Annotated in this window: 56 protein-coding genes and 4 pseudogenes (1 of these 60 running past the window's edge); 50 read left to right on the forward strand and 10 right to left on the reverse strand. The window is 37.0% G+C overall.

The genetic code is table 11. The features are described 5' to 3' along the window. The 7 genes from HX13_RS22675 to HX13_RS20565 all read left to right on the forward strand — a co-directional run. On the forward strand, window positions 1–484 hold a 484-nt coding region (locus HX13_RS22675), incomplete at its 5' end, for an RNase A-like domain-containing protein (RefSeq protein WP_202962940.1). Between the two features lie 18 nt (window positions 485–502). Further along, a complete protein-coding gene (locus HX13_RS20545; RefSeq protein WP_050022599.1) occupies window positions 503–805 on the forward strand; it encodes a hypothetical protein in 303 nt (100 codons plus the stop codon). A 386-nt stretch (window positions 806–1,191) separates the two neighbouring features. Further along, complete coding sequence (locus tag HX13_RS20550; protein WP_128572540.1) at window positions 1,192–1,488, forward strand: hypothetical protein; 297 nt, start codon at window positions 1,192–1,194, stop codon at window positions 1,486–1,488. A 205-nt stretch (window positions 1,489–1,693) separates the two neighbouring features. After that, on the forward strand, window positions 1,694–2,398 hold the full coding sequence (locus HX13_RS20555; RefSeq protein WP_050022601.1) for a hypothetical protein: 705 nt from the start codon (window positions 1,694–1,696) through the stop codon (window positions 2,396–2,398). A 116-nt stretch (window positions 2,399–2,514) separates the two neighbouring features. Continuing rightward, entirely contained in the window at window positions 2,515–2,637 is a 123-nt protein-coding gene (locus HX13_RS25785; RefSeq protein WP_262483590.1) for a hypothetical protein, read from the forward strand. Window positions 2,638–2,994: 357 nt separating this feature from the next. Next, the gene (locus tag HX13_RS20560) at window positions 2,995–3,285 is read left to right on the forward strand and encodes a hypothetical protein (RefSeq protein ID WP_050022602.1); all 291 of its coding nucleotides are present in this window, start codon (window positions 2,995–2,997) and stop codon (window positions 3,283–3,285) included. Between the two features lie 206 nt (window positions 3,286–3,491). After that, window positions 3,492–4,112 carry a hypothetical protein gene (locus tag HX13_RS20565; RefSeq protein ID WP_050022603.1) on the forward strand — a complete coding sequence of 207 codons (621 nt, stop codon included), beginning with the start codon at window positions 3,492–3,494 and terminating at the stop codon, window positions 4,110–4,112. A gap of 338 nt (window positions 4,113–4,450) precedes the next feature. Here the strand turns inward: HX13_RS20565 and HX13_RS20570 are convergent, their stop codons facing one another. Next, on the reverse strand, window positions 4,451–4,795 hold the full coding sequence (locus HX13_RS20570; RefSeq protein ID WP_050022604.1) for a MerR family transcriptional regulator: 345 nt from the start codon (window positions 4,793–4,795) through the stop codon (window positions 4,451–4,453). Window positions 4,796–5,109: 314 nt separating this feature from the next. Between HX13_RS20570 and HX13_RS20575 the strand changes: the two genes are divergently transcribed. The 4 genes and pseudogenes from HX13_RS20575 (at window position 5,110) to HX13_RS20590 (ending at window position 9,059) form a co-directional block, all read left to right on the forward strand. Next, complete coding sequence (locus HX13_RS20575; RefSeq protein WP_128572541.1) at window positions 5,110–5,634, forward strand: hypothetical protein; 525 nt, start codon at window positions 5,110–5,112, stop codon at window positions 5,632–5,634. Window positions 5,635–5,667: 33 nt separating this feature from the next. Then, window positions 5,668–6,205, forward strand: a pseudogene (locus tag HX13_RS25790) (reprolysin-like metallopeptidase); the annotation flags it as partial. 243 nt (window positions 6,206–6,448) lie between these two features. After that, complete coding sequence (locus HX13_RS26525; protein WP_410493168.1) at window positions 6,449–7,759, forward strand: T9SS type A sorting domain-containing protein; 1,311 nt, start codon at window positions 6,449–6,451, stop codon at window positions 7,757–7,759. Window positions 7,760–8,165: 406 nt separating this feature from the next. Next, entirely contained in the window at window positions 8,166–9,059 is an 894-nt protein-coding gene (locus HX13_RS20590; protein WP_050022608.1) for an SMP-30/gluconolactonase/LRE family protein, read from the forward strand. A gap of 308 nt (window positions 9,060–9,367) precedes the next feature. On the opposite strand, the gene HX13_RS20595 is transcribed toward HX13_RS20590, so the two are convergent. Further along, the gene (locus HX13_RS20595) at window positions 9,368–10,675 is read right to left on the reverse strand and encodes a DEAD/DEAH box helicase (RefSeq protein WP_050022609.1); all 1,308 of its coding nucleotides are present in this window, start codon (window positions 10,673–10,675) and stop codon (window positions 9,368–9,370) included. A gap of 221 nt (window positions 10,676–10,896) precedes the next feature. Between HX13_RS20595 and HX13_RS22680 the strand changes: the two genes are divergently transcribed. From HX13_RS22680 to HX13_RS20635, 10 genes are all read left to right on the forward strand, one after another. Beyond that, window positions 10,897–11,073 carry a hypothetical protein gene (locus HX13_RS22680; RefSeq protein ID WP_157837479.1) on the forward strand — a complete coding sequence of 59 codons (177 nt, stop codon included), beginning with the start codon at window positions 10,897–10,899 and terminating at the stop codon, window positions 11,071–11,073. 124 nt (window positions 11,074–11,197) lie between these two features. Then, window positions 11,198–12,274, forward strand: a complete 1,077-nt coding sequence (locus tag HX13_RS20600; RefSeq protein WP_050022610.1) for a DNA methyltransferase — start codon at window positions 11,198–11,200, stop codon at window positions 12,272–12,274. 3 nt (window positions 12,275–12,277) lie between these two features. Then, on the forward strand, window positions 12,278–12,805 hold the full coding sequence (locus HX13_RS20605; protein WP_128572543.1) for a DNA methyltransferase: 528 nt from the start codon (window positions 12,278–12,280) through the stop codon (window positions 12,803–12,805). Between the two features lie 3 nt (window positions 12,806–12,808). Continuing rightward, entirely contained in the window at window positions 12,809–13,729 is a 921-nt protein-coding gene (locus tag HX13_RS23025) for a DEAD/DEAH box helicase family protein (RefSeq protein ID WP_202962941.1), read from the forward strand. 49 nt (window positions 13,730–13,778) lie between these two features. Next, window positions 13,779–15,362, forward strand: coding sequence for a hypothetical protein (locus HX13_RS23030; RefSeq protein WP_202962942.1), 1,584 nt, complete (start codon window positions 13,779–13,781; stop codon window positions 15,360–15,362). A 250-nt stretch (window positions 15,363–15,612) separates the two neighbouring features. Beyond that, complete coding sequence (rpsA, locus tag HX13_RS20615) at window positions 15,613–17,403, forward strand: 30S ribosomal protein S1 (RefSeq protein WP_050022612.1); 1,791 nt, start codon at window positions 15,613–15,615, stop codon at window positions 17,401–17,403. A 388-nt stretch (window positions 17,404–17,791) separates the two neighbouring features. Next, on the forward strand, window positions 17,792–18,055 hold the full coding sequence (locus HX13_RS20620; protein WP_185113629.1) for a vWA domain-containing protein: 264 nt from the start codon (window positions 17,792–17,794) through the stop codon (window positions 18,053–18,055). A 61-nt stretch (window positions 18,056–18,116) separates the two neighbouring features. Then, a complete protein-coding gene (locus tag HX13_RS20625; protein ID WP_128572544.1) occupies window positions 18,117–19,178 on the forward strand; it encodes a T9SS type A sorting domain-containing protein in 1,062 nt (353 codons plus the stop codon). Window positions 19,179–19,292: 114 nt separating this feature from the next. After that, complete coding sequence (locus HX13_RS20630; protein ID WP_050022615.1) at window positions 19,293–20,279, forward strand: EamA family transporter; 987 nt, start codon at window positions 19,293–19,295, stop codon at window positions 20,277–20,279. A 312-nt stretch (window positions 20,280–20,591) separates the two neighbouring features. Continuing rightward, a complete protein-coding gene (locus HX13_RS20635; protein WP_050022616.1) occupies window positions 20,592–21,587 on the forward strand; it encodes an alpha/beta fold hydrolase in 996 nt (331 codons plus the stop codon). Window positions 21,588–21,675: 88 nt separating this feature from the next. Here HX13_RS20635 and HX13_RS25105 read toward each other — a convergent pair whose 3' ends face one another. Continuing rightward, on the reverse strand, window positions 21,676–21,891 hold the full coding sequence (locus HX13_RS25105) for a hypothetical protein (RefSeq protein ID WP_238555572.1): 216 nt from the start codon (window positions 21,889–21,891) through the stop codon (window positions 21,676–21,678). Then, window positions 21,863–22,810 carry an MFS transporter gene (locus HX13_RS20640; protein ID WP_238555573.1) on the reverse strand — a complete coding sequence of 316 codons (948 nt, stop codon included), beginning with the start codon at window positions 22,808–22,810 and terminating at the stop codon, window positions 21,863–21,865. Before HX13_RS20640 ends, HX13_RS25105 begins: the two co-directional genes overlap by 29 nt. Before the next feature lie 78 nt (window positions 22,811–22,888). Between HX13_RS20640 and HX13_RS20645 the strand changes: the two genes are divergently transcribed. After that, on the forward strand, window positions 22,889–23,623 hold the full coding sequence (locus HX13_RS20645) for a helix-turn-helix transcriptional regulator (protein ID WP_316931368.1): 735 nt from the start codon (window positions 22,889–22,891) through the stop codon (window positions 23,621–23,623). 222 nt (window positions 23,624–23,845) lie between these two features. Here HX13_RS20645 and rplS read toward each other — a convergent pair whose 3' ends face one another. Further along, window positions 23,846–24,202 (reverse strand): 50S ribosomal protein L19, encoded by a 357-nt coding sequence (gene rplS / locus HX13_RS20650; protein WP_050022617.1) that lies wholly within the window; start codon window positions 24,200–24,202, stop codon window positions 23,846–23,848. A 293-nt stretch (window positions 24,203–24,495) separates the two neighbouring features. On the opposite strand from rplS, the gene HX13_RS25110 reads away from it, so the two are divergent. After that, window positions 24,496–24,699: a fibronectin type III domain-containing protein gene (locus HX13_RS25110; RefSeq protein WP_238555574.1), complete on the forward strand. Its 204-nt coding sequence runs from the start codon at window positions 24,496–24,498 to the stop codon at window positions 24,697–24,699. A 106-nt stretch (window positions 24,700–24,805) separates the two neighbouring features. After that, the gene (locus HX13_RS20655) at window positions 24,806–27,244 is read left to right on the forward strand and encodes a metallophosphoesterase (RefSeq protein ID WP_238555575.1); all 2,439 of its coding nucleotides are present in this window, start codon (window positions 24,806–24,808) and stop codon (window positions 27,242–27,244) included. A 183-nt stretch (window positions 27,245–27,427) separates the two neighbouring features. On the opposite strand, the gene HX13_RS20660 is transcribed toward HX13_RS20655, so the two are convergent. Beyond that, on the reverse strand, window positions 27,428–28,279 hold the full coding sequence (locus tag HX13_RS20660; protein WP_050022618.1) for a hypothetical protein: 852 nt from the start codon (window positions 28,277–28,279) through the stop codon (window positions 27,428–27,430). Then, window positions 28,200–28,928, reverse strand: a complete 729-nt coding sequence (locus HX13_RS20665; RefSeq protein ID WP_128572545.1) for a hypothetical protein — start codon at window positions 28,926–28,928, stop codon at window positions 28,200–28,202. The genes HX13_RS20660 and HX13_RS20665 overlap by 80 nt, the downstream gene beginning before the upstream one ends. A gap of 381 nt (window positions 28,929–29,309) precedes the next feature. Here HX13_RS20665 and HX13_RS20670 point away from each other — a divergent pair, with 381 nt between their 5' ends. Beyond that, on the forward strand, window positions 29,310–30,011 hold the full coding sequence (locus tag HX13_RS20670) for a CoA transferase subunit A (protein ID WP_050022620.1): 702 nt from the start codon (window positions 29,310–29,312) through the stop codon (window positions 30,009–30,011). Window positions 30,012–30,068: 57 nt separating this feature from the next. Here the strand turns inward: HX13_RS20670 and HX13_RS20675 are convergent, their stop codons facing one another. Further along, on the reverse strand, window positions 30,069–31,871 hold the full coding sequence (locus tag HX13_RS20675) for an ABC transporter ATP-binding protein (protein WP_050022621.1): 1,803 nt from the start codon (window positions 31,869–31,871) through the stop codon (window positions 30,069–30,071). Between the two features lie 122 nt (window positions 31,872–31,993). Between HX13_RS20675 and HX13_RS20680 the strand changes: the two genes are divergently transcribed. After that, window positions 31,994–32,647, forward strand: coding sequence for a CoA transferase subunit B (locus HX13_RS20680; RefSeq protein ID WP_050022622.1), 654 nt, complete (start codon window positions 31,994–31,996; stop codon window positions 32,645–32,647). 280 nt (window positions 32,648–32,927) lie between these two features. After that, the gene (locus tag HX13_RS20685; RefSeq protein WP_128572546.1) at window positions 32,928–33,311 is read left to right on the forward strand and encodes a hypothetical protein; all 384 of its coding nucleotides are present in this window, start codon (window positions 32,928–32,930) and stop codon (window positions 33,309–33,311) included. A gap of 71 nt (window positions 33,312–33,382) precedes the next feature. Here the strand turns inward: HX13_RS20685 and HX13_RS20690 are convergent, their stop codons facing one another. Beyond that, window positions 33,383–34,195 (reverse strand): DUF4197 domain-containing protein, encoded by an 813-nt coding sequence (locus HX13_RS20690; protein WP_050022634.1) that lies wholly within the window; start codon window positions 34,193–34,195, stop codon window positions 33,383–33,385. Window positions 34,196–34,490: 295 nt separating this feature from the next. Between HX13_RS20690 and HX13_RS25120 the strand changes: the two genes are divergently transcribed. The 18 genes and pseudogenes from HX13_RS25120 to HX13_RS20755 all read left to right on the forward strand — a co-directional run bounded on the left by HX13_RS25120 (window position 34,491) and on the right by HX13_RS20755 (window position 50,692). After that, complete coding sequence (locus tag HX13_RS25120) at window positions 34,491–34,928, forward strand: glycoside hydrolase family 20 zincin-like fold domain-containing protein (RefSeq protein WP_238555576.1); 438 nt, start codon at window positions 34,491–34,493, stop codon at window positions 34,926–34,928. Beyond that, window positions 34,888–36,693: a family 20 glycosylhydrolase gene (locus HX13_RS20695; protein ID WP_238555577.1), complete on the forward strand. Its 1,806-nt coding sequence runs from the start codon at window positions 34,888–34,890 to the stop codon at window positions 36,691–36,693. The genes HX13_RS25120 and HX13_RS20695 overlap by 41 nt, the downstream gene beginning before the upstream one ends. 280 nt (window positions 36,694–36,973) lie before the next feature. After that, entirely contained in the window at window positions 36,974–37,966 is a 993-nt protein-coding gene (locus HX13_RS20700) for an isoaspartyl peptidase/L-asparaginase family protein (protein ID WP_050022635.1), read from the forward strand. A gap of 98 nt (window positions 37,967–38,064) precedes the next feature. Further along, complete coding sequence (locus HX13_RS20705) at window positions 38,065–38,247, forward strand: hypothetical protein (protein ID WP_050022624.1); 183 nt, start codon at window positions 38,065–38,067, stop codon at window positions 38,245–38,247. Beyond that, window positions 38,219–38,626, forward strand: a complete 408-nt coding sequence (locus HX13_RS20710) for a hypothetical protein (protein WP_050022625.1) — start codon at window positions 38,219–38,221, stop codon at window positions 38,624–38,626. The genes HX13_RS20705 and HX13_RS20710 overlap by 29 nt, the downstream gene beginning before the upstream one ends. A gap of 13 nt (window positions 38,627–38,639) precedes the next feature. Then, entirely contained in the window at window positions 38,640–39,302 is a 663-nt protein-coding gene (locus HX13_RS20715) for a copper homeostasis protein CutC (RefSeq protein WP_050022636.1), read from the forward strand. 571 nt (window positions 39,303–39,873) lie between these two features. Then, entirely contained in the window at window positions 39,874–40,185 is a 312-nt protein-coding gene (locus HX13_RS20720; RefSeq protein ID WP_316931369.1) for a GxxExxY protein, read from the forward strand. Beyond that, window positions 40,178–40,345 carry a hypothetical protein gene (locus tag HX13_RS26165; protein WP_316931370.1) on the forward strand — a complete coding sequence of 56 codons (168 nt, stop codon included), beginning with the start codon at window positions 40,178–40,180 and terminating at the stop codon, window positions 40,343–40,345. Before HX13_RS20720 ends, HX13_RS26165 begins: the two co-directional genes overlap by 8 nt. Beyond that, complete coding sequence (locus HX13_RS26170; protein ID WP_316931371.1) at window positions 40,338–41,858, forward strand: glycoside hydrolase family 2 protein; 1,521 nt, start codon at window positions 40,338–40,340, stop codon at window positions 41,856–41,858. The genes HX13_RS26165 and HX13_RS26170 overlap by 8 nt, the downstream gene beginning before the upstream one ends. After that, complete coding sequence (locus HX13_RS26175) at window positions 41,761–42,651, forward strand: glycoside hydrolase family 2 protein (RefSeq protein ID WP_316931372.1); 891 nt, start codon at window positions 41,761–41,763, stop codon at window positions 42,649–42,651. The genes HX13_RS26170 and HX13_RS26175 overlap by 98 nt, the downstream gene beginning before the upstream one ends. Before the next feature lie 162 nt (window positions 42,652–42,813). After that, window positions 42,814–43,059 (forward strand): type II toxin-antitoxin system ParD family antitoxin, encoded by a 246-nt coding sequence (locus HX13_RS20730; RefSeq protein WP_050022626.1) that lies wholly within the window; start codon window positions 42,814–42,816, stop codon window positions 43,057–43,059. Then, complete coding sequence (locus tag HX13_RS20735; RefSeq protein ID WP_050022627.1) at window positions 43,060–43,359, forward strand: type II toxin-antitoxin system RelE/ParE family toxin; 300 nt, start codon at window positions 43,060–43,062, stop codon at window positions 43,357–43,359. It begins immediately after the preceding gene. A gap of 198 nt (window positions 43,360–43,557) precedes the next feature. After that, the gene (locus HX13_RS20740) at window positions 43,558–44,466 is read left to right on the forward strand and encodes an AEC family transporter (protein ID WP_050022628.1); all 909 of its coding nucleotides are present in this window, start codon (window positions 43,558–43,560) and stop codon (window positions 44,464–44,466) included. A gap of 133 nt (window positions 44,467–44,599) precedes the next feature. After that, window positions 44,600–47,048: pseudogene (gene priA / locus HX13_RS20745) on the forward strand (primosomal protein N'). A 159-nt stretch (window positions 47,049–47,207) separates the two neighbouring features. Further along, complete coding sequence (locus tag HX13_RS25125) at window positions 47,208–48,011, forward strand: D-alanyl-D-alanine carboxypeptidase (protein WP_238555578.1); 804 nt, start codon at window positions 47,208–47,210, stop codon at window positions 48,009–48,011. Beyond that, on the forward strand, window positions 47,972–48,679 hold the full coding sequence (gene dacB, locus HX13_RS25130; protein ID WP_238555579.1) for a D-alanyl-D-alanine carboxypeptidase/D-alanyl-D-alanine-endopeptidase: 708 nt from the start codon (window positions 47,972–47,974) through the stop codon (window positions 48,677–48,679). The genes HX13_RS25125 and dacB overlap by 40 nt, the downstream gene beginning before the upstream one ends. 83 nt (window positions 48,680–48,762) lie before the next feature. After that, complete coding sequence (locus HX13_RS25135; protein ID WP_238555580.1) at window positions 48,763–49,335, forward strand: hypothetical protein; 573 nt, start codon at window positions 48,763–48,765, stop codon at window positions 49,333–49,335. Then, window positions 49,307–50,692 carry a M1 family aminopeptidase gene (locus HX13_RS20755; protein WP_238555581.1) on the forward strand — a complete coding sequence of 462 codons (1,386 nt, stop codon included), beginning with the start codon at window positions 49,307–49,309 and terminating at the stop codon, window positions 50,690–50,692. The genes HX13_RS25135 and HX13_RS20755 overlap by 29 nt, the downstream gene beginning before the upstream one ends. A gap of 67 nt (window positions 50,693–50,759) precedes the next feature. On the opposite strand, the gene HX13_RS20760 is transcribed toward HX13_RS20755, so the two are convergent. Next, window positions 50,760–51,638 (reverse strand): cupin-like domain-containing protein, encoded by an 879-nt coding sequence (locus tag HX13_RS20760; RefSeq protein WP_050022629.1) that lies wholly within the window; start codon window positions 51,636–51,638, stop codon window positions 50,760–50,762. 158 nt (window positions 51,639–51,796) lie between these two features. On the opposite strand from HX13_RS20760, the gene kbl reads away from it, so the two are divergent. From kbl to HX13_RS20785, 5 genes and pseudogenes are all read left to right on the forward strand, one after another. Further along, window positions 51,797–52,993, forward strand: coding sequence for a glycine C-acetyltransferase (gene kbl / locus HX13_RS20765; RefSeq protein ID WP_050022630.1), 1,197 nt, complete (start codon window positions 51,797–51,799; stop codon window positions 52,991–52,993). A gap of 169 nt (window positions 52,994–53,162) precedes the next feature. Further along, a pseudogene (locus tag HX13_RS20770) lies at window positions 53,163–53,716 on the forward strand (CopD family protein). 59 nt (window positions 53,717–53,775) lie between these two features. Then, window positions 53,776–54,505: pseudogene (locus tag HX13_RS20775) on the forward strand (ABC transporter permease subunit). A gap of 4 nt (window positions 54,506–54,509) precedes the next feature. Continuing rightward, window positions 54,510–56,180: a gliding motility-associated ABC transporter substrate-binding protein GldG gene (gldG, locus tag HX13_RS20780; protein ID WP_050022631.1), complete on the forward strand. Its 1,671-nt coding sequence runs from the start codon at window positions 54,510–54,512 to the stop codon at window positions 56,178–56,180. A gap of 198 nt (window positions 56,181–56,378) precedes the next feature. Next, window positions 56,379–57,671, forward strand: partial view of a T9SS type A sorting domain-containing protein gene (locus HX13_RS20785; protein ID WP_050022632.1) — the 5' portion only. Its footprint extends 351 nt past the window's final position; 1,293 of the gene's 1,644 nt are visible here — the first part of the coding sequence; it begins with the start codon at window positions 56,379–56,381; its stop codon lies off the right edge, out of view.

A 57,671-nucleotide genomic window follows, 5' to 3' on the forward strand; every position in this document is an offset into this window, starting at 1 on the left:
TATTGCAATTGCCAACAATATTTCTGCTGAAAACCAGACGCAGGCACTGGGATTAGCGGCTTTAGCGGTCATTTTAACAAAAGGGAAGGCGGCTCCTGGAATTATAAAAACAGAAGGATGGTTGGCTTATCATGAAGGATCTACATTAGGACATACATTGGCAAGACATGTTGGTAAAACCGATGCAGATTTAATCAGCCGTTTAGCTACTCAAAAGGGAATTACAGGTGCAAGTTCTTTTACAAACGAAGCAATAGCAGAATCTGTTATTTCTTCAACCATAAAAAGTAATAGAGATGCTATCAAATCTTGGTTGCGATCAGGAATGACTAATAGCTTAAGGTTAGAATACTCTGGTTCAACAAATATTGGTAGAGGAATTATGAGAACAACAAATGTTGTTAATGATTTGACGAATGCTAGAGTTATATTAAAGTCAAATGGAAGTGGAGGTTATTTTATATTAACCGCATTCCCAAGATAATAAACAAAAATAATATATATGAATTTTGAAAGTGAATTTCCACAATTAACTCAATTTTTTGGGGCCTATTTTCCAGATGCTGATTTTGAAAATTTGACAGATAAAGAAGTGGTTTCAAACTACATTGCGGACTGTAATAAATCAGAAGCTTCTAAAAAGATATTGAAAATAGTAAAAGAAAAAGAGTTACCTGCTTTGATTAATAATGTAGAAGTTCATTGGGAATATGTTAGAGATGAAGCAAATCGTTATTTTGAGAATTCTCAAGATGCATTAAAATGGTTGAATATGATTAAAAAAAGAGCTGGAAAAATAGCGTGAGTTTTATAAAAGATTATCCAATTTTATTCCAGTTCTTCGGAGGATATTTCCCTCTGCTGGCCGATCATCTTGCTCGTGTCTGAATAAAAAGCAAAACCTTTGCAATAGTGAAGGTTTTGTTTTTATAATTTGGGAATAAATGTAAATTTAAAAAATGTTAAATAGCATGAGCCAGAAGTTCGCGGTGGGGTGGAGGAGGATTTTATTTCACAGTTCCAATTACGGTAACAGGAAAAGGGAACATCAGCACATGGAATAAGGGGATAATTATTTTCCTAATATCTTGCCATGGGGATGGCATTTGACCGTGCTCTTGCAGGGTTCTTTCCAAATGAAGGCAGAGCATTTGATTTAATGTCATGGGTAAGAAATGACAGAGGAGTAGAATGATGAGCAGTGTGTGGGATGCGGTGGGTATTGCAATTGCCAATAATATTTCTCCTGAAAACCAGACGCAGGCACTGGGATTAGCGGCTTTAGCGATCATTTTAACAAAAGGGAAGGCGGCTCCGGGGATTATTAGAGCTGAAGCTATGGCTGCTAATGGAGAAATAAAAGCTCTTTCTCGTACAGAAATGGCTAATATTTGGGGAGCAGGTCCTCTAAGGATTGATCCTAAAAATTTACCTAAAAGTGTTACAAGCGATTTCACTGAAATCTTAGCTGGGGAGGTAATCCAATAATAAGGAATGGTGCACAAGCAGTAACTGAAAATAGATCTGGAATAAGCACAAAATGGGTTGGAGCTTTAGAATGGAAAATAAAAGATGTTCCAGGTACTCATTTAGATGGGAGTAGAATTCTCCAACATCCTTCTGGAAAATGGGGATTAGTTACCAATCATGATTACACAAAAATTATACAAATACCAACAAGTTCAGTAGTAAAATGGAAATAAATTTTTTATCAGAAGAAAAGACTTTATTGTCAACGCGATACATAAAACTCATTCGTAAAAAAGATTTTGACAAAATAGTTATTAAAAGAGGTGATATTAAGTCTATTAATCTTCAATTCGAAAAAATATATAAACAGGATGTAATCATAAGAGCCTCGTTTAAAACTTTTAAAAATGATTATATTTTTAATGTTTCAGATATTTTAATTAGTAATACAGAAATTGTTTTAACAGGAATTCTTGATGATCCCTTAAGTATATACAATCAGGGATATATTGATAATTTTAAGTTGCTATGTGATAAAAAGGAAAAAATAAAATGGTATGAATTAAATGATAAGCAAAAGTATTATTACTTAAGAGGATGCTATTTTCTAGGAGGATTAAGAAAATCTATAGATAATATGAATCCTATCATAGTAATTGATTTATCAAAAGCCAGGACTGATTTGGATGTATATTATGAAATTGGAAAAGCATTTTTTAATTCATATGGATATTTTGGGACCGAATTCCATTCATTCAGAGATTGTTTGATTAATATTGATGAATCAATGAGAAAAAGAGAAAAAATGCCTGTTTTAAAAATAAAAGGATTCAAGAATTTTGAAAAGTATTTTTCAGATAATATTTTGTTTGATGATTTTTATAATGAATTTAAAGCAAGCGGTTTTGAAATTGAAAATTCAAAATAATGGTTTGTTGAACATCCTTCCGCTGGCGAGCTTCTAGTTCGTGTCTGAATAAAAAACAAAAACCTTTGTAGTGAAGGTTTTGTTTTATTATTTGTAAATAAACGTAAATTTAATAGATGTTAAATAGCACGAGCGAGAAGCTCATCTGGTGGGATGTTTTGGGCATTGCAATTACCAATAATATTTCTCCAGAAAACCAGACGCAGGCACTGGGATTAGCTGCTTTAGCTGTATTTTAACAAAAGAGAAGGCGGCTCCGGGAATTATTAGAGCTGAAGCTATGGCTGCTGCTGATGTATTAAAAGCTGAATTGGCTGTTGAGAAAGCAGAAATGACTTTATAGGTCAGATTCTCCTGCAGAATTAGATGATATAGTTTAGTAATGGTCTTAGATCTGGTACAGGATATGAAACAGGAAATGGGATGGAACAGCAAACACGATAATAAAAGCTAAAGTTCCTCAAAGTGTTATGAAGCAAGCGACATTCTTTGAAGCCGATGGAATTAAAACTGTAAGTAATACCATCGCATTTATTTCAAAATGTTAAGTTAATTATTCCGTTAAATCATAGCCCAATACATAAAATTAGTAAAATATGATAACAATTAGAGCAAAGTTAAACTTATATCAAGATGTAAGACAAACCCCTTTTATTAGTGGCTATAGACCTACTTTTGATTTGGGAAAAGGATTAACTTCTGGAAGAATACTATTATTAAATAATAAGAAATCTTTTTTGCCTGGTGAAGAAGATGAAGTAGAAATCAATTTCTTATCCAAAGAATTTTTGGGTACTAAATTTAAAGTAGGAGAAAAAGTAATGTTTACAGAAGGGCTAACACCTGTTGGAGAAATTGAAATATTAAAGATATTATCTATTGATTAGTAAAATGCTTCAACTATTTGGATTACAAAAACAGTAGAGCGTAGCTCCAAATGGAATGGAGCATTAGAATGGTAAATAAAAGATGTACAGGTATCGTAGGATTTAAATAGCAGTCGAATTGTTCAACATCCAGATGGAAGATGGGGATTAGTTATCAATCATGATTATAATAAAATTATACAAATACCAACAAGCTCAGCAGTAAAATGGAAATAAATTTTGTATTAGAAGAAAAAGTGTTATTTACAACGAAGTATATAAAACTCATTCGTAAAAAAGATTTTGACAAAATAGTTGTTAAAAGAGACGATATTAAGTCTATTAATCTTCAATTCGGAGAAATCTCTAAGCAGGATATAGTCATCAGAGTTTCGTTTAAAGGCCTTAAAACTTTTAAAAACGATTATTATTTTAATGCCTTGGATATTTTAATTAAAAACAGAGAAATTATTTTAACAGGAGTCCTTGACGATCCTTTATGGATATATAACCAAGGATATATAGATAATTTTAAACTTCTCACTGACAAAAAGGAAAAAATAAAATGGTATGAATTAAATGATAAGCAAAAGTATTATTACTTAAGAGGATGTTTCCTATTGAATGGGGTTAGAGAAACAATAGATAATACGAATCCGATTATAGAAATTGACTTTTCAAAAGTCAGAACCGATTTGGATGTATATTATGAAATTGGAAAAGCTTTTTTTAATTCATATGGATATTTTGGAACCGAAATAAATTCATTTATAGATTGTTTGATCAGTATCAGCGCATCAATTAAAAAAAAGAGAAAAAACACCAATTTTAAAAATAAAAGGATTTAAGAACTTTGAGAAATATTTTTCGGATAATATTTTGTTTGATGATTTTTATAATGAATTTAAAGCAAGCGGTTTTGAAATTGAAAATTCAAAATAATGGTTTGTTGAACCCCAGCTCTGCAAAGTCTCCCGGATTGAGTAAATAAAATCTAACCTCTCATAACTTAGTGGAGGTTTAGTTCTTAAAAACAATATATATCAGTATAAAGACCATCTAGGAAATATAAGGGCAAGTTTTCCTCAAAACAGCGCAGATGCTCCTGAAATTATCAATACCAATAATACTATCCGTTCGGGCTTAATCACATAGGAGATGGAAACAGTTCCGGAATTGGAAGCTTTTATTCTGCTTCCCTTTCACCAAGAGATTCTTTCAGTTTGATAAGCTCTGCTTTTACAAACTCGAGCCTGTCAATCAGAGTGATGGTTTCGGAAATTTTGCTGTTGGTAGTTAAAGCCACACGGGCGCCATCCAAAGTATAGCCCTTTTCTTTAACCAGATGGTAGATCATCTGCAGGTTTTTAATGTCTTCGGGAGTGAAATAACGATTGCCCTTCCTGTTTTTTTTAGGCTTAATGATAGGGAATTCCTGTTCCCAATACCGTATTAATGAAGTGTTTACATCGAAGGCTTTCGCAACTTCCCCAATAGAATAATACAGTTTGTCAGGTAAATTTATTTTCATTTTACAACTCCTAAAATTCAAAGATAAAAATTTTTTTAAAGATCCATCCAAATATATGATCGAATCTATATAAATGTCATGCCAGAGGAACTGCAGATCCTTTTGATTTTGCTTTATTCAAAACAACAAATCCTTTTTATTTTGCTAAAGTACTGTAATGTTTTAAAATGATATGACCTCTTTTTTTATTATAAACATATTATTTTATTCATATTAGTGTGAAAAGATTAGGTAATTGATGTTTTTTTATATAACTTAGTGAAACACAAAAAAATACAAAGATATGAAACGTTTATTTCTTTATTTTCGCACTGATGGTGCCCTTTTTGGGGTTTTCACAGTGGACAAGAACAGAGCTGAGATCTCAGAAAGTTAAAAAGAACCAGGAAAAACTGGAGTTCGCGGGGCTTTATACATTAGATGCCAATACACTAAAGCAAAGTTTAAAAAATGCTCCCATGCGTTTTTCCAATGCAAAAGGGACTGTTATTTCCGTTCCCAATGTTCAGGGAAGGCTGGAGGAGTTCCAGGTCTGGGAATCTTCCAATATGGCTCCGGGATTACAAGCCAGATTTCCGGATATCCGGTCGTATGTAGGGATAGGAATAGAAGATCCTACCGCCTATTTACGTTTTAGTTTGTCTCCCACAGGATTTTCATCCATGATTATCCGTTCCGGGTTATCTGAATTCATTGAACCTTATACGGAAGACAGGATGGTTTACGCTGTTTTTGACTCCAATGCAAGAAGGGGACAGGAGAAAGAGCCTTTCGAGTGCTCTACGATGGATGCAGTGAAAAAAAAATGCTCCTGTGGAAAAAAAAAAACGAAGCTGTAAATAAAAAAAACGGCAGGTTTCAATGTGTTCAGGATGGCACTTTCCTGTACCGGAGAGTATGCAGAATATCATTTAGCCGCTGCAGGTACTTCACCCAATGCAACGGATGCCCAGAAAAAAGCGGTGGTTCTTGCTGCGATGAACGCCAGCTTAACGAGACTAAACGGTGTTTTTGAAAGAGATTTATCCTTGCATTTTAATTTAATAGATAATAATGATGCCATTATATTTCTGGATAAACTCAGCGATCCTTATCCCGATAATGCCGGACCGGATGATGCCAATACCGGGATAACCTCAGTGATCAGTGCTTCCAACTTTGATATGGGGCATTTATTAGACAAAAAAAAATGCGAATGGGGCAGCTTATCTGGATGCACTGTGCGGAAGCCGGCCGGGAAGAGGCTGGACAGCCCATAACTTTCCTGAAGGAGATAAGTTTGACGTTGATTATGTTGCCCATGAAATGGGACATCAGATGGGAGCTAACCATACTTTTACTTATTATTTAAACGGTAGCGGAACCTCGGAAGTAGAGCCGGGAAGCGGAAGTACTATTATGGCTTATACAGGAATTATGGGTGGTGTTTTTGATGTTCAGTACAATTCTAATGACTATTTCCATACGTATAACCTGACGGAAATTAAAAACAGGATAAGCAGCGTAAGCTGTGGTACCACAACGCCTTTTGGAGTTGCTGCTCCTACCGTAGATGCCGGTGCCGATTATACCATACCGAAATCCACACCTTACCTGTTAAAAGGAAAAACAAATGATGGAAACACTGCTTCCTATACCTATACATGGGAGCAAATGAACCAGGCAACTAATGCAGAAACAGATGTGTCAAGCCTTGCGTATCCAACTAAGCCGGCGGGTCCTAACTTTAGATCTGTTGCCCCCAGGAGTACACCGGTAAGATATTTACCTGAGTTTAATCAGGTGTTGGCAGGTGTTTTATCAACCCGTTGGGAATCCGTTTCCAGTGTGGCAAGAAACCTGAATTTCAGACTAACGGTAAGAAATAATAATCCTATAGCACCCCAAACAAATAAGGATGATATGGTTGTTACCGTGAATGCCGCAGCAGGTCCTTTTCAGGTAACAGCACCTACATTCGGACAGTCGCTGAACTCGGGAAATATGGCCAATATAACCTGGGATGTTGCTAATACCAATCAGGCTCCGGTTAATACGGCAAATGTTAATATCAAATTATCTACAGATGGTGGACAGACATTTACCACAATAGCTGCCAATACACCTAATGATGGCAATGAACAGATTATGATTCCTGCAGGATCTACTTCTGCGAATGCATTTATTATGATAGAAGCTGTAGGAAATATCTATTATGCCGTGAGCCCAAGCTTTGTGATTGATTATGTTGTTATGGGTGAGAACTGTACTACTTATACTTATAGCGGGCCAGCGGTAGCTATCCCTGACGGGCCGGGAGGTTCCAATATATCCGCCCCAAGAATTAATGTTCCATTGATGGTGAACAATACCGGAACAATTACTAAAATTAAGGTGACTCCTACAGTAACACATCCAAATATAAGACATCTGGCAATAGGAATTGAAAGTCCGGTAGGTACATCAGCACTTATCTGGAACAGGTTGTGTAACGGAAATTCAGGAATTACAGCTTCATTTAGTGACACAGGGAATGCTGTAGCCTGTGCATCACCGGTACAGGGTCAAATTAAATCAAATGAACCATTGAATGTTTTTAAAGGACATAAGGCCCAGGGAGAATGGAAGCTGTATGCATCGGATAACAGACCAGGAAGTGTAGGCAGTATTACAGGGTGGTCCCTTGAAGTATGTACCCAGCAGACCCAAACTTTGGAAACCAAAGAAGTGGTATCTCCATTGGCAGATGATATTAAAATTTATCCTAACCCAAGTGATGGTAACTTCTTTGTGAAATCCCGGAATATAAAAGGAGAAATGAAAGTAACCCTGTTTGATTCCAGCGGAAGACTGATCTATAATACAGACTATAGAAGTGAAGGTAACCATACCAAAGAATTTAATGTAAATGTTCCGAAAGGAGTGTATATGATAAGCATTAAGTCTTTAAAAGGAGTATACAACAGCAAGTTGATTATAAAATAACCTGGGTTCGTAAGAAAATTAAGTATAAAGGCTGGAAGCTGGAAGAAGATGCTGGAAATTACTTCAGGTATAATGACTGGTCAACGACATCATTCATTATTGTAAAGAGGATAAAACAGATTATGGTTATTCTTAGGGCACTATGGCTTTCATCTTCCATCTCAGGCCTCAAATCTGATAAACAAAAGGATCAGCACCGGCTGGTCCTTTTTGTTTGCAGTTTATCCTGTTAGATCAGTTGTATAAGAATATTGGTCTGTTTAAATAGAATTATGAATTCATTCTCCGTTCTTCCTTTTGGTCTTTTTCAGGTTGTAATGATCTTCCGGTTTTTGCTTCAATACAATAAAAAAATAGCTTTAAAACTGTTACTGATGTTGTAAATTGCAGATTTAAAAAATGAAGAATGAAGAATATCTGTAAAATAGGAATGATTGGTTTGGTTTTCGCATTGGTAAACTGTCAATCAGTAAATTATAGCAAAATGTTTTATGAAGGGGTAAAGCCGGAAAAAGTTTCCGATCAGTTCAGTTTTACAGAAGGACCATCCGCGGATAGTGAAGGAAATGTCTATTTCACCGACCAGCCCAATGATAAAATTTATTTTTGGGATTGGAAAACCAACCGGATCATTGAATTTTTAGATAAAACGGGAAGGGCAAACGGAACCCATTTTGATAAAGATGATAATTTGATTACCTGTTCAGACGATCAGGGGGAAATCTGGAAAATATCAAAAGATAAAAAGGTGGAAGTCCTTTCAAAAGGATTTGAAGGGAAGAGGCTAAACGGCCCCAACGATGTATGGAATGATGCTTCTGGAGGCATGTATTTTACTGATCCTTTGTATGAAAGAGACTATTGGGTCAATTTTAAGCAGGAACTGTTTCATAAAAGTTTGTACTACAGAAGTAAGGAGGGTAAGATTTCCAGGCTGGAAACTTTTATCCAGCCTAATGGAATCATAGGAAGTGAAAAACTAAAAAAATTATATGTTTCAGACATTGATGCCGGAAAAACTTATGTTTATGACATTTTGGGGGAAGGTAAGCTGTCGGAGAAAAGGCTTTTTTGTGAAATGGGGTCAGACGGAATGACGCTGGATAAGCATGGAAACCTTTATTTAACCGGAGACGGGGTGCATGTTTTTAACCGTGAGGGAAAAAAGATGTATCATATTTCCATTCCTGAAGAATGGACATCCAATGTGACTTTCGGAGGAGAAAATAACAATGTTTTATTCATAACCGCCTCAAAATCGGTGTATACTTTTCCGACGAGAGTGAGAGGGATAAAATAAATGATAAAGGAATATAAAAAAGCGCTCAAAAGTTTGTTTTAAGAGACTTTTGAGCGCTTTTGCTATATTGTAAACCTTTTGCCACCCCTCCGGAGAAGGGGAATGATTACGTCTTCAATTGAATATTTGTAGCAGTATCACATCAATGAAAATCGGAGATTTTCAAAAACTTATGTGAACTTTATATCTGCAAAGCTTTCTAACTTAAATAACTTAGATGTTTAAATCTTTTGTGACTTTTGTGGTTTGCAAACTATTGATATAGTTTTACTTCGTTCACAATAACAATGGTTTATCGAGTTGAAGCCTTAATAAGCAACCTCCATTTTCACTTTTTTTCCCTTCAGTTTTTCATTCTGAAGCTTTCTCAAAACAGCATTCACCTTATTTCTGGCAACCGCTACATAAGAAGTCGTATCTTTTACCTCAATAATACCCACCTCTTCTTTTTGTAATTCGCCTTTTTTAAGCAAATAGCCTGCAATATCCACTTTATTGACCTTGTCTTTTTTTCCTGCACTGATGTAAATCGTCTGGAAAGGCGTTTTTTGCGGGACTTTGGTAAATCCGGCGACACTTTCTTCAGGAGTATTGCTTTTAATGAATGGAAAATTTTCCTCTTCTGTCATAATCAGATAGACAAATCCTTTGGCGTTCATTCTTGCGGTACGGCCATTTCTGTGGATGAAAGCATCTTCTTTTGGAGGAAGCTGATAATGAACAATAGATTCCACTTCAGGAATATCAAGTCCACGAGCAGCAAGATCCGTTGTAATAAGAATTCTGGCGGAATCATTTCTGAATTTCAGTAAAGCACGCTCCCTTTCATCCTGCTCCATTCCGCCATGGAATGTTTCCCTATCAATTCCCATCTGATGCAGTAGTTCCGAAATACGGTCTACAGCGTCACGGTGATTACAGAATATCAGGGTTCTTTTGTTCCCGATTTTACAGACAAGGTTGAACAAGGTATCCAGTTTTTCTTCCGGAATTGTCATTACTTTTCTCAGCTGAATATCAGGTTTTACTTCCTTTTCTTTAAGGAAATTGATGATTTTCTCCTTTTTTAATCCTGTAAATGCAGGAATTTCATCCATTACGGTTGCAGAAGTAAGAATTCTTTGAGAAACGCCTTTCAATGAATTGATGATAAACTCCATATCATCGTGAAACCCTAGTTCCAATGCCTTGTCAAACTCATCCAGAACCAATGTTGTAATGGTTTCCGGATCAAAATTATTATTTCGTATGTGATAAGCGACCCTTCCCGGAGTTCCGATCAGAACAGCCGGAGCTTCAATTAAATTGTTGACCTCAATTTTTTTATCATGACCACCATAGCAAACGGAAACTTTGAAATCCGTACCCATAGCTTTAAAAACCTGCTCGATCTGTAATGCCAGTTCTCTGGCAGGAACCAGGATCAATGCCTGCACGCCCTGAACATTTCTTTTCAGATTTCTGAGAACCGGAAATAAAAAGGCAAGGGTCTTTCCTGATCCAGTAGGAGAAAGCAGGACAATATCCGTATGGTCCTCAGAGGCTTTATAAGTAGATTTCTGCATCTGATTCATATCCTGAATCTGCAGTTTTTGATAAATTGATTGTAGTTCCATGCTGCAAAGGTAGTGAATTAGGTCATAGGTTACAGGAGTACAGTTTTAGGATGGCTGATAGTTGAGTGATTCAAGGCCATGATGATATAAAGTTTGACTCTTACCGCAGGTCTCATATCTTGGCTTGTCATTGTTATTTACGGTTTACCGTAATGTCCGGCCAGTTTTTGATAATAGATTTGAGGTAATAAAATACAATACCATGAAACTTTATCAAACCCTTGAAAGGCAGATTAAAAAAAGAACCTAATTACGTTTCCGATAACGGAGAAATTAAAAAATGGGTGGTCCTGAATAAAGCACAGAATTTTGATGAAGAACTGATCGGGCTGCTGTTGGATGATCCCGATCTGAAGGAAAAATTTTTTGTGAAAGTAAAAAAATGTCCGGGTATTTAAACAAAATCTTTTTATCCGGTTTCTTGAGCAGAAAAACTATCTGAATGACAGTTATACCCAATTCAAAAACAAAGTAGGGTTAACGATTGATGGTAAACATCTGAAACAACGCAATGAAGTCTCATTGGTCTGGCCATTTAAAGACTGTATCCTTGAAGGCGGACAAAGCCGTGAAGAAGATAAAAGAGAAGAGATCTTTTTTAATGAAACCCTGGCACAGGACGAAATCACAGAACTGCTTGATCCAAAAGTATTAACCAATGCCAAACGGTTTGACCGGGATGGTGAACATTCTTTTGACGGATTTAACCGTGACGAAAACGGAACCATTACCGATAACCTGATTATCAAAGGAAACAATCTGTTAGCATTACATTCTCTGAAAAAGGAATTTGCCGGAAAAGTGAAGCTGATTTATATAGATCCGCCGTATAATACCGGAGGTGATAGTTTTCAATATAATGATAGTTTCAATGAAAGTTCATGGCTAACTTTTATGAAAAATCGTCTAGAAATAGCTAGGGAATTACTTGGTAAAGAAGGAAAAATATTTATTCAATGTGATGATAATGAACAAGCTCCTTTAAAAATTTTGTTAGATGAAGTTTTTAAAAAACAAAATTTTATAGAAACATTTATCTGGAAAAATACAGATAATGCACCAGCTTTGTCAAAGAAATCTAGAAAGAATATAGAATTTATTCACTGTTATGAAAAATTGTTAGATGCAAAAAGTTATATTGGAAGAGAAAGTAATAATGATGATGCACCATTATTAAATAGTGGTAATCCAATAACGGTTTTAGAATTTCAGCCCCAAATGATCGAATTCAAGATTCCGGACGGCACTTATAAAAAAGGAAATTATGATAAGGTTGAATTACTTAATGATTTGAATATTAAAAATGGTAAGAATGAAAATACAATTCAGTTTAAAGGACGTTTTAAATGGCAACAATCATTTTTAGATTCTGAAATAATGAATGGAACTTATTTTATCATTAAATCTAATAAGTTTTCTATCAGATATCAAAGAAAATATTCCTCTAATTTGGCTCCGGATAAACTCTTAGATGAGGTATATTTATCTAAAGCTTTAGGAATTGAAACAAACGAAGATTCAAAAAAACATATTGAATCGCTTAATTTAAATTTTAATTCTTTTCCAAAACCAGAATCTTTAATTAGTTTTTTTAATTAAAAGCTGTTACAGAAGAAAAACGACATCATTCTCGACTATCATCTCGGAAGTGGTACCACAGCATCCACAGCTCATAAAATGAACCGTCAATATATCGGGATAGAGCAAATGGATTATATTGAGACTGTCGCTGTAGAGCGTTTGAAAAAAGTAATTGATAGCGAACAAGGCGGTATTTCCAAATCCGTCAACTGGCAAGGCGGCGGTTCATTCATCTATCTCGAACTCAAAAAATACAACCAGACCTTCATAGAAAAAATAGAAAAGGCAAAAGATGAAGAAACACTTCTTCACATCTGGGAAGAGATGAAAGCCAGATCTTTTCTCAACTATAATGTAGATATCCAAAGGCAGGAGCAATGTATAGAAGACTTTAAAGCATTAAGCCTTAAAGAACAAAAGCACCACCTTTGTGAACTGCTCGACAAGAACCAGCTCTATGTCAATCTCTCTTCTCTTAACGATCAAAACTTTGAATGTACTCCGGAAGAGCGAAAAGTGACTCAGGAATTTTATCAACTTAAAAACTAAATCATGACATTTTTACACGAGATATTCAATAATCCGTTTGCTCATAAGGCATTGGCGGAATTTGATTTACCCAACGGCATCACTGACAATCTGAGATTTGGGATTCGCCCTTATCAGGAAGAAGCATTCAGGCGCTATTTATATACCGAACACGAAGATTTTGAAGGAAAACCAGGGAAACCTCTTCACCTTCTTTATAATATGGCGACAGGAAGCGGGAAAACCTTGATCATGGGAGGCTTGATGCTCCATCTTTATGAAAAAGGATACCGTAACTTTTTGTTTTTTGTTAACAGCAATAATATTATTCAGAAAACGAAGGATAATTTTCTTAATCCTCAGACCTCCAAATATTTATTCCGGGATAAAATCGTGATCAATGGTAAAGAAGTCTTTTTGAAGCAGATAGATAATTTTGATGAATCAGATCATGAAAATATCAACATCAAATTTACCACCATCCAGCAGCTTCATATTGATTTAAACAATAGCAAAGAAAATAGTGTTACCTATGAGGATTTTCAGGACAAGAAAATCGTTCTGATTGCCGATGAGGCGCATCACCTGAACAGTAGTACCAAAAGCGGCAACCTGTTTGGAAGCTGGGAAGAAACCGTTTTACAGATCCTGCACCAGGATTTTGAAAATATCCTGCTGGAATTTACGGCAACTCTAGATTATGAAAGCCGGGAAATTACCGGGAAATACAAAGATAAAGTTATTTATAAGTATGACCTTGCCCAGTTCAGGAATGATAAGTTCTCCAAGGAAATCAATCTGGTCCGCTCCCTGTATGATGAAAAAGAAAGGATTATTCAGGCTTTGATTCTGAATTTGTACCGCCAGGAGCTGGCCACCATTCATCATATTAATCTGAAACCCGTTATTCTTTTTAAAGCTAAAAAAGACCATCAGGGAATCTGAACAGAATAAGGAAAATTTTCATAAGCTGATAGAGGATCTGTCTGAAGCAATGGTGGATAAGATCAGAAAAACATCTGCGGTTCCCGTTGTTCAAAAAGCTTTTGAGTTTTTCGAAGCCAGCAATATATCAGAAAGTGAAATAGTAAAACGGATACAGGCTTATTTCAGGGAAGAAAACTGCCTGAGTGCCAATAATGACTCCGAAGCGGAAAAAAATCAGATTCTGCTTAACACCCTGGAAGACGAAAATAACCCTATCCGTGCTGTATTTGCAGTTCAGAAGCTCAATGAAGGCTGGGATGTCCTCAATTTGTTTGATATTGTAAGGTTATACGAAGACCGTGATGGAAAAGAGGGTAACCCGGGAAAAACCACCCTTTCTGAAGCTCAGCTAATAGGCCGTGGAGCAAGATATTATCCTTTCGCTGTGAAAGAAGGAGATGATAAATTTGTAAGGAAATATGACAATGATATTTCAAATGATCTGAAAATCTTGGAGGAATTATATTACCATACCAAAGAAGACAGTCGTTATATTTCCGAACTTAAAAAAGCATTGGTAGACTCCGGGATCTATGAAGATGAAGCCAACCTTGAAACCAAACAGCTAAAACTGAAAGCAGCATTTAAGGCCTCTGAATTCTATAAAAAAGGTGTGGTTTTTTCCAATAAAAAAATCCCCAAAAATCTTACACATATAAAGTCTTTTAAAGATTTGGGTATTAGTAAGCCTAAGTTCAGCTACCAGCTTTCTTCAGGAAGTGGGAAAACTTCCAATGTGTTTTTTGAATTGGAAAAATCGGTTCCACTTGATGATAGTATTAAGTCTGAAGGAGTAAGAATCCAGGATATTCAGAAACATGTGGTCAGGTATGCCTTAAGCAGGAATCCGTTTTATTACTTTGATAATCTTTCCCGCTATTTTCCTAATATAACGTCGATCTGGGATTTTATAGAGGATGAGAAGTATCTGGGAGGTATGGAAATCATATTCTACGGGACCCGGAGCCGTCTTCAGGAAATTTCGCATTTTGATTACCTTCAGGCGCTGAATGGATTACTGCAAAATATAGAAGCAGATATTAAACATAACACTCCGGATTATGAAGGCTCTGCATTTCGGGCACAGCCTCTCCATCAGGTTTTCAGGGATAAAGAAATCAGGGTTACAAAAGGCAGTGAAAGGGCAGAAGGGCAGGAGCATTTGGTTTCAGGTGAAGCCTGGTATGCTTACAATGCCAATTACGGGACCATTGAAGAAAAACGGTTTGTAGAATTGTTTTCCAGGCGCTTCAAAGGGTTGAATCAGAAGTTTCAGAACATTCATCTGATCCGTAATGAAAGGGAAATTAAAATCTTTGATAAGCTGGGGCGTGCTTTTGAGCCAGATTTTATCCTGTTTTGTAGCCAGAAGAAAGATAAACAGCTGACTTACCAGGTTTTTATAGAGCCGAAAGGAACACATCTGCTGGATTATGATAGATGGAAAGAAGATTTTTTAAGGGAAATGGGAGGGAAGAAGAAAACCATTACATTTCATACAGACCAATATTTGATAACTGCGGTACCATTCTATAATCATGAAACGGAAAAAGAATTTGAAAGGGCATTAGATGAAACACTGATGAACTGATCCCGTGACTTTCCCTTTTTTAAATTAAAAAAATCTAATCTTTTGATGTAAATATTGATATTCAGTGTTTTAAAGAGTAAGTATGAAACAGAATAACTATTGCTTATCTCAAATAAATATAGTATCTTTGCACCCACTTTTTGTGGTAAAGGTCTGAGAAAGTAAAATATTAATTATTAATTACTTCCGTATTTTTCAATCACATTTGTTAAGACCGTTGAAAGAGAAGGAATACAAATTTTTTTAGAATATGTCAAAAGAGACAAATTCAGCAGAATTATTATTAAACCAAAACGTAGCACCTGAACAATTTGACTGGGATTCTTTCGAATCTGGTCTTGATGCTGATGCTAGAAAAGAGAAAAGCGATTTAGAAGAGATCTACAACGGATCATTAAACAATTTGGACGACAATGACGTTCTTATTGGTAAAGTTGTAAGATTAACTGATAAAGAAGCTATCGTAGACATCAACTTCAAATCTGAAGGTGTTATCTCTCTAAATGAATTCCGTTACAACCAAGGTCTTAAGGTTGGTGATGAAGTAGAAGTAATGGTTGACAAGAGAGAAGACAAAACTGGACAATTACAGTTATCTCACAGAAAAGCCAGAACGCTTAAAGCTTGGGATAAAGTAAACGAACTTCACGAAACTGGAGAAATCGTTAACGGTTTTGTTAAATCCAGAACTAAAGGGGGTATGATCGTTGACGTTCACGGAATCGAAGCATTCTTACCTGGTTCTCAAATTGACGTTAAGCCAATTAAAGATTACGATCAGTTCGTAGGAAAAACTATGGAGTTCAAAGTGGTGAAAATCAACCCTGAGTTCAAAAACGTAGTAGTTTCTCACAAAGCATTGATCGAAGCAGATATCGAAGGTCAGAAAAAAGAAATCATCGCTCAGCTTGAAAAAGGTCAGGTTCTTGAAGGTACTGTTAAGAACATCACTTCTTACGGGGTATTCATTGACCTAGGTGGTGTAGATGGATTAATTCACATTACAGACCTTTCTTGGTCTAGAGTGAACCACCCATCTGAAATCCTAGAGGACGGACAAACTGTAAAAGTGGTTATCCTTGATTTCGATGATGAGAAAACAAGAATCCAGTTAGGTATGAAGCAATTAGAAGCTCATCCTTGGGATGCTCTTTCTGCTGACTTAAAAGTAGGTGACAAAGTAAAAGGAAAAGTAGTAGTTCTTGCTGACTATGGTGCATTCGTAGAAATCGCTCCAGGTGTTGAAGGATTAATCCACGTTTCTGAAATGTCTTGGTCTACTCACTTAAGATCTGCCGGAGATTTCGTAAAAGTAGGTGATGAAGTTGAAGCTGAAGTATTAACTTTAGACAGAGAAGAAAGAAAAATTTCTCTTGGTATCAAGCAATTATCTAAAGATCCATGGGAAAACATCGAAGCTAAGTATCCTGTAGGATCTCAGCATGTAGGAACTGTAAGAAACTTCACTAACTTTGGTGTATTCGTAGAGTTAGAAGAAGGTATCGACGGATTAATCTACATCTCTGATCTTTCCTGGACTAAGAAAATCAAGCACCCGTCTGAGTTCTGTGCAGTAGGTGATAAATTAGATGTTGTAGTTCTTGAATTAGATATCCAGGCTAGAAGATTATCTCTAGGTCACAAGCAATTGACTGAAAACCCATGGGATAAATTCGAAACTAAATATGCTGAAGGAACTATCCACGCTGGTAAAGCGGTAGAAGTTCACGATAAAGGAGCTTCTGTACAGTTCGAAGATGCTGAGGTTGAAGCGTTCTGCCCTTCAAGATTATTAGAGAAAGAAGATGGATCTAAAATCAAGAAAGGTGAAGAAGCTGATTTCAAAGTAATCGAATTCAACAAAGAATTCAAGAGAGTAGTAGTATCTCACACAGGGATCTTCAGAGATGAAGAGAAGAAAAACGTAAAAGAAGCTTCTTCCAGAAACGTATCTTCTTCTTCTAACAACGAAGAAAGATCTACTCTTGGAGACATCGATGCATTAGCAGAGTTGAAAAGAAAAATGGAAGAAGGTAAATAATCTTTGAACCATTGATTAATATAGAGCCGCTCAGTTGAGCGGCTTTTTTGTTTTTCAGAAGTTTTTTCACTATCCACTCAAAATAAAGGAAAGATGAATAACCTAACAGGTTTTTATAAACCTGTTAGGTTTGGATTTATAATATAGCGACAGATCAAAACGAAATCTGTTCAGAAAAGATTATCAGAAAATAATTAAAACTTAAAGGTTTCAAATAGGTGGTTTTTATTTTTTTCAGAATTACAGTAAATATTAAATTATTAAATATTTAAAAGTTAAAATTTTAAACTAAGATCACTATTTGTTGAGAAAATATTATTTTAACAGAATTAAATTTAAAACTTTTAACTATGAAAAAAACATTTTTTCTTTTTTCTTCATGGCATTGATGTCATGGAGTACCTTTAGTGCACAGGCTAATTATATCATTATGGTTGATAATGGAGGTTCTATGACTAAGACAGATTATCAAGCGATGAGACGTGGTGTGATTAAGCTAATAGAACAGCTTTTAGCTTGCAATCCTGAAAACAAAGTAGCTGTAGTACAGTATGGAAACGGAATATTGGATCATGATACCGGAATATATAAGCCTTTAATTTATATTGAGTCTGATTATACCAACGATTTTTTTTACCGCTCAGAATTTTGAGCGCCGTTTGGATTTTGGAGATCATTTACAGCAATCTTTAGGATTGGTCAAAAATGCAATAATGGGAATTCCGGATCCAGATATAATAAGTCCCCAAAAAACACTAAATGGGAATAAGCCTGAAAGAGTTATTGTATTTACTGACGCAGAACGAGCTTCAGCTAGTCTTGATTCTTATCTTGTAGATCCTGTTTATGCATCAAATTATAATTCATATGAGGCATTTGCCAATGTGATGGAGTTTAAAACGAATATTATGTCGGGAAGCTCAATAAGATTCACTTTGATTCATGCGAATTCAAATAATGATGCTATTGAGGCAGCAGCAGCTATTTCGAGTCCTTTTGGACCATATTCCGGGCCACTTGAAACGATTCCTGGAGATCCAAGTAATGGTAATTCAAGGTCATATTTTAATAGAGATACTGGATTTCGTATGGCGCCTGGTGAAATTAATTATTGGAAGGATATTGCGGAAAGTATTTGTGACTCTAATAATGGAGGAACCTTAGATTTTGTTTATGAGCCAGGAGAGTGTATATATCAGCCTGGTACTATTGCCGGGCATTATTATCTTCCATCTGGTGCTACTTTACAGAGCCTTAAGGTGGATATGATCAATTTGCAAACGGGTGAAGTGTATCCTGTGGTTTCTGATCCTGTATTTGAGGCAGGAAACTATTTCAAGATTCATTTCTATTCTTCTTACAGTTTTGCCGAGGCAATAAATGCAGGCTCAACAGGTTGGCACAAGCTTAGGGTAAAAATGAATTCAAATGCGTCTACCCATACGGTGTATAGCTGGAATAAATATCCGTATTTTGACTTTGATATTGATATGAGTTGTCCACAGCCTGTAAGTTTTAAGTCTTCAGTAACGGAAAAGGCTTTCCGGCTGATTCCAAATCCTACTATTGGTTTGTTTAAATTAATGATGAACAAAGAAATGAAATCGGGAACATTGGAGATCAGAGATCTCGTTGGAAATACAGTATATAATAAAGTACTTCGTGGAGAAAAAGAAATAGTGATAGATCTGAGCTCCCGCAAAGAAGGAATTTATATCGTTAATGTAACAACAGATAAAAATGAAACTTACTCAGAAAAAATAATAAAACAATAAGGAAGTGTATAAATCGCCGCAAGCAAAACTTGTGGCAATTTTATTTATCTATCATCATAATGTTTCAGACAGTTTTAATTTATATATTGTAACTTTGCAGGCTGAAAAAAAATTATGAAGAAGAAAAATATACTAAAAGGTGTTTTATTTGTCGGGATTGGAGCTAGTATATATGGTATGTTGGCCACATTTGTTAAAATGGCTTACCATGACGGTTTTACAACTTCAGAGGTAACCACATCCCAGTTTGTGTTAGGTTTAGCAGGACTTTTAATCCTGAATTTAATACAAACCGCAACCACAAAACAAAAACTATCATTACCAAGTTCCAGGGAAGTCAGAATGTTGATGCTTGCAGGGACTTCATTGGGAGGAACAAGTTTATTCTATTACATCGCTGTTCAGTACATCAATGTTTCCATTGCTATTGTATTGCTGATGCAGTCGGTATGGTTCAGTGTGGTGGTGGAAAGTATTCTGACCAAAAAATTACCCAATGCCAGAAAAGTAATTTCTGTAATTATTGTATTATTGGGAACAGTATTGGCTACAAACCTCATCAATATGGAAATAGAGCTGGATTGGCACGGAGTCTTCTGGGGATTGATGGCTGCCGCTTCCTATACATTAACGATGTTTACATCCAATACAATAGCGACACATTTACCTGTTTTCAGAAAAAGTCTTATCATGCTGACAGGAGGATCTGTAGTTGTTTTTTCATTCCTTTTCTTTGCCCAGATAGGACCTATGCATTTTGAGGGATTGAAATCATTGTATCTGAATTTTACAGAAAATACAGAACACATTCATCCTTTTAATTATTCGATTTTCTGGACCTATGGAATTATTTTAGCTTTGTTTGGAACTATTATTCCTCCGGTTCTGTTCAATATCGGTTTCCCGAATGCGGGCTTAGGATTGGGAAGTATTGTTTCTTCTCTGGAACTTCCGGTTTCCGTAACCATGGCCTTCGTTTTGTTGGGCGAAAAAGTCTTTTTAATACAATGGGTGGGGATCATTTTGATTCTTTTTGCTATTGTTTTAATGAACCTGCCTTCAAAGAAAGAAAAAGAAGTCCAAATGGCAGAATTATCTTAAAAAAATAATATTTTAACGTCAGTTCGGGATAAGGATTTCTGATTTAATCAGATTTGAAGCTGGGGAGATGGAAGATGGGAAATCATGGAGGCTATAAAGAATAACCATTGATTATTTTCTTTACAATAAAATGAATGATGTCGTTGACTGCCAGTCATTATAACTGAAAGTAACTTCCAGCCTCTTTCTTCCAGCCTTTTATACCTAATTTTCTTATCGGAACTCAAGTTAATATTTAATTAAAAAATAACAGTTGAAAACCGTTCCTTTTGGAGCGGTTTTTTTAATTTTAAACAACTAAAATAAATTCTCATGAAATATTTCAGAAATGCAGTAATGGCTATCATGTTTATGGCAGGTACCGGTTTTATCTCTGCGCAGATAAGACCCCTGGACGCCTTATTATCAGACTATCAATATCCCTATGAGGTTCATTTTATCACATTGAAATCTCAGGATAACGATTTGAAAATGGCTTATATGGATGTGAAACCTCAGAAAAGTAACGGAAAAACAATGATGCTTCTTCATGGGAAGAACTTTAACGGAGCTTATTGGGAAAGGACGGCCAGAGATTTATCTTCAAAAGGGTTCCGGGTTATTATTCCTGATCAGATAGGATTTGGGAAATCATCCAAACCTCACAGCTATCAGTTTTCATTTTCCCAGTTGGCAGAAAATACAAAAGCTATTCTGGATGAACTGAAGATTGATAAAACTATTGTTTTAGGACATTCCATGGGTGGAATGGTGGCAACGAGATTTACTTTGCTTTATCCGGATAAAGTAGAAAAGCTGATCCTGGAAAACCCGATAGGATTGGAAGATTATAAAACTTTTGCATCCTATCAGACTATCGACCAGGCCTACCAGTCGGAGCTTAAAAACACTGCGGAAACATACAAAAATTATCAGCTGAAATTCTATTATGATAACAAGTGGAAAGAAGAATACCAGCCATGGCTGGATCTTATTGCAGGATGGACTCTCCATAAGGATTATCCCAAAGTGGCCTGGGATGCGGCCCTGACTTCTGATATGATTTACAATCAGCCTGTCTGCTATGAATTTAAAAACATAAAAGTACCTACCTTACTGATTATCGGAACCAGGGACCGGACAGCAATTGGTAAAGACAGGGCACCAAAAGAACTTCAGCCGAAAATGGGGCAGTACCAGGAGCTGGGAAAGAAAACCCAACAGGAGATCCCGGGATCAAAGCTGGTAGAACTTGAAAATGTAGGGCATCTGCCTCATATTGAAGTCTATCCGAAGTTTTTTGAAACATTATATGACTTTATAAAATAGAGTTTTATAAGCTGGGCTTGGAAGAAGGAAGCCGGAGGTGCCTCCGGCTTCCTTCTAAGGTAAAGGCAAATGATTATTCCAAATGCACTCATTCTCTAAACATCAATATGGTAAGAACTCCAATTCCTGAGAAGATCAGGCAGGAAATTCCCAGATTTTGAATAAATCCTATACTGATCAATCCTGATCCTATCATTGTATAATAAATGAGCCCCAGTAAAGCTCCTGCACTTCCCGTTTCCTTTTTATATTGTATGAGTGCGGTACTTAAAATATTAGAAATAGCAATACTGAAAGCCATCACAATAAAGAAATAAGGAATTATAAAAAAGATCCCTTTTCCTGTTAAAACCCAGACAAAAATGGAAGCAGTAAAAGCTCCCAGCGTACTCATTTTTACCAGAGATGATGACGGGACGTTTTTTTAATAGAAGATACCTGTTAAGCTGTGCTCCTGCAAATGTACCTGCTGCCAACACAAAACTACTATACCCGAACGCGTAGGATGAGTATTGCTGTTCTTTAAAAATAAAAGGTGCCAGTGAATAATAGGAAAAGAGTAAAACATTAAAAACCATGATCAATAAACAGGATCTGATGATTGTATGATCCCTGAGCATCCGTTTTAACAAACCGGCCAGTGTTTTCATACTGATCTCTTTCTGAGTATAATGGGTTTCTGAAATCCTTTTTCCGGACAGGATATAAAATAAAACAGCCAAGAGAAACAGACTTATAAATACACCCTGATATCCTGTGACAGCAGCCAGTACAGAACCCGTAAGCATACCGATAACCGGGCTGATGGATAACCCGATTCCTATCCATGAAAATACCTTGCTGATGCTTCCTTTATCATAGGTATCCCGCAAAATGGTTTGGGTTACAATAGATCCTACGGAAATTCCAAATGCAGAAACTACCCTCGCAGCAAGAAGAATAGTGAAGTCAGGTGCAAGTACAGCAGTAATGCTGCCGGTCCCGTAAGTAAGAAGTCCGTACTGAAGGGCTTTTTTTCTTCCGATCCGGTCGCATTGTATTCCCCAGAAAGCTACTCCTGCTGCAAATGCTATGAAGTATAGGCTTATCGTAAGCGTTGCAGATCCTTCATTCACCTGGAAAACTTTTTGTATCATGGGTAAAACAGGACTGTAAATGGTTTCTGCAAACTGAGGAAGCATTACCAGTAAGGTCATAAGCCAAAGCGGATTGTTTTTTTTCATTCTTTTTTCTTGCAAAGTTTCTAAAATTTCGATGTATATTTATAATGATATAAAAACAAAAAACATCAAAAATAGGACATGGCTTTACTTCAGCAAAATGAAGAATTTGATGCAGATGCATATAAGGAAAAAGTTATAGGAATAGCCTCAGATATGGTGATGCATGATTCAGGATCCCATTTTCATACCACGAAGGCACAGCTGTTGTATGCGCCATCAGGTTGTATGACGGTTACCACTTCCGGGCGGCAGTTTGTTTTACCACCGTTCAGGATGCTGTGGATTCCTCCAAACGAAGTTCACCGGGTGAATTTCAGGAATATTGTATCCTATAGGTCTATTTATTTCGATGTTGATTATGCTGTAGAATATATGGGTTCGTATCTTAAAGTATTGCATGTAAATGCTTTACTTAAGGAAATTATTGAAAGGGTATGTTTCTGGGAATGGCTTCCTCCTGACAACGCCCAGGAGAACCTTTTGAGCGTTTTCTGGGATGAAATCAGCAGGGCTCCTGAAGAAAAGCTGGAATTGAAAATGCCTGAAGACAGACGTGTTAGAAAGTTGGTAGAAGAATGGACGCAACGTTTGTCCGTACCACCGATGCTGAAAACCCTGGCGAAGGATACAGGAGCTGGTGAAAAAACAATCACCCGGCTATTTAAAAAAGAAACCGGCTTATCTTATCAGGAATGGCGGCAGCAGTGGCGCCTTCAGAGGTCTATTGAACTTCTGGTAGAAGGAAATTCAATAGGAGAGGTGTCCTATATTTTAGATTTTTCTTCCGATAGTGCTTTTATTGATTTTTTTTAAAAAACATACCGGATCAACGCCTTTGCAGTATCTCATGAAAAATGCATAATAACTGTGTTCTTCCAGCTCTCCGGATTCACAGATATTGGCAACCTCAAAACGCAATCTATTTTTAAAACTTAATGCCATTACAATATCCATTACTACTCTTGCAGCAGCCTATAAGAAAAGAGGCTGTCTACATATGTAAACAGCCTCTTTTTGCATTTATTGTTGTCTGAATTATTTCTTCTTGTAAGCAGCGTCCTTAATTCTCGCTTTTTTACCTCTAAGGTCTCTGAAGTAGTAGATTCTAGCTCTTCTAACTCTACCTTTTCTGTCAACTTCGATTTTTTGAAGCGCAGGCATGTTGATAGGGAATACTCTTTCTACACCTACATCACCACTCATTTTTCTGATGGTGAAAGTTTTTGTAGAACCAGTACCTCTTAATTGGATAACTGTTCCTTTGAAGAACTGAGTTCTTGTCTTTTGTCCTTCTTTAATTTCGTAATACACAGTAATTGTATCACCTGCTTTGAATTCAGGGAATTCTTTTTTCGCAATGTACTTGTCTTGTACGTACTTTAATAAATCCATTATTAATAAAATAAAATGTTAAAGCTAAGCAACTTACACGTTTTTTCGTCAGAGGTTGAATAACAGGTTGCAAATGTACAAAATTGTTTTTGAATATACCAAATAATTAATGTGCTAAAAACTATAATTTTTTCATTTTGATTTTGCTAAAAAAATTAACAGTTTCTTTAAGATTCCATCAGACTGAGTTTATATGAGACATCTACTTTTACCCGATGTGAAAAATCGAGATGTAGATTTTAAGTTATTGATTTACAGATTAAAAAATATATGTTATTTTAAAATTAAGTATTATGAAACATTATTTCTTCTTTTTTTGTTTCGCAGTCCAGATGGCATTCGGCCAGGTTTTGTTTCCGTATTTGCAAAATCCGACTCCGAATTCCATGATCGTTAACTGGAAGACCGCTTCCAACAATGAAACGACTGTGATCTATGGTGATTCCCCATCGAATCTGAATGTAACTGTAACCGGTACAACAAACATTTTTTTCTGATACCGGATATAATAATAACTACTATTACCACACAGCAAAGATTACAAACCTGCAACCTAATACCAAGTATTATTACAAAATAAAAACCGGTACGGAGGAATCAGCAGTGTATAATTTCAGAACTCTTCCTCTACCGGGACAGCCGGTAACGGCTAATGGGAAAATCCGTTTCCTGATCATGGGGGATAATCAAATCAAAGCAGAACCGAGATACGACAGCCTTACACTGAATGCTTTTAAAAAGCTGAAAGAAAAATTTGGTGCCAATGCCGATCCTTCGGATAATATAGCCCTTACATTTATGGTAGGGGATCAGGTAGACGTAGGTACACTGGATCATTACGAAAATGTCCACTTTAAAAAGAACATTAAACTATCTCCCTATCTTCCGATTCAGACAACGGTAGGAAATCACGAAACCTACGGAAGTCTGGGAATGAATTCCTATTATGCCCACTTTTATATTGATGAGATCAAATATAAAAATATCACTTCCGGAAATGAAAATTATTATGCCCAGCAGGCAGGTAATGTATTATTTATAAGCCTGAGCTCCGAACATACAGGTTCAGCTCAGCAAACCTGGCTTCAGCAGATCTTAAACGAAGCCAACAATGATCCTACGGTAGACTGGATTATCTCTTTAAGCCACAGACCTTACCAGGCCGAACAATATGTAGGGGATATTTCTACATGGGTAAGGAATAATGCCGTTCCTCTTTTAGTAACCTCAGACAAATACCTGATGCACGTAGGAGCTCATCACCATCTGTATCACAGAGGACAGCTGAAAAATACCCCTAATTATCAGATTATTTCAGGAGGTACTGCCTGGGATCAGTATTGGGGAATGTCTAATGAGCAGGATTTTGATGATGTTCAGAAAACACTGACAGACTGGACGTACCAGATTGTTGAAGTAGATGTTCCCACAGGAAAAGTGGATATAGAATGCTACTCAATCGGTGGAAAATATACCAAGAAAAACAATGAACTGATCGACTCTTTTCACCGGTATAAAAACCAGCCAAAGCCAGCCAAACCATCGATTATTAATACTTTTTCCGGGCCAATCACATTGCCTCTGACGTTGAATGGAAGTGCTTTTTCATCTTCCAATGGAGAACTTTTAAATACCACCCAGTTTCTTATCAGTAAAGCCCCGGATTTTTCAGTTATCGAAAAAGAATTGTACCGTGATTATGAGAACTGGTTCGGAAAAGACGGAAACGGAAACCCGGATGTCACCAAGAATTTAAATGCAGGAGTAGATATTACAAAAGCGGTTTTGTCCAATAATTCTATTCCCAATGGGACTTATTATGCAAAAGTTCGCTACAGGGACAGAAATCTGGAGTGGAGCGAATGGAGTGATGTGAAGCAGTTTGAAGTGACGGGAAGTGTGGTTTCAAATCCTACATTTACTTTAGATAAAACTGAATATACTCAAAATGAACCGATAACGGCAACTTTCACCGGAGGCCCAGGGAATCAGCAGGATTGGGTAGGGATCTATAAAAAAGGCCAGACTCCGGGTACTGCAACAACTTCCCAGGGATATATTTATACCAACGGCCAGACAGCAGGTACGGTAACATTTAACAATGGGCTGGCTGCCAAAGGACAGTATTTTGCAGGATTCTTTGCCAACAACGGATATACGGAAATTACTCCAAGAAAAAATTTTTATGTAGGACCAAAAGTTCAGTTACAGGCTACAGCAGATACCTATCCTGTAGGAGGAACGGTTACCATCAACTTTACCAACGGCCCTAATCTTCAAAAAGACTGGATTGGAATCTATAAAATGGGACAAACCCCGGGAACCACTGCATCTATAAAGTGGAGCTATGTAACAACTCCATCCGGAACGCTTAATTTTACGGGACTTCCAAAAGGATATTATTATGCCCAGTATTTGCTGGAGGATGGTTACAACGGGATAGGGGATAAAGTATTTTTTAAAGTGGGAGATATTGTCACCGAGTTATGGATCAATAAACCTGTTTATACATTAGGTGAAAATATCACTGCGTCTTGGACGGATTCCCCGGGAATTATCAAAGACTGGCTGGGAATCTATCCTCAGAATATTCAGACTCCTGATGATAACTTTGTTTCTTATACTTATTTTGATGGTGTTACCCAGGGAACCAAAACGATCACAGGAAATGTAAACGGCGTACCCACCACACCAGGGAATTATTATATGGTCATGTTTACCAATGACTCTTACACGGAGGTTTCAAACAGGGTCCAGTTTCAGGTAACTTCATCGAGCTTAGGTACGGATGAAACAAACAGTACTGAAAAAAATGTAATTCTTTATCCTAATCCAACAAAGCCTGGAGAGCCTACATTCATTAAAAGTGACTATCCGATTGAGAAAATTGAATTGGTATCAGCAGCAGGAGAACTGCTTTATGTATCCAGGAATATCAATAACCAGCGTTTCTCTTTAGTGAATGAAAATCTTCCAAAAGGAGTATACTTTGTAAAGGTACATGGTAGAAAATTATTTACATTGAAACTGATTATTCAATAAACGACAGGAAATAAATTATAAAGGGTGTTTCAACATTTTGAAACACCCTTTTTTTCTTTGAAATAGCCTTGTCATTATCTACAGGAGCAAAGCATTTGCACAGCATAAGAATTTTCTTATTTGTCATAAAAAAACAGCTTCAAAAAAATGAAACTGTTTCCTATCGTAAAAATAATTTGGTGATTATTCAAAGTCATAATATAGCTGGTCTTCCTGGATAGCAGTCTGATTCTCACCAGTAAAAGAATCTTCCACAGCATCTGCCAGGACTTTAGAATCCTGGATAAGTTTTCCCTCGGCATTATAGACTTTTAACAAAATCCATTTTCCGCTGCGTTCCAGTTCCTTGCTTCCGTTTTCGGTTTTTAATCTGATTTTACCGCTTTGAAGAACACTCGCTTTTACTACAGCTTTATTCCCCGGTTTACCTTTCACATATTGTACAATCTGTCCGGTAAAAGTATAAGGATCTGCATCCTCACTGATAGGTTGGGTAAAAGTATAGGCAATTGCTCCTTTAGGGTCGTAGACTGTTACTTCATAAGCATCTTGTTTAGTGTTAAGCTTTTTTTTAGACTTAAGCTTTTTGTTTTCAGAATAGTTTCTGAGACTGACTGCCGCTCCATCCTTATACTGAATTTCGTCCAGCCCTTCATAAGAGATTCCGTTATAAGGCATGTCATCCTTATAGGTGACCGTTGATTTTAAAGCTCCTTCCGGGCTGTAATATTTAATCTCCTGGGTAATTTCATCTTTTAATGTCTTCTCTGAAACCAGTATTCCGTTATCATCATAAAGCTTATTCAATATAAGCGAACCATTCTTATAGACATTTACTGATGAAATGTGGGAGTAGTCATAGCTTAGTTCATAGTCTTCACCATCCATAACCTTGTGCAGGTCACTCTCTTTATCGTATTGATAAATAAGGTGGCCTATTTTTTTGCCGGACTCATCATAAGTGGTTTTGTATCCGTCTTTTTTTATTCTTTTTTTCCTCCTGTAAAATCTTCCCGTTCTTGGAATATATAACACCCTCTTTTACGGTACCGTCACTTTTATATTTCTCAATTTTAGAAACTCTCATAGGATTATAATAGTAATCTACCAGCAGGGTTTCACCGGAGCCGGAAGATGTACTTCCTATATATTTTCCTTTTTCACCATAATATTTAGTCTCATAATTGGTGTCTTTACCCAGAATGGTTTCATACCTGATGCCCTTGATGTCTTCATCATAGACAATGGTTTTGGAAGGTAAAGAGTTCTCATAGGTTGTAATGCTGTTGTAATAGTATTCGTTTTCCGGATCTTTATAACTCAGCATTTTTCCGCTGAAAGTGCCGTCAGCTTTATAAGTTATTTCTTCTATCAGTCTCCCTGCCGCATCGTAGGATTGGGAAGTTCCTACCTGCTTGCCATTAGAATAGGTGGCGTAATTCATTATTTTACCTTCCGGGGTGTACCAGGTGACTTTACCCTCAAAAACTTCACTGCCGGGAGTGGTATCAGAAGCCAGACCTTCCATTTGAAGAGTTCCGTCCTTATAAAAATCTTTAATAAGCGTAAGTTTTCCTTTGGCTGTAGTTTCCCGGTAATATTCCATCTGGTCTTGAGTGGTTTTTTCCCAGTTTTCATCGAAATAAGTCTTTTCCTGCCCATATGCATTGATGCTGAGCACCAAGGCAAGGAATGCAGATGTAAATAATTTTTTTCATGCTTTATTTAAATTTATATACCATAAGCCCGAAAGTCAACATAAAAATAGCAGTCTCAATTGCTTAGAAATAATTTTACATTGAAATTGTGCTTAAACCAATATATCCAAAGACTATAAAAACAGGTTGTATTTCAGAATTTGGAGCCCCAAATATAAATCAAATTTGACGAGAAGTATACAAAAAAATGAACAGACTTGTTCATTTTTTTTTATAATGGTTTGAGTGTAATGGATTTAAATATTGAAAGACAACTGCCCAAAAAGCAATATAGTCATGATTATTTCCAATCATCACAGATAACAGAAAATTTATTAAATTTAGCCAACAGAAAAATCTAATATTTCATGATAGATAAAAGAGTAAAAAATGCGAAGGAAGCCATCGAAGGCATTAAAGATGGAATGACATTGATGCTTGGCGGGTTTGGACTTTGCGGTATTCCTGAAAATTCAATTAATGCTTTGGTAGAAAGCAACGTGAAAGATCTGACTTGCATTTCAAATAATGCGGGAGTGGATGATTTCGGCTTAGGATTGCTGCTTCATAAAAGACAAATTAAAAAAATGATTTCGTCATATGTGGGAGAAAATGCAGAATTTGAAAGACAAATGCTTTCAGGTGAACTGGAGGTGGAACTTACACCCCAGGGGACTTTAGCCGAAAAATGCAGAGCCGCACAGGCCGGGATTCCTGCCTTCTATACACCGGCAGGGTATGGAACTGAAGTTGCTGAAGGAAAAGAAGTGAAAGAGTTTAAAGGAAAACCTCATATTCTGGAACATGCTTTTGATGCTGATTTTTCTATCGTAAAAGCCTGGAAAGGAGATTATGCTGGAAACCTTATCTTTAAAGGATCTGCCAGGAATTTTAATCATCCTATGGCAGGAGCAGGGAAAATTACCATTGCCGAAGTAGAAGAGCTGGTAGAACCAGGAGAACTGGATCCTAACGAAATTCACATTCCGGGAATTATGGTCCAGAGAATTTTCCAGGGGGAAAAATTTGAAAAAAGAATTGAGCAGAGAACGGTTAGGCCTAAAGAATAAGGTCCCGACAAACTCACAATAAACAAAAAAGCGCTGAAAATCAATCCAGCGCTTTTTTTATGTTTGCGGGGTAAGCGTTTTCCTTTCCCCGATCTGTTGTCGCCACATAGCGTAGTATAATCCCTTCTCTGAAATCAGGTCATTATGGGAACCTGTTTCTATGACCTGTCCGCGTTCCAGAACATAAATCTTATCAGCATGCATAATGGTACTTAAACGGTGGGCAATAAGAACCGTAATCTGTTCTCTTTCTTTTGAAATGTCTTTTATGGTTGTGGTTATTTCCTCTTCAGTGATACTGTCCAATGCAGAAGTCGCTTCGTCAAAAATCAATAGATGAGGTTTTCTTAACAGTGCCCTTGCAATGGCAATTCTTTGCTTTTCCCCGCCACTCAGCTTCAGGCCGCCCTCACCGATAACAGTATCGATTCCTTTTTCAGCTCTTTCAAGGAGCGCAGTACAGCTGGATTTCTGTAAAGCAAGAGCCAGTTCCGCTTCTGTAGCCTTCGGATTTACAAAAAGAAGATTCTCTTTAATGGTCCCTGCAAACAGCTGTGTATCCTGGGTAACAAAACCAATTTGATTCCTCAGTTCATCAAAATCAAATTCTTTTCCATTCACTTTATTGTAAAAAATATTACCTTCCTGTGGCCTGTAAAGTCCTACCAATAACTTCACCAGTGTACTTTTCCCCGATCCGCTGGGACCTACAAAAGCTATTGTTTCTCCATTTTTAACATCAAAGGAAATATTGTTCAGCGCTTTATATTGAGCTGATTGGTGCTTAAAAGAGACATGTTTGAATTCCAATTCCTCAATACCTCCGATTTGTTTAGGGTGAGCAGGCTTTTCTTCTACCTTTTTTCGCATTAAATTATCAAAATTATTAAGAGATGCCTGGGCTTCACGGTAAGAAATAATAATATTCCCGATTTCCTGCATAGGCCCGAAAATGAAAAATCCGTAAAACATTAAAGACAGGTACTGCCCGGGAGTAACAATATTTTTAAAGATTAATAATAACAAGGTAAGGGTAATCATCTGTTGAAGAAAATTAACCATTGTTCCCTGGATAAAACTTAAAGAACGGATACTTTTAACCTTTCTCAACTCAAGACCAAGGATTTTGTAAGTATTGTTATTTAAACGGATAACCTCCTGCCTGGTTAATCCCAGACTTTTTACAATCTCGATATTTCTTAAACTCTCTGTAGTACTTCCGGCTAAGGCAGTGGTTTCTGTAACAATATTTTTCTGAATAACTTTTATCCTTTTGCTCAGTAAATTGGTGATAAAGGCAATCAGGAAAACACCGCAAATATATACAGGCATGATCGACCAATGCAAGCGGATCGCATACACGGAAACGAAAATAATACTCACCAGGATTCCGAAGAAAATATTGATGAAATTGGTGATGAATTTTACGGAATCTTCCCTTACTTTTGTTAAAATGGAGAGGGTTTCACCACTTCTCTGATCCTCAAATTCCTGATAGGGAAGGGCCATTGAATGTTGCAAACCGTCTGTAAAGATTTTTGCTCCGAACTTTTGGGTAATAACACTTACCACATAGTCCTGGAAAGCTTTGGCAATCCTGCTGACCATGGCTGTTCCTATGAGCAATCCCAGAAAATAGAAAGCCCCATGGTAAACCCCGTTCCCATATAAATAGTCATGCAGATTCCTGGCTAAGAGTTTCTCTTTGTCAAAAAAATGAGGACGAGTAACCAGCTGATCCAGAATATTCCCTGTAATGGCCGGCGCAAATAAAGAAAAAACCTGATTAATAGTAGCCAGCAGTAAAGAAATAACAATCAGCCACTGGTAAGGTTTAAGATATCTGAAAAGTATTTTCATTCTATTTAAAATAAAGAAACAAAATTACGATATTATTTTAACTAACAGTGTTAATTATTGATCCCAACAAATATCTTTGTATTCAGCCGAAAAATAATTAAATTGCAGTCTAAGTTTTTATTATGCTTACAAAAGAACAAATTGCCAAAAGAATTTCAAAAGAACTGAAAGATCGTTATTATGTAAACCTGGGAATAGGCATTCCTACCCTGGTTGCCAACTATGTTCCGGAAGGTATTTCCGTAGAATTCCAGAGTGAAAACGGGGTACTGGGAATGGGGCCTTTTCCTTTCGAAGGAGAAGAAGATGCGGATATCATCAATGCAGGAAAACAAACTATTACTATTTTAGATGGAGGCTCATTCTTTGATTCTGCTTTCAGTTTCGGGATGATCCGTGGCCAGAAAGTAGACCTTACCATCCTTGGAGCAATGGAAGTTTCGGAAAACGGAGATATCGCCAACTGGAAAATTCCGGGCAAAATGGTAAAAGGAATGGGAGGTGCTATGGACCTGGTGGCTTCTGCTGAAAATATTATCGTTGCCATGATGCACGTAAACAAAGCAGGAGAAAGTAAAATCCTGAAAAAATGTACCCTTCCTTTAACAGGAGTAAATTGTGTGAAAAAAGTCGTTACGGAATTAGCTGTATTAGATGTTACTCCTGCAGGATTTAAACTGGTAGAAAGAGCTCCCGGAGTCTCTGTGGAAGATATCGTCAAAGCAACAGAAGCAGATCTGATCATTGAAGGAGAGATTCCTGAAATGCAGTTTTAAACGGTTCTAAAAATTTACATTATATACTAAGAGCAGTAAGGATTTATTCTTTACTGCTTTTTCTTTTGAAGGTCTGCTAATTTACCTTTGGCAGGAAAGCCATCTGTTTGCAGAGAAGCCCTTATGGTATATTGCAGACACTTGTTAAGTCAAAAGAGACAAATATGAGGTTGTTTCCTACACTTACTAAATACCACTTTGTTTGATATCAGTTAAAGATCAATTTTACAATAACAAAAACGTGATTCAAAACACAAAAAATAACCTAAATACAAACATTATGAAACATCTGGTAATTATTCTGGGGCTTGTCTTCTCAACAGGTTATGCTTTACCTGTAAGCAGCGAAAATAACAAGAATTCCCATACAAATGAAAAGACTAAGGCTGTAATGCCGGCTAAAAAAATGCTGATAAATACTTATTATGTTGTAAACCGGAGAACGGGCGTGCTACCCCGCAATGCGGCTGAAGCAGAGCAAATAGCAGATGTTTCCGCTCCTTATGGGAATGTTGCCTACCTGTCAAATAGTGCCTGCAGATCCTGGTGGCTAAATAAAGCTGTGGTGCCGGGACCCAACTCTGTTCCCTGGTCTTACTACTATTCATCAGGTGGAATAGTAAATGTTACTGGTAATTATTTTCTTCTCGCCTGCCCTCTTTAACAAACAAGCCTTGTCGTCGACAAGGCTTTTGTATGTGAATTTTACGGTCATACTAATCTGATTGCTAATCTTTATTTACTGTCCTGGGCACCGAAAACTTTCTGCAGGATACTTGTCGTTCTCATAGCAGGTGTATTTCTGATTCCGCTTTCTTTGTCGGCTACCATTTTGAAAACTCCGTTGATGGTTTCTGTGGTCACGTATTCGTTAAGATCTGTGGTCACAGACTGTCCGGTAAACGTATTGTATTTAGAAATCAGGTTTTTCCAAAGGGTATCAGCACCTACTTTTCCCAGGGAAGCTTTTACCTTTGGCTGAAAAGCTGTAAATAACTGGCTTTGTGTTTTACTTTGTAAATAATGGGTTGCCGCATTATTACTGCCCAGTAAAATATTTTTGGCATCCGTAATAGTCATCGAAGTAATGGCATTGGTGAAGATAGGAGCAGCTTCAGTTACAGCATCTTCAGCCGCCCTGTTCAGCAATTTTACCCCTTCGTCAGCAAGGCTTCCCATTCCTATGGAACGCAGGGTAGCATCAATTTTTCTTAATTTTTCAGGCATTAAAATTTTTACCGCTTCATTTTTGAAAAAACCGTCCGTAACAGCTAATTTTTTTACTCCATCCGTAACCCCGATATTCAGGGCTTCCTTTAACCCTGATGAAATCTGTGAAGAGGTAAGATTTCCCAGGTTGGCAGATGACGTGTTTACATTGCCGGAAGGGGATGTTGTAGCGGGTGTAGCTGTACCTTTTGTTTTTACGGGAACATTAAGATCTACTCCGGTTTTATCTTTTACTGTAGATTTTATCATATCTAAAAGCTGTGCCTGTGTAGATACAGAAAATAATAATCCGGCTGCTAATAAAATGTTTTTTCTCATTTGTATTTTAAAAATTAATTGTTTTTTTGACTGGCTTACACTTATCAAAAACCAAACCATAAAATAAAATAATACACATATTGCCTGAATCTAAATTAAAAAAATTAACACTTCATGGTTCCTTATTGATCTGTAATGATTGGAATGAAAAAATAAATCCATATTAATTGATTAAAACAAGGTAATAAGTTTTAGAAAATAATTATCTTCGCTAAAACCTTAACCGCATCTAATGATCCGAATCTTTTTAGCACTTTTTGTTTTGCTTTCCAACATCGCTTTTTCTCAAAATAAATTGAATCTGATTCCTTATCCTCAGAAAGTTGAAACTTTAAAAGGTGAGTTTACCATTCCAGCAACCCTTTTATTGAGTCATGATTTGCCGAAAGAAGAAACAGAATATCTCAGAAAACGTGTAGAAAGTTCATTACCCCTTCGGTATGCTCAAAAAGGAGAGATTGCTCATATAACAAATTCTATAATTTCCCCGGCCTCTGCAAAGGATGCTGAACAGAAAAAAGAGTATTATTCAATAGAAATATCCCCAAAGCAGATTCATATAAAATCTTATACCCGTCAAGGATATTTCCTTGCTCTCCAGACTTTGATCCAATTGTTTGAAGATCATAAAACAGATAAAAAAACTTCCTGCTATAAAAATCGAAGATCAGCCCAGATTTGCATGGCGCGGAATGCATCTGGATGTTTGCCGCCACTTCTTTACAGTAGATGAGGTGAAGCAGTATATCGATTATCTGGCTATGTACAAACTGAATACTTTTCACTGGCATTTAACGGATGATCAGGGATGGAGAATTGAGATTAAAAAATATCCGAAACTGACCCAGATTGGTTCAAAACGTAAAGAATCCATGATTGGGGCCTATGTAGATAATACTTTTGACGGAAAACCTTACGGACCTTATTTTTATACTCAGGAACAGATCAAAGATGTGATAAAATACGCACAGCAAAGACATATTACTGTTGTTCCGGAAATTGAAATGCCCGGCCATGCTTTGGCTGCATTGTCAGCTTATCCTGAACTGGCCTGTACCCAAGGTCCTTTTGAATCCGCTACGAAATGGGGTGTTTTTGATGATGTGTTCTGTCCGAAAGAAGAAACATTCAGATTCCTGGAAAATGTTCTGGATGAGGTTATTCAATTGTTTCCATCACAGTATATTCACATCGGAGGTGATGAATGCCCGAAAACACGATGGAAAGAATGTGCGCATTGCCAGGATTTGATTAAAAAGAATAATTTAAAGGATGAGCATGGCCTGCAAAGCTATTTTATCCAAAGAATTGAAAAATATGTAAACACTAAAGGCCGAAAGATCATCGGTTGGGATGAAATTCTTGAAGGCGGATTAGCACCTAATGCTGCAGTAATGAGCTGGACAGGGGTGAATGGCGGAATTGAAGCGGCAAAAGCAAAACATTTCGCAGTGATGACACCAGGGGCATATTGCTATTTTGACCATTATCAGGGTGATCCCCAATCAGAACCGAATGCTTTCGGAGGATTTACTCCATTGGATAAAGTATATTCCTATAATCCTGTTCCTTCCGAACTCACTGCAGACCAGGCAAAATATATCCTGGGTGTTCAGGCGAATTTGTGGACGGAATATATTCTGGATTTTAAACAGGTACAATACATGATATTTCCAAGATTGATGGCTCTTTCTGAAGTAGGATGGGGAACCTCGGATCCTAAAAATTATAAAGAATTTGAAAACAGGGTCATCAGTCAGTTTAAAGTTTTGGATAAAATGGGAGTGAATTATGCCAAGAGCATTTATAATATTTCCGGAAAGGTAGTTCCTTCTAATGAAGGGATCGCCTATGAATTATCAACCTCGCAGAATTCAAGCGGTATCAGATATACATTGGATGGAACGACACCGACTATTAATTCTAAGGCTTATCAGTCTCCGGTTTCTATTCCTAATTCTTTAACAATTAAGTCTGCTTATTTTGAAGATGGACAGCTGAAGAGCGCTGTTTCGACTCAAGAATTTATAGTTTCTAAAACAACAGGAAAGAAAATTACCCTTGAACAACAGCCAAGTGAAAATTATTCTTTTGGTGGACCATTTACTCTTATAGATGGAATTATCGGGAATACAAGACAGTTGGGAAAAACATGGTTAGGCTTTAATGGAAAAGATGTAGTGGCTACCATAGATTTCGGGCAGAAAACCAATTTCTCAGAAGTCTATTTCAATACTTTAGACAATAAAGGAAGCTGGATTCATCTTGCCAGATCCGCGAAGATTTTTGTTTCCGATGACAATAAAAACTTTAAACTCATCAAAGAAATCGGAAAAGAAGAAATTCAAAATGCTAAAGGAAAAATCAGGCTGAATGTGGGGACACAGAATGCAAAATACCTGAAAGTATTTATTGAGAATGCAGGAATCATTCCGGCCGGAAATCCGGGGGCAGACTCAAAAGCATGGTTGTTTGTTGATGAAATTGGCGTAAATTAACCTTTCTTGAAAAATACGATAAAGGCCTACTTCTAAGAATTAATAGAGAATAGTACAGGTTGTATGCCCCGGGCCGTTCTTTGCATAGATTAAAACAGGAGTTGGAAGTGTCCGTTACTTTATGAACGCCTTTGTGGGAACCCAGGTAACGATATTTCAGAGGCAAACTGCCTCATTGATAATTGATAAGAATTCAAGAAGACTGCAGAAAATGATCTGCAGTCTTTTTTCTTTTCTACCAGCAGGAAATTTGCTAATTTGTAAGCCTAATAAACCTGATATGCAAAGCAGACGAAACTTTATCAAAAAAACAGCCGTAGCTTCTCTGGCGCTTGCGGTAAATCCATTAGAATTAATGGCTAATGAATTGCCTGAAAATAATATTGTCACCAATAAACCCATTGTTCTTTCAACCTGGAATTTCGGATTAAAGGCAAATGAAGAAGCCTGGACGATTCTTGGAAAAGGAGGAAAAGCTTTAGATGCTGTGGAAAAAGGAGTCCGTTTGGTAGAGTTGGATCCAAAGGAAAGGAGTGTAGGATATGGAGGCCGTCCGGATAGAGATGGAAGAGTGACACTGGATGCCTGTATTATGGATGAAAACTATAATATTGGTTCAGTGGCAGGTCTGGAACATATTAAAAATCCTATCTCTGTAGCCAGAGCTGTAATGGAAAAAACACCTCATGTGATGCTTGTAGGAGATGGAGCGCTACAATTTGCTTTATCACAAGGTTTTAAAAAAGAAAATCTTCTTACTTCTGAATCAGAAAAAGAATGGAAAGAATGGCTGAAAACAAGCCAATATAAGCCAATCGCCAATATTGAAAATCACGATACCATAGGAATGATTGCCTTAGATGCGCAGGGAAACCTTTCCGGAGCCTGTACAACCAGTGGAATGGCTTTCAAAATGCATGGAAGGGTAGGTGACTCTCCAATTATTGGTGCCGGCTTATTCGTAGATAACGAAGTAGGAGCGGCTACCGCAACCGGACATGGTGAAGAAGTCATCAGAACAGTAGGTACTCACCTTGTGGTAGAGTTGATGAGACAGGGCAGAAGTCCACAGGAGGCGTGTAAAGAAGCGGTAGAGAGAATTGTAAAAATCAATCAGAGAAGAAATAAAAACCTTAAAGATATTCAGGTGGGCTTTATTGCGATCAATAAAAAAGGAGAATATGGCGCTTATTGTATTCAGGACGGATTCAGCTTTGCCGTATATGATCAGAAAGGAAACCGTCTGGAAAAACCGGAATTTGCCCTGAAGTAACAAAATAAAATATCAATAGAAATGGGCTTTAGCCCGTTTTTTATAAAAGAATCATACCATATTGGCTTAGCCGAAACATATGGATTATAGACAAAACAATGAAAAGAATGATTATTGCTTCCTTATTTTTAATCATTGGATGTAAGGAAGAAAAGAAGGAAATGACCACCCCGGTTGAGTCTCAGCCACAAGAAAAAGTCATACAGGAAATAAAACCTCAGGCTCATGAGGCTGAAAATGCAAAAAAATGGCATGGAAAAAAGCATCGGAGATTATTTTAAAGCAGATACCAATCAGGATAAGGTGATGCAGAAAATAACCACCAGAGATTATTATGAGTATAAAACAGATGCTATAAATGTAGATATGGAAGTTGATGGAAGTCTTACCGAAAAAGAATTTCAGGATAAATGGAGAAAAACATTCGATGTTCAGAAAGCAGGAATAGGGGTCGGTTTTTTAATAAGCGGACAAGATTGGGATGAGGTTAAAGTTACAAGTTGTAAATTACTTACAGAGAGTGAAAATGAATTCTTATTTGATGTTGTTCTTTCTGATCAAAAGTTCAAAGCAGAATATCCGGTTACAATAACGGTGATCAAAGACAATAATTCTTTCCTTATTGCAGATGTATGGCAGAAAGAGGCTAAGTTTAATTAAGTATACAATAGAAATGTCAAAAATAGAAATAGCATGTTTTAATCCGGAATCAGCAATGATTGCTTTTGAAAACGGAGCAGACAGAATCGAATTATGTGACGGACTGAGCGAAGGAGGAACAACTCCTGATTTTGAAATAACCCGGCAGCTCAGAGAAAAAATAAATATTCCGGTTTTTGTGATGATCCGTCCGAGAGGAGGAGATTTTACGTATTCAGATGCAGAATTTGAACAGATGAAAAATGATTTGATTCGTTTGAAATCTTTAAACGTTGACGGTTTTGTATTGGGCATCCTGAATGAAAATGATGAAGTGAATGTAGAGCAAAACAAAACGTTAGTGGAGTTGGCTGCACCACTTCCCTGTACTTTTCATCGTGCTTTTGACAGGGCTAAAGGCTTGGAAGAATCTTTGGAGAAAGTAATTGATTGTGGATTCAAAACAATTCTTACTTCAGGCCAGAAAATGAACGTATCAGAAGGGAAAGAGAATCTTAAAAAATTAGTTGAGCTTTCCAATGGAAGAATAGAAATTCTTGTAGGAGGCGGACTTCGTTCTTCAAACCTTGAAGAAATAAGAACATTAACAAAAGCAGGTTATTTCCATTCTTCTGCCATCACTGATGGAGGAGCGTTTGCCAATCCGGATGAGGTCGTGGCTTTGAAGAGTAAATAATACACAATCAATTTCCCATTACATCCGCAATGAGAAATTTATCTGGCATAATTGAGATTCCTCGTTTATTGCTATGATAAACTTATTAAATTATTGTAAAAAATAGAAAATTAACGTATTTAAACGTAAAGTTGTTTGATATTAAGTGGGCAAAGAAAGCGGCAATACCGCTGATTAAGCTAATGATAAAACGTTCGCTTAATCAATCAATTGTTAAATTGATTAATTCCTAGCTTCCTTAACATATAACATCATAAAAAATAATCTTTGCGTTAAAGAATAAATAAACTTAAACGCAAAGTTCTAAATTAGAATATGTTTGATATTAAGTGGGCAAAGAAAGCGGCAATATTGCTAATTAAGCTAGGAAAAAAACGTTCGCTTCATCAAATCAATTGTTAAATTGATTAATTCTTAGCTTCCTTAAAATATAACATCATAAAAAATAATCTTTGCGTTTAAAAAAAGAAATAAAGAAAAATTAAAACACACAAATGAATGACAGAAAACGAATTATCCTACAAAATAAGGTGCCGCTATAGAAGTTCATAAAAACCTGGGAATTGGTCTATTGGAACATGCATATGAAACTGCTTTGGTTTATGAATTAAAGATGTTGGGGCTTAATGTAAAACAGCAAGTATTTTTGCCTTTAAAGTACAAAGGCGTAACGATAGAAAATGCATATAAAATTGATTTGATCATAGAAGATAAAGTGATTATAGAAGTGAAATCTGTATTGGAACTACATTCTGTTTTTTATTCACAGGTATTGACTTATCTTAAACAAACTGATATAAAGTTAGGACTTCTCATCAATTTTAACAGCGAACTTATTAAATATGGAATCCATAGAATTGTAAACAAACTTATTCATGAATAAAACTATCCTTTTTGCTTTCCTTTTCGTTCAGAATATCACTTTTGCGCAATCTTCAGAAAGAAGCTTATCTTCAGAAAGCTGGCAATTTAAAAATTCAAAAGAAAATAAATGGCTTTCCGCGAAAAGTCCCGGGAACGGTTCACCTGGATCTGATGAATAATAATATTATCCAGGATCCTTTCAAAGATGAAAATGAAAAAAAGGCGCAATGGATAGAAAATGAAGATTGGGACTATCAGGTCAGTTTCAGCGTATCCTCAAAAGAATTAAAGAATGATCATGTAAATCTGGTCTTTAACGGATTGGATACATTTTCGGAAATCTACCTGAATGGAAAATTGCTGAGAAAAACAGATAATATGTTCAGGAAATGGGAAGTTCCTGTAAAACAATATCTTAGACCAGGAGATAACCTGTTGCAGATTAAATTTAAATCAGCAGTCAATACAGGAAAGGAACTTGCTAAAAAAGTGCCGTTTACGATGCCTGAATCACCAAGAAGTTTTGTGAGAAAAGCCCAGTATCAGTTCGGATGGGATTGGGGCCCAAGGTTGGTGACCGCCGGAATCTGGAAAGATGTAAAACTTGAGTTTTGGAACAGGGCAAAATTTGAAAATATAAAAATTGAACAAAAAAGTATATCCGATAAAAATGCCGATTTAAACATCCATACTTCAATATTAGCAGATAAAGAAGGGAAATATACGGTGGTTATCAATAATAAATCCAATACCGTTCAGCTAAAAAAAGGACACAATAAGATCAGTATTCCTTTTGCGATTCAAAATCCTAAGCTTTGGCAGCCTAATGGGTGGGGCGAAGCGCATTTATATGATATGAGATTTTCATTGAAAAAAGACTCGCAGACCCTGTCTGATGAAACAATGAAGATAGGTTTAAGAACCGTTGAACTGGTTCAGGAGAAGGATGAAAAAGGAAAGTCCTTTTATTTTAAAGTGAATGGAAATCCACTGTATATCAAAGGAACCAACTGGATTCCGGCAGATAGCTTTTCACCAAGAATAACCAGAGAGAAATACCATAAACTCATTAAAGATTCCAAAGAAGCGAATATGAATATGATTCGTATCTGGGGAGGCGGAATTTATGAAGATGATGAATTTTATAAGGCTTGTGATGAAAATGGAATTCTGGTATGGCAGGATTTTATGTTTGCAGGAAGCTTTTATCCGGCAGATGAAGCATTTTTGAATAATGTGAAAGAAGAAGTAAAAGATCAGGTCAACAGGCTTCAGAATCACCCGTCAATTGCTTTATGGTGTGGAAATAACGAGATTGATGAAGCGATTGTCAACTGGGGGTACCAGAAACAGTTTAAATATTCAAAAAATGATTCCATACAGGTTTGGAAAGATTATAAAAAGCTGTTTCATGATGTGATTCCTAACACATTAAAAGAAAATCTTACCGCTGAAAAAAATATCTATTGGCCAAGCTCACCTTCAATCGGATGGGGACATAAAGAAAGTCTTACAGAAGGAGATTCGCATTATTGGGGAGTTTGGTGGGGCGAACAGCCTTTTGAAATTTATAACGAAAAAGTAGGTCGTTTTTATGTCCGAATATGGCTTTCAGGGAATGCCTACTTTAGAAGCGACACAATCAATGTTTTCCGGAATTCCGGATTTAAACCTACAAAATCCAACAATTAAAGCCCATGAAAAACATGGAAGGGGCTGGGAAATCATCAACGAATATATGAAAAGGGATTACCAGATTCCAGCCGATTTCGTGAAATATAATTATGTTTCCCAATTGTTACAGGCAAGAGGAATGCAGATTGCTATAGAAGCACATCGTCGATCGAGACCTTATAATATGGGAACCTTATATTGGCAGCTTAATGATTGTTGGCCGGTGGTTTCGTGGTCATCCATTGATTATCTGGGGAACTGGAAGGCTTTCCATTATCAGGCAAAAAGAAGTTTTGAACCTGTGTTGTTGTCTGTTTCAGAAACTCCTGAAAATTATGATATTTATTGTATCAATGATTTGCTTACTGATGTAGAAGTTAATTCAAAGGTAGAATTGGTAGATTTTGAAGGTAGAGTTCTTTGGTCAGTTGTAGCAACAGAAAGCTTATTAGCTAATTCCGGTAAGAAATACCTGGAAATTAAAAAAGAAACCTTTTCAAAATTTGACTTATCAAAAGCTGTTTTAAAAGTTACTGTTGGAAATGGTTCATTACAATCGGAGAAATTATTTTTCTTTTCAAAACCAAAAGATTTAAAACTTTCCAAACCCAGCATTAGAATAAAGAAAATATCTCAGACAGAAATTGAAATATCTGCCGATGTCTTAGCAAAAGATGTCTATTTGATGGGAGATACTCATTTCAGTGATAACTTTTTTGACCTTCTTCCTAATACTTCAAAAAAGATTAGCCTTTCAAAACCTTTGGAGAAGGTTGAAGTAATGAGTCTTTGGGATACATTAAAGAATTGAGGAATAGAGTTCGATAGTTTTACAGATCTCAAGAATTACAAAGATTAAAAAATTTGCATAATCAGTCTAACCTGTGAGAATTAAAAAAATATTCTCAATATATTTTATTGAATTACCAAAAAATTGGTAACTTTGATATATTGAACTTTAGGACGGAAAAATATGGGACGTAACACATCAGTTTCTTTAGGAGATTATTTTGAAGATTTTGTGGATCACAAAGTTTCAGAAGGAAGATATAAAAATGCCAGTGAAGTAATTCGTGCTGGGCTAAGATTATTAGAAGAAGAAGAAAATAAAATACTACTTCTTAAAAATGCGATTAAGGAAGGTATTGAAAGTGGAACAGCAAAAAACTTTAATCCGGAAAAACATTTGGAGACATTAAAAGCTAAAATGAGAAGATAGGTGGCTAAGTATTCATTGACTAATAGGGCTGTTGAAGATCTTTCAGCCATTTATGAATATACCTATGAATTTTGGTCAGAATTTCAGGCGGATAAATATTATAGTGAACTGATTTATTTCTGTGAAATGCTTGCAGAAAATCCAAGGATTGGTAAAAGTTATCATGAACTTAGTGTTGAAATTTTTGGATTTCTTTCTAATAAGCACATTATTTTTTATCAAATTATAGGCGTTAATGAAATTGAAGTTATCAGGATTCTTGGAGCAGAAGTAGATTTGAAAAATCGAATGAAGGATTAAAAATCTGCTAAAAATTACAATAAAAAAGAAAGCTGCCTTCACGGTAGCTTTCGTCAATAATAAGTTGAAATTTAAACAACCGTTCGCTGTAATGTTCCGGTAACCTGTTAATGAAAGAAATTATACCTAAAAAAATATAAATTTTACCTTTCTAACTCAAAAATCAGCCGTAAATTTGCCGTATATTTCTTTACAATTATGGTGAATTTTGTTCTGATTGCAGTGTGCATTATTGCAGGAATGGTATTCAAAGCAACAAAATCTATCCACCCCGATGCCCATAAGGGAATCAATACATGGATTCTTTATCTTGCTCTGCCGGCAGTTTCATTTAAATATCTGCCTAAAGTACACTGGACAACGGAAATGCTCTTTCCGGTTGCAGCTACTTTTTTGATTTCTGTTTTCTGTTTCTTTTTTATGATGTTTTACAGTAGAAGCAGGGGATATTCAAGGCGGTCAAGGAGCACCCTGGAACTTGCAAGTGGCTATAGTAATACTTCTTTTATAGGATTTCCTTTGATCAGTGCCTTTTATGGTGAAAGCCTCCTGAGTATCGCTATTATTTGTGATCAAACCATGTTTTTTGCATTATCCACCCTGGGAATCATTGCGGCTGTAAAAGGAGGCAGCAAATCCGGAAAGGTAAGTGCTGCATTTATTTTAAAACGTTTGGTTACCTTTCCTCCATTAATAGGGTGTATTTCTGCATTGGTACTTTCACAGTTCATCGACTTTACAGCAGCTGAACCTTTTTTTGATAAATTGGCTGCAACAGTGAGTCCTTTGGCACTGTTTTCCGTAGGATTGCAACTAAAATTTAATGGCTGGAAAAAGCTTATCCCGCAAATGTCTATGTCAATGCTTTACAAGCTGATCCTGGCTCCTGCAATAGTTTTAGGACTGGCACTATTGTTGGGAATCAAGGGAAATGTAGCGAAAATTACGATCTTCGAGGCAGCAATGCCCACCCTGGTTACTTCAAGTATTATTGCTGAACAGTTCAGACTGAATACAAAACTGACCAACCTGATTATCGGAGTCAGCATTATCGTAGGCTTCTTTACCTCTGCCATATGGTATGAAATTACAGAGTTTTTCTTTTAAAAATTGTAGTAGAAAGATTAATCTTGCCAGGATGATCATAAGCCAGCTATTATTAGATTGTTGGAATACCGAAAATTCTCAAAAGTTGCAGTTGTCTGAAGAAAAATTTAATTTTACATTTTAAATATTTCCCTTGCAATACGCTCAAATTGTTTTACCATTAAATTTAAAAGGATCTTTTACCTATAAAGTTCCTGAAGAGCTGATCTCCGATATCCAACCCGGAATGCGTGTGCTGGTGCCATTCGGAGGAAAAAAAATATATACGGGAATCGTTTTTGAGCTTCATGATAATACTCCTGATAACTTTGTAGCCAAAGAAATTATCAGTATTCTGGATGAAAAGCCCATTCTTCCGGAAGAACAGATCCGTTTCTGGAACTGGCTTTCGGATTATTATCTGTGCAGTCTGGGGGAAATTTACAGATTTGCTTTTCCGTCCTCATTAAAACTTGAAAGTGAAACCTATTTAAAACTAAAACCGGGAATTGTCGTTGATTTTGAGAATCTGGATGTGAACGAAATGTACCTGATTCAGGCATTGGAGGTACGACAACTGATCAATTTGACGGATATTGAAGCATTTATTCCTAAAAAAGAAATCATTAAGACCATCAATTCACTGATTGACCTTCAATATATTGAAATTGATGAAAAAATAGCTGAAAAATATAAGGCAAAAGAAGTCGCTTACGTAAGAATTCACGAAAGTGTTCTGGGAACTCAAAACCTTACGGAGATATTGTTAAAACTCAATAAAGCTCCTAAGCAAAAAGATCTGTTTCTTTTTATTTTAGAGAAGCAGACGGAAAATCCTGATCTTCAGATCAAAAAAGCAGAATTATTTGAAGATGGTTATTTTGGCAGCTCTCACTTCAAAGCGTTGGCGGATAAAGGGCTTGTAGAGGAGTATTACATGCAGAAAGACAGGATCGAAAGCTATGAAGGAGAGATAGAAGAACTTGAAGCGCTCTCTGAGCAGCAAAAAACAGCCAAATCCGAAATTGACGAAGCCTTTGAAGAAGGAAAAAATGTTCTGCTTCACGGGGTCACATCATCCGGGAAAACCCATATTTATTTAGAGAAAATAGAAGAATGTATTCAGGAAGAGAAAAATGTTTTATTCCTGCTTCCTGAAATTTCTCTTACCAAACAGATTACCCAAAGACTGGAAAAAAAATACGGCAGGCAGCTTGGCTTCTATCACCAGAAGTTAACTGACTTTGAAAGGGTGGAAGTATGGAGAAGGATTAAACAGAATGATATCCGCATCCTTATCGCCACCCGGAATGCTTTGTTTTTACCTTATCAAAACCTGGGGTTAATTGTCGTGGACGAAGAGCATGATTCGGCTTACAAACCAAAGGAAGCTTCCCCTTATTTCAATGCAAAAGATGTAGCGCTGGTTTTAGGTGGTTTCTATAATGCAGGAGTCATTTTAGGATCGGCAACTCCATCTGTGGAAAGCTACTACAGAGCCAGAAAAGATAAAATGAAATATGTTTTTCTGAATGAAAGATTCGGAAATGTAAATTTACCGGAATATGAGCTGATCAATTTCAAAGAAGCCCAGGAATCTAAAAAAAGTTTCGGGAAACTTTTCTTTGAGACTTATTGATGAAATTAAGAAAACGGTAGATGCGAAAAATCAGGTTATTGTTCTTCATAACCGTCGTGGTTATGCCAATGTAGTGGAATGTGAAACATGTGGTTATGTGAATTACTGTTCAAACTGTGATGTGGTCATGACCTACCATAAGGCAGCAAATGAAATGAAATGCCACTACTGCGGCCAGAGGGCTTCAAAGCCAAGAATCTGCCCGAAATGTAACTCTGAAAACCTGAACGAAAGGGGAGTAGGAGTGGAACAGATTCATGAAGAAGTTTCCAAATTGTTCCCAGAAAATGAAGTGGACAGAATGGATGTAGATTCCATGCGAAAGAAATTTGCTTACGAAAAGCTTTATGAGAAAATTGAAGAAAGGGAAACAGACATCGTGGTAGGAACACAAATGATTTCTAAAGGACTTGATTTTGATCATATTGAGTTGGTAGCAATTCCTAAGGCCGATTCCTTATTATACGTTCAGGATTTCCGGGCGGAAGAAAGAGCTTATCAGCTGATTACCCAGGTTTCCGGAAGAGCGGGAAGGGTTTCCGGAAAAGGAAGAATCCTGATTCAGACCTATAATCCTGATCATTCTGTATTTCAGCTGATCAAGATGAATAACCCGGCAAAAATTTATAAATATATCCTTACGGAACGGCAAAAATTCCATTATCCACCATTTACAAAACTGATTATGATAGAGCTGAAACACAGAAAGGAAGATAAGGCAGATCGTGCTTCTCAGTTTCTGGGTTCTATTTTAAGAAAATACCTGCCCGAAGATTGTATATTAGGCCCGGAAAGAGCCCCGATTGCCCGGTTAAATAATTTATATCAATTCCAGATTCTGCTTAAACTTCCCCGTGGAAAAAACTATGACAGGTTTAAGAAGATGGTTTTGATAAGTTTGAAAGAATTTGATGAAATCACTGCATATCAAAGCATTAAAAAAGATGTTTTTGTGGATTTTTAACAAGTTTTAACAAATTTTACACTCTTTTATAAGAGCGCTATGATCCGTTTTATGACAATAATTTCTACTTTTGGACGTTGATTAAGTGTTTGATGTTGTATTGAATGATTTAACTTATCATTTTTTATCACCTCAAACTATAGAACAAAAAAAGGATAGATGGTAAATTTCAGAAAATATATTTCAAGTGCAGCGGTGTTGGCTTCTGGTTTTTTCCTGGCTCAATCTACCGTTTCTACGGTTCTTTATTCTCAGAATTACGACAATCAAAAAAATAGTTTAAATCTTCCTTCCCCCGTAAGTTCGGTGGTGGAGAAAACTGTGTTGTCGGCTAAAGAACTCGTAGACATTAATGTAAACACAATGATGGCGGATCCTGTGCTGAAAAATGCAGACTGGGGATTCGTAGTGTATGATCCGAAAACGAAGAAGGTGATCTCTTCGTACAACGAGAATACTCCGTTAGTTCCGGCTTCTACTACCAAGCTGCTAACAACAGAAACAGCCATGCATTTGCTTGGGGAGAATTACCGTTGGATGACCCAGCTGGAGTATTCAGGAACTGTGGATGAAAATGGGGTTTTAAACGGAAACCTGTATGTGATAGGAAGTGGTGATCCGTCTTTAGGAACCAATAAAGCAGGAGCATGGTCTTACAGGGATATTATTTCAGATTTTGTGGGAGGCCTCACGCGGGAAGGAATCAGGAAGGTAAACGGTGATATTATTATTCAGACAGCGCTTTTCAAAGGCAATATTTCAATGCTTCCGGAAAATGTTGTATGGCTAGAAAATAATAATTACTATCTGCCTGTAGGTACGACCCGGGGAATTAATCCTGCCAATGAAAAATTAATTGTAAAAAAAGGAGGATTCTCTTCAAGAAAAAAAAGTTTTTTTATGTTTCTCCTTATGCCAATCAAATGGTATATGCCGAAAAGTATGATGGAGAAGGTATTTTAACAACGAAGCTTCCGGATGCTCCGGCGTATCTGGCCAATTCTTTCAGGACAACCCTGGTAAAGAGCGGTATTCCTGTCACCGGAAAAGTAACTCCTAAAATGACGGACGCCACTCCTGAAAACAGAAAAATGCTGGCCGCTTACAAATCTCCGACTTTGGGTGACATCATTTATTATACGAACCAACACAGCGATAATTCATTAGCTGAAGCCTTGTTAAGAACTGTAGGATTCCAGAAAATGGGTGATCAGACGTCAGAATCGGGTAGAATGGTAGTGACGGGACATTTAAAAGAAATCGGTTTTGATATGAATGGCCTGAACTATATGGATGGAAGCGGACTTTCAAGAAGTAATAATGTAACTCCTATTTCTCAGGTAAAGTTTTTAACTTCTTTAATGGATGAAAAATATTATAAATCTTATCTGACTTCCTTACCGGTAGGAGGACAGTCCGGAACATTGAAAAGAATGTTCCTGGGAGAAGGAAACGGACAGGTTTTTGCTAAAACCGGAACTTTAAATAAAGTGAAAACATTAGCCGGTTATCTAAAAACCAATTCCGGTAAAACACTGGTATTTTCTTTAATGGTTAATAATTACGCAGGATCTGTAGATATGGTGAAGAAAAGAATGGAGAAAATCCTGGCGCCTGCCCTGGATCTTTAAAAAATCTTTTATATATTATAAAAACCTTTTAATCAATGATTAAAAGGTTTTTTTTATATTTGAATGATATAAAATTTCTAATTATGAAAAAAATCTATCTTTTGTTGTTGGTTCTGTTGGTTTGTCAGCAGTTTTATGGGCAAAAAAACAATGAAAACATCGAAAAGAAAGGATTGGTTAAAAAGGAGATGAAATCCTTTGCCAGTAAAATGGTCGCTTATAATATTAATCCGAATACTTTAAATTACGATTTGCAGTACCAGAGGATGGATGTGACTTTAGATCCGGCAGTTTATTATATTTCCGGATCAGTAACTTCCCATTTTAAACCGAATCAGAGCATGGGAAGTATCTATTTTGATCTTTCGAACTCTCTGACGGTTTCCCAGGTACAATATCACGGGGCCAATGTTGCTTTTCAACAGCTTCCTACAAAAGAAATAAAAATTGATTTTCCAGCCTCTATTCCTGCCAATACAGTAGATTCTCTAACCATTCATTATTCAGGAGCACCCGCTACCAACAATAATGCTTTCTCTACAGGAAGCCAGGGAAGTACCCCGGTTCTTTCCACTTTAAATGAGCCCTATGGAGCTCAGGACTGGTTTCCTACAAAACAAAGCCTGAATGATAAAATCGATAGATTTGAATTTTAAAATCACTACACCTGCACAATATAATGTGGCTGCTAATGGAAAACTGATGTCTGAAACATCTCTTTCCAACAATCAGAAGCTTACGTTCTGGAGAACAATGTATCCTACTCCTGCTTATCTGATTGCTCTTTCTATTACCAATTTTGTGAAATTGAATGATACAATCGGAAATCCTCCATTTCCATTTGTGAATTACGTTTATCCGTCTACCAGTACCAATGCTACCAGCATGGCTAATATTGAGTGGACCAAACAAATAATGAATACATTTGAAACGTATTTCGGACCATATCCTTTCCGTAATGAAAAATATGGACACATGGAATATATTTACGGCGGTGGTATGGAGCATCAGACAATGTCCTCATTAGGAAGCTGGGGAAGAGGACTTATTGCCCATGAGCTTGCCCATCAATGGTTTGGTGATAAAGTAACGTGCGGAGCGTGGAATGATATCTGGCTCAACGAAGGATTTGCTACTTTTGGGGAGCATCTTGCCAATGAAAAACTACTGATGACCAATTCTGAATTTATGAATTATCTGTCAGGAGAGATCAATTATATAACAAGCGGTACGGGAGGAAGCACTTATGTTCCTGATAACGGACTTTCGAGTATCAACAGAATCTTTGACAGCAGGCTGAGTTATGCCAAAGGAGCCTATGTTTTGAGAATGTTGAAATGGATTTTGGGTGATACAGCTTTCTATCAGGCACTGAAAGACTATCATGCAAGACCGGCACTTGCTTATAATTATGTAAAAACTTCCGATTTCAGTGCTTCACTGCTTCAGTCTACCGGGAAAGATTTTACAGAATTTTTTAATGACTGGATTTACGGGGAGGGCTATCCTACCTATACTATAAAGTGGAGACAATCGGGAAACCAGGCTGTATTTAAGGTTTCTCAGACTCAAAGCAGCCCTGCAGTAACCTTTTTTGATATGCCGTTACCTGTAAAAGTGAATGGAACCGGCGGACAGACTGCTTATCTGGTATTGAATAATACCTCTAATGATCAGTATTTTACCGAAACAATATCATTTCCTATAGCCAGTGTTCAGTTTAATTATGAATATCAGATACTTGAAAGGAATTCTACCGTAAGCCAGGATAATACATTAAGCGTAGCTTCAGCAGAGAAAGATAATTTCGGCTTGTATCCCAATCCTGCAAAAAATGAACTTTATCTGAAAGGAGTTCACAAAGAAACAGCATTTTCCATTCATGCAATAGATGGAAAATTATTGCAGGAGGGAATTTATAAACCTGGAAAATCAATCGGGATTTATGAGTTGGTTCCCGGAGCCTATGTCTTTACGATCAAAGAGAAAAATATTAAATTCATTAAACAGTAGGCTGTGCTGTTCCGTGATTAAAATAGGATAGAACAGAACGAGATATTTAAAGACAGACAGGAAGTTTTCATATTTGAAAGCTTCTTTGTTTTTTAGCGGCTTTAGTTCCCCTTTCCCGGGCAATTCTTGTTTTGTATTTAAACCATTTTTCTTTGAGAAGTCTCCGCATCAGATTGTCAAAATTCCGGGTGATCACTAAGTTTTTAAATCCACGCCATTTTTCAGAAAAAGCAGATGGAAGAGCACGTACAGAGACAGAATATCCCCCGGTTTCATATTGAATATAATGCCACCATCCGGAAGGAATATAAAGCGTTTCGCCGGGATGAAGAAGTGTTTCATAGCCTGTCAGATACAGCAGTGCAGGAAATTCGGAATAATCTGGATTTTTAATATTGGCAAGGCTGTGGAAATTATAGGGCAGCCTGTACATGAGATCCGATTGTTCCCAGGGAAATAGCCATATCCTTTTGGTTCCCTGGAACTGAGTAATAAAAACATGGGACATATCGATATCAATATGATTCCTTGTCACTGAGCCTTCTCCTCCAAAAAACATAAATGGTAGCCATTTTAATATTTTGCCATTAGTCACATCATTATAGATAATGTCATTTTTCAATTCCGGTTTACTATTCAGCAGGTTAAATAAAAAAAGCCGGTGTTCGGTAGGAGAAGTACTTATCAGGTCCAGGTATTCAGAGAATGTAGTTTGTGCAATAGGATTGCTGGCGACTCTGTCCAGGGAATCAAGTTCACTTCCGTATATATTAACAGGAATATTTCCCGCAATTTCTTTGAAATACTGATAATTCCATTTTTGAAAGGCAGGGCTTTCCGGATCTATAAAGTCTTCAAGAACAACCGGAAGACGTGGTTTCATATATTGATTGATAAATTTTCCTGAACTTATCTGACTCACTTTCTGAATAGGTTTTAATCTCATATTTCCAAATTTTAAACAAATATACTTATTATCCTACTAAATTAGTAGACTAAGTATATTAAAAACCGGAAACAAATCAAATTTTTAGAATTAACCTGATAAAAGGTCATATTTTACCGCCTTTTTATTAAATTAGCACATCTAAAAAATTACGAAAAATGATCTCTGAAAAATACCTTCAGCATTTACAGAATGAGCTTCAGAATATTGAGAATGACGGACTTTACAAAAGAGAAAGAATCATCACTTCTCAGCAGAGTGCAGAAATAGAAGCCAACGGGAAGAAACTTCTGAACTTCTGTGCCAATAATTATCTTGGACTGTCCAACAATCCGGAAGTAATGAAAGCTTCCCAGGATATGATTGACTCTCACGGATATGGGATGTCATCTGTACGTTTTATCTGTGGAACACAGGATATTCACAAGGAATTGGAAAAAAAGATTGCCGATTTCCTGGGACTTGAAGATACTATTCTTTATGCGGCTGCATTTGATGCTAATGGTGGTGTTTTTGAACCTTTATTTACTGAAGAGGATGCTATTATTTCTGATGAACTGAACCATGCATCTATCATCGACGGGGTGCGCCTTTGTAAGGCAGCCAGATATCGATATAAGAATAATGATATGGCAGATCTGGAAGCACAGCTTATTGCGGCTTCTGAAAAGAATCATCGTTTTAAAATTATCGTAACGGACGGAGTTTTCTCAATGGATGGTATCGTGGCTAATTTAAAAGGCCTTTGCGATCTTGCGGATAAATACGATGCCCTGGTAATGGTGGATGATTCTCATGCAACAGGATTTATCGGTAAAACAGGACGTGGAACCCATGAGGCCAATGAAGTAATGGGAAGAGTAGATATTATTACTTCTACCTTAGGAAAAGCTTTAGGAGGGGCTCTTGGAGGGTTTACTTCCGGTAAAAAGGAAATTATTGATATGCTGAGACAGCGTTCCCGTCCTTACTTATTCTCCAACTCACTGGCTCCCGGTATTGTAGGAGCTGCTTTGAAGGTATTGGATATGATTTCTGAAGACACCTCTCTCCGTGATAAAGTAATGGAAAATGCAGCGTATTTCAGAACTGAAATGAAAGCCAAAGGTTTTGATATTCCTGATGGTGATGCCGCTATTGTTCCGGTAATGCTTTACGATGCCCCACTTTCACAAAAAATGGCTGAAAGACTTATGGATGAAGGAATTTATGTCATCGGATTCTTCTATCCGGTAGTACCTAAAGGAAAAGCGAGAATCAGGGTACAGTTGTCTGCTGCCCATACAAAAGAGCATCTGGATAAAGCGATTGCCGCATTTGAAAAAGTAGGGAAGGAATTAGGAGTGATCTCTTAATACGGGATGATCTCATTCATGAAAATATAATCTTCGGCTCGGGCAGCTTTGCTGCCCCGAGCCGAAATATTTTTATATAAAATGCAATTCCCGTTATATTTTCCGGATCAAAAGAATTTTATTTTTAACAATTAGATAAAACCTTATCTTTGCTTTTAATTTTTTCTGAATGCTTTATACAATAATCAAAGCGCTGCATATTATTTTTTATGGTAAGCTATTTTGCGGGAATTTTTTTATCTCGTAAGAATTTTTGTTTACTATAAGGATACTGATGAATTCCCGGAAGAGAAAAAGAAAATTCTGAGGGAGCAGTACGCCTTTATGGCCAGGAGGCTGTGGAACATTATCACTGTACCTGCCGGAGTGATTATGGCAGTATGCGGACTGGTAATGATCCTGTTAAATCCTGGACTGATGAAAATGGGCTGGTTCCATCTGAAACTGACTTTCCTGATCGGGTTGGCTGCTTATCATTACTGGTGCTGGAAAAAAGTGCTTCAACTGAAGATATTGCATGGAAATACATTACCGATTGCCAATATCAAATTGAGACAGGCAAATGAAATTGCTACATTTATTTTATTCCTCGTGGTCTTTACCGTTATTCTGAAATCCATGGTAATTGAGTATTGGTGGCAATTAATTACAGGATTTTTCGTTCTTGTATTTCTGATCATGATGACAGTGAAACTCGTTAATAAAAATAAAAAAAACAAATAATTGTGGAGTAGAGTGTATACCCTTGATACACGATACCTTTTACATTTTTACAAAAAACTATGATTGCAATTTTAAAGAAGGAACTTTGGAGTTACTTTGGGAACTGGAGTGCATGGATTATTATTGCTGCTTTCAGTCTTATCGCAACACTATTTTTGTTCTTTTTCGACAATGATTCCAATATTTTTGAAATCGGGCAGGCATCGCTGCAAAGCTATTTTGTCTTAGTTCCATGGCTGTTGATGTTTATTATTCCGGCACTTTCCATGAAAACTTTTGCTGAAGAACAGCAGACAGGAACTTTAAACTGGCTTTTTTCGCAGCCATTGAAGGTTTCAGACCTGGTAACCGGGAAATTCCTTTCGGTATGGATTGTTGGGATTTTATGCCTTATTCCTTCTCTGATTTATCTTTATACAGTATACGTTCTGGGAGTTCCGGAAGGAAATATTGACCTGGGGATGACATTCGGAAGTTATATCGGGCTGGTAATCTTAATTGCAGCCTTTTCCGGAGTGGGAATCCTGGCTTCTTCATTGTCACAAAACCAGATTATGGCTTATTTGCTGGGTGTTTTCATGTGCTTTATCATGTATTTTGGTATTGAGCAACTGGCTAGTTATAAATTGTTGGGGGGAGCAGATTTTATCCTTCAGAATATAGGCTTCTACCAGCATTTTTTTAGGCTTTACAAGAGGACTTATTGATTTGAAAGATGTAGCCTATTTTATTCTGGTTATCGGAGCTTCATTAGTATTGTCCAATCATTTTATTAACAAAAAGAAGTAGAGCTATGAAGAAGATTAATGTTAAATCTCCATTAGGAATTTTTTTATTTGTTATCGTTCCCCTGGTTATTATCCTGGCTTATTCGGGAGGCAGGCTCGATTTAACCAAAGAAAAGAGATATACGCTTTCTGATAATACCATCAAAGTATTGGAGTCTGTTAAAAAACCTTTGACTGTTGAGGTCTATCTTGAAGGGGATTTCCCGGCAAGCTTTAAGCAGCTTCAGGGCGAAACAAAATTTATGCTGGAAGAGTTCAGAAAAATTAATCCAAAAATCGATTTTAAATTCATCGATCCTATCAAAACAAAAATGTCCCAGGATACCCTGATGGCCATGGGAATGCAGCCGTCTATTCTTCCTGATATTAAAGATGGTAAAATTTCCCAGATTACCCTTTTTCCCTATGCTGTAATCAAATACGAGGCTGATGGGGTTTCCATTCCGCTGGTGGTACAACAGGCCGGTATTGATGCTGATCAGCAGCTGACAAGGTCCATTGAAGGATTGGAATACAGCCTGGTTTCAAACATTAAGAATATCGCAGCTGATAAAAGAAAGAAAATAGGAATTTTAGTCAATCATGATGAATTGAATCCGGATGAGTTTCAGGGATTTGTACAATTGGCCATGGAGAATTATGATGCGGGACCTATTATTCCTAAGAACCAGACCGAACTTTCACTGGAAGATGTTCCTTTACTGAAACAAATGAGTGCCCTGGTGATTGCAAAACCCAGAAAAGCATTTACCGATAATGAAAAGGTAATCCTTGACCAGTATATTATGAATGGAGGGAAGACACTTTGGATGATTGATGCTGTAAATGCTGAAATGGATACATTGACAAGAGCTAAAAAAGTAATGCCTTTCCCTGTTGACATCAATATGACCGATTTCTTTTTCAATTATGGGATCAGAATCAACCCCGCGCTGGTAAAAGATGTTAAGAAGTTTGCCTTATTAAGGTTAGTAACCGGGGAGGTGAGTGGTAATCCACAATACACGAGTTTACCCTGGCCTTATTACCCGCTCGGGATCGCAGAGAATAATAATCCGATTACGAAAAATATTAATCCTGTAAAATTTGAATTTCCTACTTCTATTGATACATTGGGCGGCAGAAAGAATATCAAAACAAAAGTACTTTTTGAATCCAGTGAAAGAACTTTATTGAAGCAGGTTCCTAACTATGTTGATTTAAAAGAAATCGCCAGTGTAGACAGCCTTGGACAGATGGAAAAACCAAGTACACCGAAAATTTTCGCGGTAGCATTGGAAGGAAAGTTTAATTCTGCCTATGCTTCCAGGATTGAAAGAAAGTCTTATCCGGGTTTCAGGGCAGCAAGTCCTGAGAATAAAATGATCGTTATTGCTGACGGAGACGTTGGAAGAAATAAAGTAATCAAAGGGAAACCACTTCCTTTAGGAGTAGATTTGTTGACCAACGAACAATTTGGAAACGAACAGTTTCTGAGGAACGCATTAGATTACCTGCTGGACGACAGCAACCTCATGGAATTGAGAAACAGGAATATTGAAGAGAGACTTCTGGACCGCCATAGAATTACCGAAGAAAAAACAAACTGGCAATGGCTGAATTTATTGCTTCCGCTGGCAATTATTGGGTTAATGGGAGGGTTGTTCTTCTGGCTGAGGAAAAAGAAATTTAGATAAAATTAAAGAGAGGCAAACGCTTCTCTTTTTTGTTTTTTAGTTGTAATAAAATGCGACAGCTTTTGTCGCTTAGCGTCAATACATTTGCCTCGTGAGAGTTTAACATTCATATTAAGTCACATTTATAGGATTTGGTGTGTTAAAAATTGTTAAATTCGTAAAATTTAAACCAGTAATAACTTTTAAAAACAACAATACATGAAAAAGCTCTACATGAGTACACTCACTTTGTGTATAGTCTTAGGTTTATCGGCCCAGGAAGTGGTTTGGCAAAAAGACATCAAATCCTCAACGCAGGATTTCCTGAGCCAGGTGTCCACCACAATAGACCAGCAGTACCTTATCACAGGCAGCAGTATTCAGGCAGGAATCCGGAAGCAGGGAGCAGGAAATGCTGCCAGCCAGAACAACGGCTACGATTTCCACCTGGTAAAATTAAACCAACAGGGAGAACAGGTCTGGGAGAAGTATTTCTCAGGGCAAAACCATGATTATTTGTCAGCTACTGTAACCACGCAGGATGGGGGCTTCCTTTTAGCCGGGACCTCCTATTCCGGAAAAGGGCTGGATAAAAAGGACGATTCCAAAGGCGGCTCTGATATCTGGCTGGTCAGAATCAACGAATTCGGGGATGAATTATGGCAGAAAACTTTGGGAAGCCCTTCCGATGAAGAAGCCAGGGCAGTGATTCAAACCACCGATTCAGGATTCTTTGTAGCGGGAAATGTACAAAACTCTTCTAAGGGTTACGGTTCCAAAGATGTCTGGATAATAAGACTTGATAAAGAGGGAAAAGAACTCTCGCAACTTGTTTTAGGAGGAAAAGGTTTAGAGGAAGTTGAAAAAATGATTCCCACGAAAGACGGTGGCGCTTTGTTAGGCATCTATTCCAGAAGCGGAGTTGTTAATATGAGCAATAGTCAATCAACAACTAATACCCCGGATTTATCTTCCAAAACTGCGGGTTCTGTAACCAGAAGCCAAATGCCAAAAACCAGCAGCAACTATGGTGAAGGCGACTACTGGATTGTAAAACTGGACAAAACCGGGAAGATAGAATGGGAAAAGAACTATGGAGGTAAAGGAGATGATCATTTGAGGACCCTGGCATTGACCTCCAGCGGCTATCTCATCGGAGGAGAATCCAGATCGGAAAGATCCGGGAACAAAACAGTAGGAATAGAGGAAGGAACAGACCTTTGGCTAATTGCCCTTAACGAAAGAGGCGAAGAGGAGTGGCAAAAATCCTACAACTTTAAAAACCGGGATATTTTGATGGGGATGAGTGTGATAGGCGGGGAGCTGGAAGCAGGAAGCGGGAAGTCTACCAAAGGAATTCTTTTGGGAGGTTACACCCAGGCAGAAGGAAGGATTGAAAAGGACGATGAAACTTTCTGGATGCTGTACCTGGATGGAAATGGCAATGAGCAGTGGCGGAAACATGTGGGAGGAGAATCGAGGCAAAGAGAGGAAAGGCTCTCAGACTTGAAG

Source organism: Chryseobacterium sp. P1-3 (assembly GCF_000738495.1).
In the GTDB taxonomy this organism is placed as follows: domain Bacteria; phylum Bacteroidota; class Bacteroidia; order Flavobacteriales; family Weeksellaceae; genus Chryseobacterium; species Chryseobacterium gallinarum.

Excerpts from the sequence above, each read along its gene's own strand:
- HX13_RS20545 (WP_050022599.1), top strand. The coding sequence starts at position 503 with ATGAATTTTGAAAGTGAATTTCCACAATTAACTCAATTTTTTGGGGCC.
- HX13_RS20550 (WP_128572540.1), top strand. The coding sequence starts at position 1,192 with ATGATGAGCAGTGTGTGGGATGCGGTGGGTATTGCAATTGCCAATAAT.
- HX13_RS20555 (WP_050022601.1), top strand. The coding sequence starts at position 1,694 with ATGGAAATAAATTTTTTATCAGAAGAAAAGACTTTATTGTCAACGCGA.
- HX13_RS25785 (WP_262483590.1), top strand. The coding sequence starts at position 2,515 with ATGTTAAATAGCACGAGCGAGAAGCTCATCTGGTGGGATGTTTTGGGC.
- HX13_RS20560 (WP_050022602.1), top strand. The coding sequence starts at position 2,995 with ATGATAACAATTAGAGCAAAGTTAAACTTATATCAAGATGTAAGACAA.
- HX13_RS20565 (WP_050022603.1), top strand. The coding sequence starts at position 3,492 with ATGGAAATAAATTTTGTATTAGAAGAAAAAGTGTTATTTACAACGAAG.
- HX13_RS20570 (WP_050022604.1), bottom strand. The coding sequence starts at position 4,795 with ATGAAAATAAATTTACCTGACAAACTGTATTATTCTATTGGGGAAGTT.
- HX13_RS20575 (WP_128572541.1), top strand. The coding sequence starts at position 5,110 with ATGGTGCCCTTTTTGGGGTTTTCACAGTGGACAAGAACAGAGCTGAGA.
- HX13_RS26525 (WP_410493168.1), top strand. The coding sequence starts at position 6,449 with ATGAACCAGGCAACTAATGCAGAAACAGATGTGTCAAGCCTTGCGTAT.
- HX13_RS20590 (WP_050022608.1), top strand. The coding sequence starts at position 8,166 with ATGAAGAATATCTGTAAAATAGGAATGATTGGTTTGGTTTTCGCATTG.
- HX13_RS20595 (WP_050022609.1), bottom strand. The coding sequence starts at position 10,675 with ATGGAACTACAATCAATTTATCAAAAACTGCAGATTCAGGATATGAAT.
- HX13_RS23025 (WP_202962941.1), top strand. The coding sequence starts at position 12,809 with ATGACATTTTTACACGAGATATTCAATAATCCGTTTGCTCATAAGGCA.
- HX13_RS23030 (WP_202962942.1), top strand. The coding sequence starts at position 13,779 with ATGGTGGATAAGATCAGAAAAACATCTGCGGTTCCCGTTGTTCAAAAA.
- rpsA (WP_050022612.1), top strand. The coding sequence starts at position 15,613 with ATGTCAAAAGAGACAAATTCAGCAGAATTATTATTAAACCAAAACGTA.
- HX13_RS20620 (WP_185113629.1), top strand. The coding sequence starts at position 17,792 with ATGTCATGGAGTACCTTTAGTGCACAGGCTAATTATATCATTATGGTT.
- HX13_RS20625 (WP_128572544.1), top strand. The coding sequence starts at position 18,117 with ATGGGAATTCCGGATCCAGATATAATAAGTCCCCAAAAAACACTAAAT.
- HX13_RS20630 (WP_050022615.1), top strand. The coding sequence starts at position 19,293 with ATGAAGAAGAAAAATATACTAAAAGGTGTTTTATTTGTCGGGATTGGA.
- HX13_RS20635 (WP_050022616.1), top strand. The coding sequence starts at position 20,592 with ATGAAATATTTCAGAAATGCAGTAATGGCTATCATGTTTATGGCAGGT.
- HX13_RS20640 (WP_238555573.1), bottom strand. The coding sequence starts at position 22,810 with ATGAAAAAAAACAATCCGCTTTGGCTTATGACCTTACTGGTAATGCTT.
- HX13_RS20645 (WP_316931368.1), top strand. The coding sequence starts at position 22,889 with ATGGCTTTACTTCAGCAAAATGAAGAATTTGATGCAGATGCATATAAG.
- rplS (WP_050022617.1), bottom strand. The coding sequence starts at position 24,202 with ATGGATTTATTAAAGTACGTACAAGACAAGTACATTGCGAAAAAAGAA.
- HX13_RS25110 (WP_238555574.1), top strand. The coding sequence starts at position 24,496 with ATGAAACATTATTTCTTCTTTTTTTGTTTCGCAGTCCAGATGGCATTC.
- HX13_RS20670 (WP_050022620.1), top strand. The coding sequence starts at position 29,310 with ATGATAGATAAAAGAGTAAAAAATGCGAAGGAAGCCATCGAAGGCATT.
- HX13_RS20675 (WP_050022621.1), bottom strand. The coding sequence starts at position 31,871 with ATGAAAATACTTTTCAGATATCTTAAACCTTACCAGTGGCTGATTGTT.
- HX13_RS20680 (WP_050022622.1), top strand. The coding sequence starts at position 31,994 with ATGCTTACAAAAGAACAAATTGCCAAAAGAATTTCAAAAGAACTGAAA.
- HX13_RS20685 (WP_128572546.1), top strand. The coding sequence starts at position 32,928 with ATGAAACATCTGGTAATTATTCTGGGGCTTGTCTTCTCAACAGGTTAT.
- HX13_RS20690 (WP_050022634.1), bottom strand. The coding sequence starts at position 34,195 with ATGAGAAAAAACATTTTATTAGCAGCCGGATTATTATTTTCTGTATCT.
- HX13_RS20695 (WP_238555577.1), top strand. The coding sequence starts at position 34,888 with ATGCATCTGGATGTTTGCCGCCACTTCTTTACAGTAGATGAGGTGAAG.
- HX13_RS20700 (WP_050022635.1), top strand. The coding sequence starts at position 36,974 with ATGCAAAGCAGACGAAACTTTATCAAAAAAACAGCCGTAGCTTCTCTG.
- HX13_RS20705 (WP_050022624.1), top strand. The coding sequence starts at position 38,065 with ATGAAAAGAATGATTATTGCTTCCTTATTTTTAATCATTGGATGTAAG.
- HX13_RS20710 (WP_050022625.1), top strand. The coding sequence starts at position 38,219 with ATGGAAAAAAGCATCGGAGATTATTTTAAAGCAGATACCAATCAGGAT.
- HX13_RS20715 (WP_050022636.1), top strand. The coding sequence starts at position 38,640 with ATGTCAAAAATAGAAATAGCATGTTTTAATCCGGAATCAGCAATGATT.
- HX13_RS26165 (WP_316931370.1), top strand. The coding sequence starts at position 40,178 with ATGAATAAAACTATCCTTTTTGCTTTCCTTTTCGTTCAGAATATCACT.
- HX13_RS26170 (WP_316931371.1), top strand. The coding sequence starts at position 40,338 with ATGAATAATAATATTATCCAGGATCCTTTCAAAGATGAAAATGAAAAA.
- HX13_RS26175 (WP_316931372.1), top strand. The coding sequence starts at position 41,761 with ATGTCCGAATATGGCTTTCAGGGAATGCCTACTTTAGAAGCGACACAA.
- HX13_RS20730 (WP_050022626.1), top strand. The coding sequence starts at position 42,814 with ATGGGACGTAACACATCAGTTTCTTTAGGAGATTATTTTGAAGATTTT.
- HX13_RS20740 (WP_050022628.1), top strand. The coding sequence starts at position 43,558 with ATGGTGAATTTTGTTCTGATTGCAGTGTGCATTATTGCAGGAATGGTA.
- HX13_RS25125 (WP_238555578.1), top strand. The coding sequence starts at position 47,208 with ATGGTAAATTTCAGAAAATATATTTCAAGTGCAGCGGTGTTGGCTTCT.
- dacB (WP_238555579.1), top strand. The coding sequence starts at position 47,972 with ATGGTATATGCCGAAAAGTATGATGGAGAAGGTATTTTAACAACGAAG.
- HX13_RS25135 (WP_238555580.1), top strand. The coding sequence starts at position 48,763 with ATGAAAAAAATCTATCTTTTGTTGTTGGTTCTGTTGGTTTGTCAGCAG.
- HX13_RS20755 (WP_238555581.1), top strand. The coding sequence starts at position 49,307 with ATGATAAAATCGATAGATTTGAATTTTAAAATCACTACACCTGCACAA.
- HX13_RS20760 (WP_050022629.1), bottom strand. The coding sequence starts at position 51,638 with ATGAGATTAAAACCTATTCAGAAAGTGAGTCAGATAAGTTCAGGAAAA.
- kbl (WP_050022630.1), top strand. The coding sequence starts at position 51,797 with ATGATCTCTGAAAAATACCTTCAGCATTTACAGAATGAGCTTCAGAAT.
- gldG (WP_050022631.1), top strand. The coding sequence starts at position 54,510 with ATGAAGAAGATTAATGTTAAATCTCCATTAGGAATTTTTTTATTTGTT.